Origin of the sequence: Thermus thermophilus, assembly GCF_019974155.1 — a bacterium.
GTDB lineage: Bacteria > Deinococcota > Deinococci > Deinococcales > Thermaceae > Thermus > Thermus thermophilus_C.
The window spans coordinates 1,139,088-1,192,227 of the sequence record NZ_AP025158.1 but is presented as its reverse complement, the minus strand read 5'-3'; the positions used below and the strand labels follow the sequence as shown (position 1 = coordinate 1,192,227).

The window sequence follows — 53,140 nt, the reverse complement described above, 5'->3', positions numbered from 1 at the left end:
ATAAGGGGGGTGTAGGGCAACACCTCGGTCTTCACGCTTTCGCCTCCTTTCCCCGCCCTAGGCGGGTCGTCAACCAAGCTATGGGTTTTCGGTTGACGTGTCAAGGCGGGGGCTAAGGGGTATACTGGCCCGGAGGAGGTGTAGGCATGAAGGTCGGTATCAACGGATTCGGCAGGATCGGGCGGCAGGTTTTCAGGATCCTCCACGAAAGGGGCGTGGAGGTGGCCTTGGTCAACGACCTCACGGACAACAAGACCCTGGCCCACCTGTTGAAGTACGACTCCACCTACGGCCGCTTCCCCGGGGAGGTGGGCTACGACGAGGAAAACCTCTACGTGGACGGGAAGGCCATCCGGGCCACGGCGATCAAGGACCCCAGGGAGATCCCCTGGAAGGAGGCGGGGGTGGGGGTGGTGGTGGAGTCCACGGGGGTCTTCACCGACGGGGAGAAGGCCCGGGCCCACCTCGAGGCCGGGGCCAAGAAGGTGATCATCACCGCCCCCGCCAAGGGGGAGGACATCACCGTGGTCCTCGGGGTGAACCACGAGCAGTACGACCCCGCCAGGCACCACATCCTCTCCAACGCCAGCTGCACCACGAACTCCTTGGCCCCGGTGATGAAGGTCCTGGAGGAGGCCTTCGGCGTGGAGAAGGCCCTCATGACCACGGTCCACTCCTACACCAACGACCAGCGCCTCCTGGACCTGCCCCACAAGGACCTGCGCCGGGCCCGGGCCGCCGCCATCAACATCATCCCCACCACCACGGGGGCGGCCAAGGCCACCGCCTTGGTCCTTCCCTCCCTCAAGGGGCGGTTTGACGGGATGGCCCTAAGGGTGCCCACGCCCACAGGGAGCATCTCCGACATCACCGCCCTCCTCAAGCGGGAGGTGACCGCCGAGGAGGTGAACGCCGCCCTCAAGGCCGCGGCCGAGGGCCCCTTGAAGGGCATCCTCGCCTACACCGAGGACGAGATCGTCCTCCAGGACATCGTCATGGACCCCCACTCCTCCATCGTGGACGGCAAGCTCACCAAGGCCATCGGCAACCTGGTCAAGGTCTTCGCCTGGTACGACAACGAGTGGGGCTACGCCAACCGGGTGGCCGACCTGGTGGAGCTCGTCCTGAAGAAGGGGGTCTAGATGCGCACCCTTTTGGACCTGGACCCCAAGGGCAAGCGGGTCCTGGTGCGGGTGGACTATAACGTCCCCATCCAAGGGGGGAAGGTCCAGGACGAGACCCGCATCCTGGAAAGCCTCCCCACCCTCCGCCACCTCCTGGAGGGCGGGGCTTCCCTCGTCCTCCTCTCCCACCTGGGCCGCCCCAAGGGCCCGGACCCCAAGCACTCCCTGGCCCCCGTGGGGGAGGCCCTGAAGGCCCACATTCCCGAAGCCCGCTTCGCCCCCTTCCCCCCGGGCTCGGAGGAGGCCCTTAGGGAGGCGGAGGCCCTGAGGCCCGGGGAGGTTCTCCTTCTGGAGAACGTGCGCTTTGAGCCGGGGGAGGAGAAGAACGACCCGGAGCTTGCCGCCCGCTACGCCCGGCTCGGGGAGGCCTTCGTCCTGGACGCCTTCGGGAGCGCCCACCGGGCCCACGCCAGCGTGGTGGGGGTGGCGAGGCTTCTCCCCGCCTACGCGGGCTTCCTCATGGAGAAGGAGGTGAAGGCCCTCTCCCGCCTCCTTCAGGACCCGGAAAGGCCCTACGCCGTGGTGCTCGGCGGGGCCAAGGTCTCGGACAAGATCGGGGTCATTGAGAGCCTCCTTCCCCGCATAGACCGCCTCCTCATCGGCGGGGCCATGGCCTTCACCTTCCTCAAGGCCCTAGGGGGAGAGGTGGGGAAGAGCTTGGTGGAGGAGGACCGGCTGGACCTGGCCAAGGACCTCTTGGGGCGGGCCGAGGCCTTGGGGGTTAGGGTCTACCTCCCCGAGGACGTGGTGGCGGCGGAGCGCATTGAGGCTGGGGTGGAGACCCGGGTCTTCCCGGCCCGGGCCATCCCCGTCCCCTACATGGGCCTGGACATCGGCCCCAAGACCCGGGAGGCCTTCGCCCGGGCCCTGGAGGGGGCGAGGACGGTCTTCTGGAACGGGCCCATGGGGGTCTTTGAGGTGCCTCCCTTTGACGAGGGGACCCTGGCCGTGGGGCGGGCCATCGCGAGCCTCGAGGGGGCCTTCACCGTGGTGGGCGGGGGCGACTCCGTGGCGGCGGTGAACCGCCTGGGCCTTAAAGAGCGCTTCGGCCACGTCTCCACCGGGGGCGGGGCGAGCCTGGAGTTCCTGGAAAAGGGCACCCTGCCCGGCCTCGAGGTCCTGGAAGGCTAAGCGCCCTTGCCCGGACCGGAAGGCGCCCGTGGAAACCCCACGCGGGGAGCCTTAGAATAGGCCTGGGGCGTGGAGGCCCCAGGCCATGGCTTACGGCAAGGCCCACCTCGAGGCCCGGTTGAAGCGCGCCCTCGCGGAGGAGATCCAGGCCCTCGAGGACCCTAGGCTCTTCCTCCTCACCGTGGAGGCGGTGCGCCTTTCGGAGGACGGGAGCATCCTTTCGGTCTACGTGGAGGCCTTCCGGGAGGAAGAGGGGGCCCTGCGGGCCCTTTCCCGGGCCGAGCGCCGGCTTGTGGCCGCCCTTGCCCGGAGGGTGCGCCTGCGCCGCCTCCCCCGCCTGGAGTTCCTGCCGTGGAGAGCCTCACCCGCATAAAAGTCCGCTACGCCGAGACGGACCAGATGGGCGTGGTCCACCACGCGGTCTACGCCGTCTACCTCGAGGCCGCCCGGGTGGACTTCCTGGAAAGGGCGGGGCTTCCCTACCACCTCGTGGAGGCGAGGGGGGTCTTCTTCCCCGTGGTGGAGCTCGGCCTCACCTTCCGCGCCCCGGCGCGCTTCGGGGAGGAGGTGGAGGTCCGGACCCGCCTCGCCGAGCTTTCCTCCCGGGCCCTCCTCTTCCGCTACCGGGTGGAGCGGGAGGGGGTCCTTTTGGCCGAGGGCTTCACCCGTCACCTCTGCCAGGTGGGGGGAAGGGCGGCCCGCATCCCGGAGGACCTCTACCGGGCCTTGAGCGTGCTACACTTAAGGTAGCATTGGGGCATGGACTTGGACGCCTTCACCCTCTTTGAGCGGCACATCAACCCAGGCCTCGCCGGGCTTCTCCGCTTCACCGGGCTAGACCGGGTGGAGTCCCACGCCGAAGGCCCTTACGTCTGGGACACCCAGGGCAAGCGCTACCTGGACTTCCTAGGCCTCTACGGCACCCTGAACCTGGGCCACCGCCACCCCAAGGTGGTGGAGGCGGTGAAGCGGCAGCTTGACCGCATGCCCATGTCCGTGCGGGTCCTGGTCTCGGAGCCCACGGCCAGGCTCGCCGCAAGGCTCGCCGAGATCACCCCCGAGGGCCTGGAGATGGTCTTCTTCGGCAACTCCGGGGCCGAGGCGGTGGAGGCCGCCATTAAGCTCGCCCGGGCCTACACCGGGAAGCCGGGGATCATCACCACCCAGGGGGGGTTCCACGGCAAGACCATGGGGGCGCTCTCCCTCACCCCCAAGCCCGAGTACCAGGACCCCGCAAGGCCCCTCCTCCCCGGGGTCAAGGCGGTGCCCTACGGGGACCTGAAGGCCCTGGAGGAGGCCATAGACGAGGACACCGCCGCCGTGATCGTGGAGCCCATCCAGGGCGAAGGGGGGATCCGGGTGCCCCCCGAGGGGTACCTGAGGGGCGTGCGGGAGCTTACCCGGGAGAAGGGCGTCCTCATGATCGCCGACGAGGTGCAGACCGGCCTCGGGCGCACGGGTAAGCTCTTCGGGGTGGACTGGGAGGGGGTTTCCCCGGACCTCATGACCCTGGCCAAGGCCCTGGGGGGCGGGGTGATGCCCATCGGGGCCTGCGTGGGGCGGCGGGAGGTCTTTGAGGTCTTCAAGACTAACCCCCTCTTCCACTCCTCCACCTTCGGGGGGAACCCTCTGGCCGCGGCCGCCGCCCTTGCGGCCATTGAGGTCACCCTGGAGGAGGACCTGCCGGGCCGGGCCCTGGAGCTCGGCCGCCACCTGATGGCGGGGCTAAAGGCCCTCAAGGAGGAGCACCCCCACCTCATTGAGGACGTGCGCGGCCGGGGGCTCATGCTGGGCGTGGAGTTCACGGACGCCGACATCGGCGCCCTGGTGGTGGCGGAGATGGCGGAGAGGGGGGTCCTCACCGCCTTCGGCCTGAATAACCCCAAGGTGGTGCGCCTCGAGCCCCCCCTCATCATCGGCAAGGAGCACGTGGACGAGGCCCTCGCCGTCTTTGCGGAGGCCCTTAAGGCCACGGAAAAGGCCCTCGAGGGCCTTCTAGGTTAGGATGCAGGAAGCGCTTTTGGAGTTTTTCAAGAGGACGGGAAGGCCGCACCGGCTGGAGGAGATCCTGCACCGGTTCGGCCTGGAGAAGCGGGAGGCCAAGGCCCACCTCAAGGCCTTGGTGGAGCGGGGGCTTCTGGAGAAGAAGGGAAGCCGGTACTTCCTGGCCAACCGGGTCCAGGGGCCCCTAAGCCTCCACCGGGACGGGTACGGCTTCGTCCGCCTCCCCGAGGGGGACCTCTTCATCCCCCCGGGGTACACCCAGGACGCCTGGCCGGGCGACCTGGTGGAGGCCCGCGTCATGCCCCCGGGGCGGGACGGGAGGCCTTGGGGGGTGGTGGAGCGGGTCCTCAAGCGGGCACGGGAGCGGCTCGTGGGGACCCTGGACTTCCGGAAAGGCTGCGCCCTTCTCCTCCCCGACGAGCCCAACCTCCCGGAGCTTCCCCTCGCCCCCGAGGGGCTTGAGGGCCTAAAGCGGGGAAGCCGCATCGTGGTCCAGGTCCACTACGGCAAGCGCCCCTACGGGACCTTCCTGGCGTACCTGGGGGAGGGGGAGGCCCCCGAGACGGAGACGGAGGCCGTCATCGCCAAGTACGGCCTCCGCGCCGAGTTCCCCGAGGAGGTGCTGAGGGAGGCGGAGGCCATCCCCCTGGAGATCCCCGAGGCGGAGCTTGCGAGGCGGGAGGACTTCAGGGGCCTTCGCGTCTTCACCATAGACGGGGTGGACGCCAAGGACTTTGACGACGCCATCCACGTGGAGCGCCTGCCCGGGGGCTACCGCATCGGGGTCCACATCGCCGACGTCTCCCACTACGTGAAGGAGGGAAGCCCCCTGGACCAGGAGGCCTTCTTGAGGGGCACCAGCGTCTACCTCCCGGGGCGGGTCCTCCCCATGCTTCCCGAAAGGCTTTCCAACGGGGTCTGCTCCTTGAGGCCGGGGGAGGACCGCCTGGTCCTCTCCGTCCTCGTGGACCTCACGGAGGACCTAAAGGTCAAGCGGGTCCGCTTCCGGGAAGGGGTCATCCGGAGCGTGGCCCGCCTCACCTACACCGAGGTGGAGGCCTTCGCCGAGGGGTTCGGCCTTCCCGAGGAGCACGCCTTCCTGGCGGAGGACCTGAGGCTCCTTCTGGACCTCACCCAGAGGATGCGGGAGAAGCGCCTAAAGGAGGGCGCCTTGGACTTCGGCTTCCCCGAGGTGAAGGTGGAGGTGGGGGAAGAGGGGGAGCTCCACCTCATCCCCCAGGCGGAGCCCAAGGCCCGAAGCCTCATTGAGGAGCTGATGCTCCTCGCCAACCGGCTGGTGGCGGAGTACCTGGTGCAAAAGGGCCTTCCCGGCCTCTTCCGCGTCCACGAGGAGCCGGTCCAGGACGCCTACGAGAAGCTCCGCCAGGCCCTGGCCCGCCTGGGCTATACCCTCCCCCCCAAGCTTTCCGGCCACGCCCTGCAAAAGGCCCTCCTCGCCTCGCGGGGCCGCCCGGAGGAGCCCGTGGTGGCCTACCTCGTCCTCCGCTCCTTGCGCCTCGCCCGCTACGCCGCGGAGAACCTGGGCCACTTCGGCCTCGCCATGGAGCACTACCTGCACTTCACGAGCCCCATCCGCCGCTACCCGGACCTGGTGGTCCACCGGGTGCTCAAGGCCGCCCTGCGCCGCACCCTCACCCCGGCGCGGAGGGCGCGGTGGCAAGAGGCCTTTCCCGCCATCGCCGAGCACGCCTCGGAGATGGAAAGGAAGGCGGAGGCCGCCGAGAGGGAGCTCACCAAGTACTACATGGCCAAGTGGGCCGAGCTCCACGTGGGGGAGCGCTTTTTGGGGAAGGTCACGGGGGTGGCGAACTTCGGGGCCTTCGTGACCCTGCCCAACGGGGTGGAGGGCCTGGTGCGCCTCGAGGCCCTGGGGCCTTACACCTACAGCGAGGAGGCCATGGCCCTCCTCGGCCCCAAGGGGAAGAGGATCCGCCTGGGGGACGAGATGGAGGTGGTCATCGCCGCCGCCAACCCCAGGCTTCGCCAGGTGGACCTGGTGCCCTACGTGGAAGCCCAAGGAGAGGTCAAGACCCCAGGCAAAAGGAAGAAGGAAAAGGAGGAGGATATGCGCAAAGTGGTAGGACCCCCCAAGGACAGGACCCGGGACACCCGTCCCGAACGGGCCACGGTGAACACCATCTACTTCGGCGAGTGGACCCCCAAGGAGCCCCAAGAGTCCCACCCGGCGAGGACCCGGGCCCGCAGGAAGCGGCGCCGCTAAGTGCCCACCCCCTGGGGTTCTGCAACCCCCTGGGGGAGTGCAGGCCCAGCGGCTGAAGGCGGCCCTTTTGGGACGGGGCCGCTACACCCCCTTTTGCCTCTGGCGATAGGGCGGGCCTTGGCTATACTTGTCAGCAAAATTACGATGCAACTGGCTTTCTTTGAACTTTGAAAAACAAAGCTCAGTGCAGGAGCCCTTTCTTCACCGAAATTTTGACCTGGCCCAACGTTGCGGTGTGTGCTATACTCCCCCTAACCCGGACCTCCGGGTGGGGACCTTGAAAGCCAGTTTTCTCCTTGCCGAAGGTGAATATGCGTTTTCCCCTTCTCATCGCCCCTTCCTCCCGTGGCTTTTCATCGGCACAAACCCCCGAAAACCCCCGTTATTCGCCGTGTGCATATTCCAAGCTTCATCTTTCTCACAAACCCCCCCTCTAGCGGTGCCGTCCAGGACGGGGTTCTGAGGGGGGTAGAGTTGCAAGAGCTTGAGCCCCGTAAGGGGATTGCGACTAGACCACCTCCGTCCTCCCGCTCCGGCGCGCCCGCCTCCGCAGTTGCAAGAGCTTGAGCCCCGTAAGGGGATTGCGACTAGCTCTCCAGGCGGTACCGGCCCCGGAGGACCACGAAGGAGCGTTGCAAGAGCTTGAGCCCCGTAAGGGGATTGCGACTAGAGGCCGCTTTTGGGCCTGAGGAGGGCCACGTGGTAGGCGTTGCAAGAGCTTGAGCCCCGTAAGGGGATTGCGACCCCCAGGGAAGGGCGACCGGGCGGATGGCTTCATCCGCCCGGTTGCAAGAGCTTGAGCCCCGTAAGGGGATTGCGACCAGTAATAGCCCACCCCGGGACCCTGCGGGCCCACGGGGTTGCAAGAGCTTGAGCCCCGTAAGGGGATTGATACTGTCTTGCCTGTCAAGCCACCCCTTGGGCTGGCTGACCGGCGTAGTACTCCCTGAGCCGCCCCATCATCCGCCTGAGGAGCTTGTGGGCCACGGCCAAGAGCGCCTGCTTTTTTGTCTTCCCTCGGGAAAGCAAGCGGTGGTAGAAGGCCCGCATCTCTGGATCGTGCCGCACCGCCACCAAAGCCCCCATGTAGAAAGGGGCGCGCCCTAGAGGGAAGGGCTCCCAGAAAAGGGGCCCGGGCGCGCTTCACGGGGGGCTGGACGGCCCGGCGCCCGCCCCTTCGCGTCGTTCCCGACTCTGGGGCTCTTTAGAGGACCAGGGTCCCCGCCCCCACGGCGCTTAGGGTGGGGGCCTCGAGGTCCAGGCGGTGGGCCAGGACCTCGCCCCTCCTTCCCCGGAGGAGGGGGAGGAGGCTTGCCACCACCTCCACCCCGTCTATGCGGGTGGGGTTTTCCCCGAGGAGGGCGAGGGCGGCCTCCGGCGCCCCTTCCGCGATCCGTTCCAGGAAGCCCAGGTCCCGCCGCCTCGCCTCCTCCGCCAGGGGGCGGGTGAGGGGAGGGTCCCCGAAGCGGGGCCCCACGTGGGAGAGGTCCACGGCGAGAACGAGAAGCCCCGGGAAGTCCCGCAGGACCACCTTGAGGGCCTCCCCGAGCTCCGGGCTTCGCCGCCCCACGAGGAGGGGAAGGACGCGGGCCTCGGGGAACCGCCCCTTCAGGAAGAAGAGGGGAAGCTCCAGGCTGTGCTCCTCCCGGAAGGCGAGGGGCGTGTTGAAGAGCTCAAAGGGAAGGAGGGCGTCCAGGGCCTGGAGGGCGGGAAGGTCCGGCAGGGCGGGGCCGAAGGGGGTCTGGAAGGGCACGGGAAGGGCGGCGGCCCTCTCCTTAAGCGGCCTGTGGGCGACCCCCACCAGGTAGACGCGCTCAGGGGGCGGGGTCTTCTCCAAGGCGGCGAGGGCCGCCCCGTAGACCTCGGGGACCCGGCTTGGCTCCAGGTGGGGCATGAGGAGGACCTTCGCTTCCCTTCCTTCCCCCGGGTAGCTCGCCCGGAAGGCCTCGAGGAAGGCCCGGGCCTCCCGTTCTCCCTTGGGGTAGGAAAGCCCGGCGAGGCGCATGGGCCGCTCCCGCCTGAGCCTCTCTTCCTCCTCCCTAAGCCTCGCCTCCACCCTTTCCGTGAGGAGGAGGCCCGCCTCCTCCAGGGCCTTCGCCAGCTCTTCCAGCTCCTTCCTCGGCACCAGGACCCCGTGGCGCTTGAACACCTCCTCCTGCACCTCCTCCAGGGTCCTCCCCTCCATGAGGGAGAGGAGGAAAAGCCCGCCCTCGGTGAGGGCCAGGGGCTTCTCGTAGACCCCGTAGGGGTCGGAGACCAGAAAGCCCCCCTCAACGGGGGTGATCTGGGGTTCCCGAAGCCTGAGCCTCCCTTCCACCCTTCCAATATAGGAGAAAGGCCCGGGCCTCCTCCTCGGTCCCCACCCGGCCCTCCGCCTGGGCCTCGAGGAGGGCCTTCAGGGCCCTTCCCACCTCGGGGCCTTCCCGCAGGCCCAGAAGGGCCATCACCTCCTCCCCGGAGAGGAGGGGCCTTTGCGGCAGGGGGTCTTTCAGGGCCTCCCCGTAGCGCCCGAGCACCTCCCAGGCCTCGGCCTCCACGCCCTTCGCCGCCAGGCGGTCCGCCGCCATGAGGTAGACGAGGTCGGGGAGGAGGTCCTGGCGCTTCAGGAGGAAGCGGCGGAGGGCCTTCCTCTCCTCGGGGGGGCGGTCCATGTGGCGGCGCACGAGGCCCGCCACCCGCTCCACCGCCTCCTTGGGGAAGCGGAGCCAAAGGAGGCTTGCCCGGGCGATCTCCGCCCCCACCTCGGCGTGGCCCAGGAAGCGGAAGCGGCCCACCTCGGGGTCAAAGCGGCGGGTGAGGGGCTTGCCCACGTCGTGGAAGAGGGCGGCGAGGCGGGCCTCGAGGGGGGCCTCGGGCCAGAGCCAGAGGAGGTGGAAGACCACGCTCAAGGTGTGCTCCCAAACGGGGAGGTGGTGCACCCCGCCTTGGTGGAGGCCCACGAGGAGGGCGAGCTCGGGGAGGTAGACCCCAAGGAGCCCCACCCTCTCCAGAAGGCGGAGGCCGTAGGCCGCCTTTGGGGAGAGGAGGAGCCGCGCAAGCTCCTCCCTCACCCGCTCCCGCGCGGGAATGGCCTCGGGGTGGGCCTGGAGGAACCGGGCGTGGCGGCCAAGGGCCTCCCGGGTCCTCCGGGGAAGCCCGAAGCCCAAGGTGGCGGAAAGGCGCACCCCCCGGAGGCTCCGGAGGTGGTCCTGGTAGAGGTTTTCCTCCCGCACGGGGACGAGGAGGCGCCGCCTCAGGTCCTCCTCCACCCCCTCTAGGCCGAAGACCGCGCCCCCCTTCCAGAGGAGGGCGTTTAGGCGGTAGTCCCGCCGGAGGAGGTCCCCTTCCGGGGTTCCCTCCAAGGGGGTGAAGTCCAGGGTCCTTTCCCCCACCACCAGGCGGAAGTGGCCCCGCTCGGGGTCCAGGGGAAAGAGGCTTCCCCCGAGGCGCCTTTGCGCCTCCTCGGCCGCCTTTTGCGGGTCCAAGGCGGCGTAGTCCAGGTCCTTGGGGCGCCTTCCCAGGAGGAGGTCCCGCACCGCCCCGCCCACGGGGAAGGCGTCCTTGGGGGTATAAAAGGGGAAGTCCATATGGCGGATCAGCCGGAGCACCCCATCATTATCGGCATCACCGGGAACATCGGCAGCGGCAAGAGCACCGTGGCCGCCCTCCTCAGGGCCTGGGGCTATCCCGTCTTGGACCTGGACGCCCTCGCCGCCCGGGCCCGGGAGAACAAGGAGGCGGAGCTTAGGCGCCTCTTCCCCGAGGCCTTCCCGGAAGGGCGCCTGGACCGGAGGGCCCTCGCCCGGCTCGTCTTTTCCGACCCGGAGAAGCTCAAGGCCCTCGAGGCCGTGGTCCACCCGGAGGTGGGCCGGCTTCTTGGGGAGGAGCTTTCCCGCCTCGAGGCCCCCCTCGTCTTCCTGGAGGTCCCCCTCCTCTTTGAGAAGGGGTGGGAGGGGAGGCTCCACGGAACCCTCTTGGTGACGGCCCCCTTGGAGGTGCGGGTGAGGCGGGTGATGGCCCGCTCGGGGCTTTCCCGGGAGGAGGTCCTGGCCCGGGAGCGGGCCCAGATGCCCGAGGAGGAGAAGCGCAGGCGGGCCACCTGGGTCTTGGAGAACACGGGGAGCCTCGAGGACCTGGAAAGGGCCTTGAAGGCGGTCCTGGCCCAGCTCACCGGGGGGGCCAAAGGAGGGCCAGGCTGAGGGCGAGGGCAAAGAGCAGGTGGGCTTGTCCTCCGCCGAGGAGGAGGGCGGCGAGGGGCAGGGCCAGGGCGAAGGCGAGGAGGGCGGGGTAGGCTTGGCGGCCGGCGAGGAGGAGGACGCCGGCGGGAAGGCCCGCCAGGAGGAGGAGCCTCGGGTCCACGGCGAAGAGGACGCCCAGGGGGGCGAGGAGGCTTCCCGCCCGCCGGAGGCCGAGCCAGGGGCTTAAGGCGTGGGCGAAGGCCGCGGCGGCCCCCGCCGCCAGGCCCCCGGTGTAGTCCCGGGCCAGAAACTCCCCCAGGGCCACGGCGAAGACCCCCTTGGCGAAGTCCAGGAGGAGGACGAGGCCCGCGGGGACGGGGCCGAGGCGCCAAAGCGGCTCCCTCCCCGACCACCCTTTGCCCTGGAGGGCGGCGAACCAGAAGGCGAAGGGAAGGCTTCCCATGAGGTAGCCCGCAAGGACCGCGGCGGCCATGCCCCCATGCTAGACAAAAGGCGCCCTTCTGCCTATACTGGAGGGCGCTGCGGGGAGTAGCGCAGCCCGGTAGCGCACCTCGTTCGGGACGAGGGGGTCGCTGGTTCAAATCCAGTCTCCCCGACCAAGGGCCGGCCTAAAGGCCGGCTTTCTGCTTTCGGGTGGGGTTTGCGAAGCCTCCTCGGGGCGGTAAGCTGAAGGGCGTGGTGCGGATCTTGGGCGGCAAGGCCCGGGGCGTGGCCCTGAAGGTGCCCGCCTCGGCCCGTCCTTCCCCGGTGCGGCTGAGGAAGGCCCTCTTTGACTACCTCCGCCTCCGCTACCCGCGGCGGGGGCGCTTCCTGGACCTCTTCGCGGGGAGCGGGGCCGTGGGCCTCGAGGCCGCCAGCGAGGGTTGGGAGGCGGTGTTGGTGGAAAAGGACCCCGAGGCGGTCCAGCTCCTCAAGGAGAACGTGCGCCGCACGGGCCTCGGGGCCCGGGTGGTGGCCCTTCCGGTGGAGGTCTTCCTCCCCGAGGCCAAGGCCCGGGGGGAGCGGTTCACCGTGGCCTTCATGGCCCCGCCGTACGCCATGGACCTCGCCGCCCTCTTCGGCGAGCTTCTCGCAAGCGGCCTGGTGGAGGCGGGGGGGCTTTACGTCCTCCAGCACCCCAAGGACCTCTACCTCCCCTTAGGGGAGCGGCGGGTCTACGGGGAGAACGCCCTCACCCTGGTGGAGGTCTAGATGCACGTGGTCTACCCTGGGAGCTTTGACCCCCTGACCAACGGCCACCTGGACGTGATCCAGCGGGCGAGCCGGCTCTTTGAGAAGGTGACCGTGGCCGTCCTGGAGAACCCGAGCAAACGGGGCCAGTACCTCTTCAGCGCCGAGGAGCGCCTGGCCATCATTCGGGAGGCCACGGCCCACCTGGCCAACGTGGAGGCGGCCACCTTCTCCGGCCTCCTCGTGGACTTCGTGCGCCGGGTGGGGGCCCAGGCCATCGTGAAGGGGCTTAGGGCGGTGTCCGACTACGAGTACGAGCTCCAGATGGCCCACCTGAACCGCCAGCTCTACCCGGGCCTCGAGACCCTCTTCATCCTCGCCGCCACCCGCTACTCCTTCGTCTCCAGCACCATGGTCAAGGAGATCGCCCGCTATGGGGGGGACGTCTCCAAGCTCGTACCCCCGGCGACCCTTAGGGCCCTCAAGGCCAAGTTCGGCCGGTAGAATGCGGTCCATGTGGGCCCTTCTTTCCGTCGCGGACAAGCGGGGGATCGTGGACTTTGCCCGGGGGCTTGCGGAGCTCGGCTTCCGCCTCCTCGCCACAGGGGGGACCTACCGCACCCTCCGCGAGGCGGGGCTTCCCGTGACCTATATCTCCGAGTTCACCGGCTTTCCCGAGATCCTGGAGGGGAGGGTCAAGACCCTCCACCCCAAGGTGCACGCCGCCCTCCTCGCCCGTCCGGACCAGGAGGAGGAGCTTAAGGCCTTGGGGTTGGAGCGCATCGGGGTCTTGGCGGTGAACCTCTACCCCTTCCGGGAGACGGTGGCCCGGGGGGCCTCTTTGGAGGAGGCCCTGGAGCAGATTGACATCGGGGGCCCCGCCATGCTCCGGGCGGCGGCCAAGAACCACCAGGCGGTGCTTCCCGTGTGCGATCCCGAGGACTACCCCCAGGTCCTGGAGGCGCTCAAGGCGGGGCCCTCCCCGGACTTCCGCCGAAAGCTCGCCCGCAAGGCCTTCGCCCACACCGCCCTCTACGACGCCGCCATCGCCGAGTGGCTTTCCGGGGAGAAGTTCCCCGAGGAGAAGCTTTTGGCCCTCAGGCGGGAGGCCGCCTTGCGCTACGGGGAGAACCCCCACCAGGAGGCGGCGCTTTACCGGGTGGTGGGGGAGAGGGGGCCTCTCCTCGAGGCCCAGGTGCTTCAGGGGAAGGCCATGAGCTTCAACAACTACCTGGACGCCGAGGCCGCCTGGAACCTGGTGTCCGAGTTCGCCGAGCCCGCCTGCGTGGCCGTGAAGCACCAGAACCCCTGCGGCGTGGCCCTGGGGGAGACCCCCCTGGAGGCCTACCGGAAGGCCTACGAGGCCGATCCCGTCTCCATCTTCGGCGGCATCGTGGCCTTCAACCGCCCCCTGGACGGCCCCACGGCGGAGGCCCTGGCGGAGGTCTTCCTGGAGGTGGTCCTCGCTCCCTCCTTTAGCCCCGAGGCCCGGGCGGTCCTCGCCAGGAAGAAGAACCTCCGCCTCCTCCAGGTGCCCTTCCTTGCCCAAGGGCCTTACCTGGACCTGAGGCGCCTCCGGGGCGGGGTCCTCCTCCAGGACGCGGACACCGAGGACCCCGTGGAGCCCAAGGTGGTCACACAAAGGGCTCCCACCCCGGAGGAGTGGCCCGACCTCCGCTTCGCCTGGAAGGTGGTGAAGCACGTGCGCTCCAACGCCATCGTGGTGGCCAAGGGGGGCCAGACCTTGGGGATCGGGGTGGGGCAGACGAACCGCCTGGCCGCCGCCCGGCACGCCCTAGAGGCCGCCGGGGAAAGGGCCAAGGGCGCCGTCTTGGCCTCCGACGCCTTCTTCCCCTTTGACGACGTGGTGCGCCTCGCCGCCTCCTACGGCGTCGCCGCCATCATCCAGCCCGGGGGGAGTGTGCGGGACGGGGACTCCATCCGGGCGGCGGAGGAGGCGGGGATCGCCATGGTCTTCACCGGCGTGCGCCACTTCCGCCACTAGGGACGCCCCTTTGGCTTTTGCCAAAGGGGCGTAAGCCGGTATGGGGTGGTATCACTTCCCCACGCAGAAGTTCTGGAAGACCCGGGCCACCACCTCCTCGGCCACCTCCTTGCCCGTGAGGAGGGCGAGGGCCCAGGCCGCCTCCTCCAGGGCGAGGCCCATGAGGTCCTCGGGGAGGGCAAGGGCCTCTTCCAGGCGCGCTTTGGCCCTGAGGAGGGCTTCCACCTGGCGCTCGGTGAGGAGCACCTCTCCCCCCTCCCTCCCCAAAAGGGCCTCCCTTAGGGCCTCCTTGAGCCGGTCCAGACCCTCTCCCGTGAGGCTGGAGACGGGGAGGAACTCCGGGTCCTCCCAGGCCGGGGGGAGGTCGCTCTTGGTGGCCACCTTCAGCGTCCTCGCCCAGGGCAGGGGGGGCGGGGCGGGCTTGGGCTGGGAGCGGTCCACCACGTAGAGGACGAGGTCGGCCTCCTCGGCGATCCTCAGGGCCCTCTCCACCCCCATCCGCTCCAAGGGGTCCTCCGTCTCCCGCACCCCGGCGGTGTCCACGGCCACCAGGGGGATGCCGAAGAGCTCCAGGGGGGCCTCGAGGTAGTCCCGGGTGGTGCCCGGGATGGGGGAAACGAGGGCCCGCTCGTAGCCCAGAAGGGCGTTCAGAAGGGAGCTTTTCCCGGCGTTGGGGGCCCCGATGAGGGCAAGCCTAGCCCCCTTTTGCGCCAGGCGGGAGGCCTTGGCCTGGGCGAGGAGGGCCTCCACCTCGGCGAGGACCTCCCGGATGGTCCTTTCCGCCTCCAAGGGCTCCACCCCCTCCTCGGGGTAGTCCAAAAGGGCCTGGATGTGGGCGAGGAGGTCCAGAAGCCGGTTCTCCAAGGCCTCAATCCGGCGGGAAAGGGCCCCCTCCAAGGCCCTCAGGGCCTGCCTCCGGGCAAGCTCCCCTTCCGCCTCCACGAGGGCCAAGACCGCCTCCGCCTGGGCCAGGTCCAGCTTGCCGTTCATGTAGGCGCGAAAGGTGAACTCCCCGCGCCCCGCGGGCCTTGCCCCTTCCGCCACCAGGACCTCCATCACCCGGCGGAGCACCGCCAAAGAGCCGTGGGTCTGGAACTCCACCAGGTCCTCCCCCGTGTAGGAACGGGGGGCGCGGAAGACGAGGAGGAGGGCTTGGTCAATGGCCTCCCCCGTCCTGGGGTCCACCACCTCCCCCAGGGTGAAGCGCCCTCCCTTGAGGCGCCTGGGGTCCTTGCCCCGCCAGACCCTGGCGGCAATCTCCAGGGCGCCTTCCCCGGAAAGCCGCACCACCCCGATGGCTCCTTTCCCCGGGGGGGTGGCGATGGCGCAGATGGGGTCCTTGAGGTTCACGCCACGTCCACCTGGACCTCTTCCCGGATCACCTTCAAGGGCCGGCCCAGGTGCTCCTCCAAAAAGGCGAGCGCGTCCTGAAGGGCTTCCTCCGGGGTGAAGCCGTACCCCTGAAGCTCCGGGTAGTCCAAAATCCGGGCCACGTAGGGCTCGTGCTCGCCTTCCAACTCGGGATGGTATTCCACCAAGACTTTAAGCCTCATCCTCAAGCCTCCGGATGGCCCTAAGAAGGGCTTTTACCGCCTCAGGGTGAACGGGTTTGCTCCGCGGGTGGGGCTCGTGGACGCTGACCACTACCCCTGTGGAATGCACGAGCCTCCTCCTGCTACCCTTGCCCACGTGCAGGGAGAAGCCGTAAGCCTCGGCCAGGCGCAGGAAATCTTCCCAGGAGCACCTGGCGACCCGGGCGCGGACCCTGGCGAGAAGCTCCTCTCTCCCGCCCATTATAGGGCATCCTCTAGGGCCTCCAGGGTCTTTTCCACATCCTCCTCCGTGTGGGCCACGGAGAGGAAGGCCGCCTCAAAGTTGGAGGGAGGCCAATAAATGCCCCGGTCCAAGAGGCCGTGGAAGAAGCGCTTGAAGAGCTCCGTGTCCGTGCGCTTGGCGTCCTGGAAGGTGACCACGGGGCCTTCCGTGAAGAAGACGGTGATCATGGAGCCCACCCGGTTCACCGCGTGGGGGATGCCCTTTTGCGCAAGGACCTCCTTCAAGCCCCTTTCCAGCCGGGCCCCCAGGTCCTCCAGGTAGCGGTAGTAGCCGGGGTTCTCCTCCAAGAGCTCCAGGGTGGCAAGCCCCGCCGCCATGGCCAAGGGGTTCCCGGAAAGCGTCCCTGCCTGGTAGACGGGGCCTAAGGGGGCCACCTTCTCCATGATCTCCCGCCTCCCCGCGTAGGCCGCGGCGGGAAGCCCCCCGCCCAGGATCTTCCCCAGGGTGACGAGGTCGGGCTTAAGGCCAAGAAGCTCCGTGGCCCCGCCGAAGGCCAGGCGGAAGCCCGTCATCACCTCGTCGGCGATGAGGAGGACGCCAAACTCCCGGGCCTCGTGGAGGGCCTTTAGGAACTCCTCCGTGGGGACCAGGACCCCGGCGTTCCCCACCACCGGCTCAAAGATGATGGCGGCGATCTCCTCGCCCCGCCTCCTTAAGACCTCCCGCAGGCCCTCGGGGTCGTTGTACTCCAGGACCAGGGTGAGCTTGGCGTATTCCTCCGGTACGCCGGCGGAGGAAGGCACCCCCAGGGTGAGGGCCCCCGAGCCCGCCTCCACCAAAAGGCCGTCCGCGTGGCCGTGGTAGTTCCCCCGGAACTTGACGATGTAGGGCCTATTCGTATACCCCCGGGCGAGGCGGAGGGCCGACATGGTGGCCTCCGTCCCCGAGTTCACGAAGCGCACCAGGTCCACAAAAGGGTAGGCCCGCTTGACCTTCTTGGCCAGGGCCACTTCCAGGGGGCTTGGCGCCCCGAAGGTGAGGCCCCTTTCCAAGGTCTCCCGCACCCGGGCGAGGACCTTGGGGTGGGCGTGGCCCAGGATTAAGGGGCCCCAGCTCATCACGTAGTCCAGGTAGCGGTTTCCGTCCGCGTCCCACACGTAGGCCCCTTCGCCCCGCACCAGGAAGGGCGGGGTGCCCCCCACGGCCTTGAAGGCCCTGACCGGGCTACTCACCCCGCCCGGGATGTGCCGCTTCGCCTCCTGGAAGTAGGCCTCGGAGATGGGCCGCTCCATCCCCTCCACTCTAGCGGTTTTCCCCCGGGAAAAGGTAGCCTCGGAGGGATGAGCGGGTGGACCTACCTCTTCCTCGCCATCCTCTCCGAGGTCCTGGCTTCCAGCGCCCTCAAGGCCTCCCAGGGCTTCAGCCGCCTCCTCCCGAGCCTCGTGGTGGTGGGAGGCTACGGCCTCGCCTTTTACTTCCTGAGCCTCGCCTTAAAGACCGTTCCCCTGAGCCTGGCCTACGCCGTCTGGGCCGGGGTGGGGACGGCGGCCATTGCCCTCATCGGGGCCTTTTTCTTCGGGGAGGCCATCTCCCCCAAGGGGTGGCTCGGCATCGCCCTGGTGGCGGTGGGGGTGGTCCTCATCCGCCTGGGCGACTAGGGGAAAAGGGCCTCCAGGGGCAACCGGAAGCCCGGTAAGGCCTCTCCCCCTTCCAGCGCCTCGTGGGACCTTAAAAGCCTCCCCGCCCCGCCCTGGCCGTAGACCTCCACCGCCTTGAGCTCGGGGTAGACGAGCCACACCGCCTTGGCCCCCGCCTCCAGGTAGTCCAGCACCTTGGCCAAAACCCCCTCCGCCTCCTCCCCGGGGGAGACCACTTCCACGGCGAGGTCCGGGGCCCCCTCGTAGAACCCCTCCCGGGCCACCTCCTTGAGCCTTTCGTGGGAGAGGAACCAGACGTCGGGGCTTCGCACCCGGTCGGGGTCCCGGCGGAGGACGAAGCCCCCCTCCACCCCGGCCACGCCGCGCCTCGTCTCCTCCAGCCAAAGGCGAATGCGGAAAAACACTTCACCGGCGATCCTTCCGTGCTCCGGCTTGGGCGGCATTTCCTCCCGGACCTCCCCGTCCACAAGCTCCCCCCGCTCTAGAGGCAGGGCGAAGAACTCTTCAGCCGTCAGGCGGGTCTTGACCATGGGGCCTCCTCCCTAGTAGGTTAGCGCCTTTCTCAGGGCCGCGAGGACCCTCCTCGCGTTGGGCCGGTAGAGGTGCTCAATGGCGCTGAAGGGGGGGTAGGGGGCGTCGTAGCCCGCCACCCGGAGGACGGGGGCCTGGAGGTAATCTATGGCCCCTTCGGCGATGCGGGCGGCGATCTCCGCCCCGAAGCCCCCGGTGCGCATGGCCTCGTAGACCACGATGGCCCGGCCCGTTTCCCGCACGGCCTCGAGGAGGGTCTCCTCGTCCAGGGGGACCAGGGTCTCCAGGTCCACCACCATCACCTCCACCCCCTCCTTCCGGGCCACCTCCGCCGCCTCCAGCATCACCTCCACCATGCCCCCGTAGCCGATGAGGGTGGCGGCCTTCCCCTCCTTCAGGACCCGGGCCTTCCCCAGGGGCAGGGTGTAGTACCCTTCCGGCACCTCCGCCCTCGCCCCCCGGTAGAGCTTGATGGCCTCGAGGAAGAAGACCGGGTCCTCGTCCTCAATGGCGGAAAGGAGAAGCCCCTTGGCCCGATCGGGGCTTGAGGGGATTACCACCTTGACCCCCGGGGTGTGGGCGAGGAGGGCCTCGGGGGAGTCGGCGTGCTGCTCCGGGGTGTGGACGCCCCCGCCGTAGGGGGCCCGCACCACCACGGGAAGCCCCACCCGTCCCCGGGAGCGGTGCCGCCAGCGGCCGAGGTGGGAGAGGATCTGGTCCAAGGCGGGGTAGAGGAACCCGGCGAACTGGATCTCGGCCACGGGCCGCATCCCCCCCATGGCGAGCCCGATGGCCAGGCCCAGGATGCCGCTTTCCGCCAGGGGCGTGTCAAAGACCCGCCCCTCCCCGTACTTCGCCTGCAGGCCCTCCGTGACCCGGAAGACCCCCCCGAGCCGCCCCACGTCCTCCCCGAAGACCAGGACCCGCTCGTCCCGGGCGAGGGCCAGGTCCAGGGCCTCGTTGATGGCTTGGACCATGTTGAGGACGCGCATCAGCCCACCTCCTCCACGTGGAGGCCTCGCCTGAGGGCTTCCCAGGCCCGCTTTTGGTCGGGGCCCATCTCCTTGTAGACGTGCTCCACGATCTCCTCGGGGCGGGGCTCGGGGGCCTCGTCGGCCAGGGCGAGCTCCCTTTGGAACTCCTCTTCAAGCTCAAGTAGGAGCGCCCTTTCCGCCTCTTCGTCCCAAAGGCCCCGCCCCTCCAGGGCCTTCCGCAGGCGGAGGATGGGGTCCTTGGCCCGCCAGGCCTCCTCTTCCTCCTTGGAGCGGTAGCGGGAGGGGTCGTCGGAGGTGGTGTGGGGGGCGAGGCGGTAGGTGAGGGCCTCGAGGAGGGTGGGGCCTTCCCCCTTGCGGGCCCGCTCCACCGCCTTTTTGGCCTCGAGGTAAACGGCGAAGGCGTCGTTCCCGTCCACCACCACTCCGGGCATCCCGTACCCCTCGGCGCGCCGGGCGATGTAGTCCACCCGCATCTGCTTGGACCGGGGAACGCTGATGGCGTAGCCGTTGTTCTGCACCAGGAAGACCACGGGGGCACCGAAGACCGCGGCGAAGTTCAGCCCCTCGTGGAAGTCCCCCTCGCTCGTCCCCCCGTCCCCGATGGAGGTGGCCACCACCCAGTTCTCCCCCCGGTACCGCCCGGCCAGGGCGAGGCCCACCGCCTGGGGGATCTGGGTGGCGATGGGGATGTAGGGGTTCACGGCCCGCACCCCCTCGGGGAAGCGCCAGCCCGCGGGGTGGGCCCGCCAGTAGAGGATCAGGGTGTGGATGGGAAGCCCCCGGGCGAGGAGCAGGGCGCTTTCCCGGTAGGAAGGGACGACCCAGTCTTTCGCCTCCAGGGCCAGGGCCACCCCCACCTGGGCCGCCTCCTGGCCCATGAAGGGGGCGTAGACCCCAAGCCTCCCCTGGCGCTGGAGGGTGAGGGCCTTCTCGTCAAAAAACCGGGCCCGCCGCATGGCCCGGTAGAGCCTTAGGGCTTCTTCCTCCGCTAGGGGGAACTCGCCTTCTTCCAGGTACTGGACCACTTTGGGCTTCACAGGGCGGAGTTTACCACACGCCCCAGGCGCTCCAAGGCGAGGTGAAGCTCCTCCTCGGCCTTGCAGAAGGCGAAGCGGAAGAGGTCCTTAGGGGGGTCTTCCCGGTAGAAGGCCGAGGCGGGGATTAAGGCCACCCGCGCCTCCTCCACGAGGCGGAAGGCGTCCCACCCGGGAAGCTCGGCCATGAGGAAGTAGGTGCCCTCGGGGACGTAGACCCTAAGCCCCATGGCCCTAAGCCCCCCGGCGAGGAGGTCCCGCCGCCTCCGGTAGCCCTCCCGCAGGGCCTCGTAAAAGCCCTCGCGCCTCGCCAGCCTTAGGGCCTCCGCCACCCCGGCCTGGAGGGGCGTGGGGGCGGAGAAGCTCGTCCACTGCCGCATTCCCGCGAGAAGGGGCATGAACTCCTTGGGCCCCACGATCCAGCCCACCCGGTAGCCTGTGGCCTCGAGGCGCTTCCCCGCGCTCCCCACGGTGAAGGTGCGCTCGGGGGCGAACTCCCGGAGGCGCCTTGGCCTTTCCCCGTAGTAGAGCTCGTCGTAGACCTCGTCGGAGATGAGGAAGAGGTTGTGCTCCCTCGCGAGGCGGGCGATGGCCTCAAGCTCCCTCTCCCCGAAGACAAGCCCCGTGGGGTTCATGGGGGTGTTGAGGAGGAGGGCCCGGGTCCTTGGGGTGAGGGCCCCTTGCAGGGCGGAAAGGTCCAGGCGGAAGCCCTCTGGGGTGAGGTCTAAGCGCACAAGCCTGGCCTCGGCCCCCGCCAGGAAGGCGTCCGGCAGGTAGACGTCAAAGAAAGGCTCCAGCACCACCACCTCGTCCCCCGGGCCCACGAGGCTTTGCAGGAGGACATAAAGGGCCTCCGTGGCCCCGGAGGTGACCACCACGCCCTCAGGCTCCACGGCGAACTCCTCGGCGAGGGCCTCCCGGAGGGCGGGAAGCCCCGCCGGGGGGGCGTACTGGTCGTAGCGGCCTAAAGCGCGCCGCACCGCCTCCAGGAGGAAGGGAGGCGGGGGATTGGAGGGAAACCCCTGGCCCAGGTTCACCGCGCCCAGGCGCTGGGCGAGCCGGCTCATCCTGGGGAAGATGCTCTCCTTGGCCGCCTCGGTGCGGGGGTGGAGGCGCATGGGGATAGGGTAGCGCAAAGTTATGCGCTGGGGAAAGGGTGGGCCTCCCCGAAGAGGTGGAGGAAGAGGGCCTCGAGGCTCGGCGTCCCCCGGGAGACCTCCAACACTTCCATTCCACGGGGAGGGTTCCCAAGGCCTCCCGCAGCGCCTCCCACGGCCCCAGGAAGAAGAGGACCTCGGGGCTTTCCGCACTCCAGCCGGGGCCCAAGGCCTTGAGGAGGGCCTCCGCCTTGGGCTCGGCGAGGCGCACCCGGTACCCCTCCCCGGCCCAGTCCCGGAGGAGGGCCCGGGTGGGGCCCTGCCGCCGCACCTCGCCCCGGTGGAGGAAGGCCACGCGGTCGCTCACCCGCTCCACCACCTCGAGGTCGTGGGAGGTGAGGAGGATGCCCCAGCCCTCCTTCTTGAGCTCCAGGAGGATCCCCTCAAACTCCCTCCGGCTCACGGGGTCCAGGCCCAGGGTGGGCTCGTCCAGGAGGAGGAAGCGGGGCTTGAGGGCGAGGGCGAGGGCCAAGGCCGCCTTCTGCTGCATGCCCCGGGAGAGGGAGGCGAGGGGGGCGTGGAGGCGGTCCCTTAGGCCAAAGCGCTCCAGCCAGGCCTCAAACCGGGGCCGGACCTCCTTAGGGGGAAGCCCCCGGATGCCCCCGAAGTAGAGGGCGTTCACCAGGAGGCTCAGGTTGACGTAGAGGTTGCGGCTTCCCTCCAGGAGGACACCGAACTCGTGGCCCTGGGGCCTGCGCCGCGCCCCGCCCTCCTCCAGGACCACCTCCCCCCCATCGGGGAGGAGGAGGCCGAGGACGACCTTGATGAGGGTGGTCTTGCCCGCCCCGTTGGGGCCCAAAAGGCCCAGGATCTCCCCGGCCCCAAGCTCCAGGCTCACCCCCTTGAGGGCCTCCAGCTTGCCGAAGCGCTTGTGGACGTTCTGCACCAAAAGCCGCATCAGTACCTCCCTAATAGGCCCCTCCGCCGCACCGCCGCGTAGACCCAGGCCATGGCGAAAAGCCCCGCCCCGAGGAAGAGGAGGGCTTGGACCAGGGCCAGGAGGAGAAGCCCCGGAGAAACCTCCTCCCCTGTGAAGGCGAGCCGGAGGAGGTAGGCCCCCGGGGCAAAGGGCAGGTGGGCCATCCAGGGCTCAAACCGGACCAGATAGAAGAAGTAGGGCAGGAAGAGGAACTGGACGATGGTGAAAAACTCGTCCACCTGCTTGAAGTACAAGGCAGTGGCCCCCATGAGGAGGCCGAAGCCCAAGGCGGCCAGGAAAAGGGGCAAGAACCCCAAAGGCCAGCGGGCCAGGGGGCCTAGGGCCACGCCGAAGGCCAAGGCCAAGGGTAGGAGGACCAAAAGGCTCCAGAGAACCCCGAATAGGCTTTGCACCAGGGCCCGAAGGAGGAGCTGGCGCAGGAGGCCTCCCCGGGCCAGGGCCATGTGTTCCAGGGTCCCCAGTTGCGCCTCGCCCTGGACGGTGTAGGCGATGGACTGGAAGGTGAACAAAGTGAGGTTGAAGGCCGTGAAGACCAGAAGCAGGGGGCCTGGGTCCAAGAAGCGGGCCTCCTCGGGGGTAAGCCGGCTAAAGCCCAAAAGGATCGCGTAGAAGTAGAGGAGGCTCCCCCCCAGGTTGGCCAGCGTGTTGAACCAGTAACGCCGGGTTCGGGCCCAAGAGAGCAGGAACTCGCTCCAAAGCGGCCAGAGCATGCAGACCTCGCTAAAGATGTGGATGGCAGCAGGAAGTTTCTTGGCACCTGGTAGCCTGCTGCCATCCAGGACTTGGCTACATTAGCCCTATTATCTTTGAGGGCAGGGCGCGGGCATCCTTCCACCGCAACCCGGGTCACCCAAGGGCTGCACCCGAGAAGGCTTCACCACCCACCGCATCCTCCTCACCTCCTTTCCCTAGCCCGTGCAGGGGCGAGGTGCCGGCTCCGACTCGCCTGCGCGTTCAAAAACACCTGGAGTTAGACGAAGAACGCCTGCTTGAGTAAATCCTAAGGTCTGTCCACTGGTAATAGTAACCTGCCCAGGCTGAGCTGTAGCACCCCATACTCCCGTAGGCCACGCTCATGCACTGGGAAGTGGGCCAACCCGAGTCGTAGCAAGGTGGGGGCCAGTTGCTCGCCGCCCTGGCGCTGGTCCGGGTTTCCACCTGGCCCCAGATGACGCTTTCGGTAGAGCAGCTGGCGGTAGCGTAGGCCTTAGCCCCAGGAGAGGCCGTAGTGGGCATGGCCGAGGCCGCCAGGCTACAAGAGGGGAAAAGAGACTGGGGGCCCAGGTACTGGACCAGGAGGGAAAAGGTGTCCGGGCCCACCACCATTCCCCCGTCAGGGGTCTTGAGCTCCGGGGGCAATCCCTGGAAGCCTCCACCCCCGGGGAGGTTCTCCGGACCATACCGTTTCATCTGCCTCACGATTTCCCTCAGCTTCGCCCTAAGCTCCTGGCGCTGCGGTTCCTTCAGGAGGAGAGGGATCCTCTCCAAGAAGGCCCTTTCCAGGAGGCTTACCACAAGCTCCTCATCTGAACCAAAGAGCGTGCTGCTCCTTTACAAAGCGGAGCTCTTCCTCCCAGAATGCCTTTTCCTCGGGGATGGCTTGGGCCATTTTCCCTTGGGCGTATGCAGCGAACTTCTGCACGCTCTCCTCGGTGAAGAGGGGTGGCGAAAAGTCCATTTCAACCCTCCCCTCCTCCTCCCGGTACCAGATTCCGGAGGCGAGTTCCGTCCAGGCACCGCCCGTAGAGGGCCAGAGCCAGCTCCTCCCCCTTCCACCCCTCCTTCCGGGCGAGGAGGAGGACGAGGAGCTCCGCCTGGCGCAGGGGGAGGGGCCCGCCGTTAAGCCTTGGCTCCCCCAGGGCCTGGAAGTGGGCCGAGGGGCTTGCGGCCCAGAGGAGCTCCTGCCCCCTCCGGGAGAGCTCTCCCAGGAGGGGGTGGGGCCTTCCCAGGAAGAGGAGGCCCCGCATGGCCTCCTCCGCCACCTCCTCCAGGAGGAGGGGCAGGGTCTTGGCCACCCCTTCCTCGTCCTCCCGGTAGAGCCCTTCGGCCAAGGCGAGGAGGGCCTGGGTGAGGGGCTCCTTGGCCCAGGGCCTCGCCGCCTGGAGGAAGGGGAGGACCTCCTTCCCCAGGAGGCGCACCCCGGCGGGGGCGAGGTAGGGAAGGGCGGGAAGAGGGGCCTCCTCCAGGGCCTTCCGCAGGTAGGCCCTCCCCGAGGCCTCCTCCCCCTGGAGGAAGCGCAGGTGGGCCATGAGGAAGCGGGCGTAGAGCCCCGTGCCTCTCTCCAGGGCCAGGAGTTCCACCTGCCGGAGGAGGTCGGGGAGGGGAGGGTCCTCCTCGGCGAGGAGGGCGAGCCAGGCCCACTCCAGGAGGGCGGAGGGGCCAAAGCCCCGGGCAAGGGCCAGGGCGGCGTAGCCCAGGGCCTCCCTGAGGCGGCCAAGCCCCCTTAGGGCGCGGGCCAGGGCGAAGGCGAGGCGGGCCTCGGCCTTGGGGTCTCCCTGGAAGCGGTGGAGGGCCTCTTCCAGGGCCAGGGCCCCCGCCTTTGGAGGGAGGGCCAGGCCCAGGTGGTAGAGGGTGAGGGGGGTCTGGGCCCTTCGGGCGGCCTCCAGGGCCAGGGCGCGGTAGGCCCGAAGGTTCCCCTTACGGGCCTCTACGAAGCCTAGAAGGGCCAGGCGCTCGGCCTCTGGGAGGCTTCCTTGGGAAGTTTGGAGGAGGGCTTCCGCCTCCCGGTCCCGCCCTTCCTCCAGGAGGCGGAGGGCGGGGGCCAGGGGGTTTCCCGGAAGCTCCAGGGCCACGGGGCCATTTTATGTATCCTGCTCTGGCTTGGGCCGGAGCGGGGGCCCCAAAAGAGGCTTTGCAAAGGCCTACTTCCGGTTCACATGGCGAAGTCAAGGTGCGGGCGCTTAGTCCCTACCCGGGGGCCTATGGGCATCCTCGCCGAGATCGCCTACCTCGCGGAAAGGCGCCTGGGCCTTGCGGCCCTCGAGGCCTTCCTCCAAGACCTCGAGGCCGGGGCCTTCTCCCTGGAGTGCGGGGAAGAGGACCTGCCCTAGGTGGTTGCACGTTGATTTCGCAACACGGGTTGCCCGAAATAAGGCTCGGGGAGGGTTCTTTTGGGGCCCCCACCGCGGCTTTCGCCGCGGTGGGGTGCTTAGGTCAGGGCGCTCGTGGCCCGGTACCGGGACCTGCCCTTGGGCTTTGCCGACGCCGCGGTCGTCGCCGTAGCCGAGCGGAACGGGGGCCTGGTCCTAAGCTTGGACCGGCACTTTCACGTGGTGGCGCAGGAGGGGACCATCCGGGTACTCCCCTAACCCGCGATCCGGAGGAGGGCGAGGAAGCTTTCCAGCTCTAGGCTCGCCCCGCCCACGAGCCCCCCGTCCACGTTGGGCATGGAGAGGAGGTCGGCGAAGTTCTTGGGGTTCACACTCCCCCCGTAGAGGACGCGCACCCGGCTCGCGAAGGCCTCCCCGTACCGCTCGGCGAGGGCCTTGCGGATCTCCTGGTGCATGGCCTCGGCGTCCTCGGGGGTGGCGTTCTTCCCGGTGCCGATGGCCCACACGGGCTCGTAGGCGATGACGAGGGCCTCGGGGCCGGGGGGCTCCACCCCCTCGAGGCTCCCTAGGAGTTGCCTCAAGGTGTAGGGCACAGCCTCACCCCTCTCCCGCACCTCCAAGGGCTCCCCCACGCAGAGGATGGGGGTGATCCCCTCCTCCAGAAGCCTCTTGGCCTTCTCCGCCACCAGGGCGTCCGTCTCCCCGTGGTAGCGCCTTCTCTCCGAGTGACCCACGATGGCGTAGCGGCAGCCGAGGTCGGCAAGCATCCGTGCGGAGACCTCCCCCGTGTAGGCCCCCTCCTTGTGGGCGGAGACGTCCTGGGCCCCGTAGCCCACCTGGGTTTCGGCCAACACCTCCTTGGCCGCGGGGAGGATGGGGAAGGCGGGGAGGACGGCGGCCTCCGACTGCAAGGGGGGAAGGAGCCTCCTGAGCTCGGCGAACCACACCCGGGCCTCGGAGGGGGTCTTGTGCATCTTCCAGTTGCCCGCCACAAGGACGCGCCGCATGCCCTCTTTTATACACCCTCGGGGGCGGCGCTTCCCTCCCGGAGAAGGCGGTGGGCCTCCTTGAAGCCCACGAGTTTGCGGCGCTTTTCGTCGTGGAGGTGCATGTCGGCGAAGGCGATGCGGAAGGCGTCCTTCAGGGTCACGGTGGGGGCCACCTTCACCAGGTCCACCTCCTCCTGCACCTTGGGCAGGAGGTAGTTGGGGATCTTGGGGGCCAGGTGGTGGATGTGGTGGAAGCCGATGTTCCCGGTGAGCCACTGCAGGACCTTGGGGAGCTTCAGGTAGGTGCTCCCCTCCATGGCCGCCTTCAGGTGCTCCCAGCGGGGGTCGTGCTCCCAGTAGGCGTCCTCAAACTGATGTTGCACGTAGAAGAGGAAGATGCCCACCATTCCGGCGAGGTACTGGATGGGGAGGTAGACGAGGAGGAGGGTCTTGAGGCCGAAACCGAGGTAGATGCCCGTCCAAAGCAAGACCAGGAAGAGGTTGGTGAGGGCCACGGAGTTGCGCACGGAGGGCCTCTCTGAGCCGTAGCCCAAGGGCAGGCGGTAGGAGAGCATGAAGACGTAGATGGGCCCCAGGAGGAACATGACGAAGGGGTTGCGGTAGAGGCGGTACCTAAGCCTTTCCCCGGGGGTGGCCTTGAGGTACTCCTCCAGGGTCATGGTGTAGATGTCCCCCACGCCCCGCTTGTCCAGGTTGCCGCTCGTGGCGTGGTGGCGGGCGTGGGAGAGCTGCCAGTGGTGGTAGGGGACCAGGGTCAGCACCCCGGCGAAGAAGCCCAGGGCGTCGTTCATCCACTTCTTGGGGAAGAAGGAGCCGTGCCCGGCGTCGTGCTGGAGGATGAAAAGCCGCACCAGGAAGAGGGCGGCCAGGAGGTCCAGGGCTAGGGTGAGGAGCAAGGAGACCTCGAGGGCCTTGTGGGCCAGGTAGAAGAGGAGGAGGAGGAGGGGCAGGAGGGTATCCGCCACCTGGCGGAGGCTTCGGGAGAGGTGGGGCTTGGTGTAGGGCTTGATGAGGGGGATCCAGTCTTTGGGTTCTACTTTTTTCATGCCTATCCCGCGCTTTTTAGGGCGCGCTTTAGCCTATGCCCTTTCCCCATGAGGCGGATGAGAGCCCTCCCGGGGCCCAGGGGGTCACCGGGGTCTAAGCCGCTCCTCCGAGTCCAAGAGGAGGGTCACGGGGCCGTCGTTCACCAGGTGCACCCGCATGTGGGCCCCGTAGACCCCGGTTTCCACGTGCACCCCTTGCTGCAGGAAGGCCTCTATGGCCGCCTCGTAGAGCCTTTTTCCCTGGTCGGGGGGAGCGGCCTTGACGAAGGAGGGGCGGTTGCCCTTGCGGGTGTCGGCGTAGAGGGTGAACTGGCTGACCAGAAGCACCTCCCCTCCCACGTCCTTGAGGGAGAGGTTCATCTTGTCCTGGGCGTCGGGGAAGATCCGGAGGTTGACGATCTTGCGGGCAAGGTAGAGGGCGTCCTCGAGGCTGTCCTTCTGCCCCACCCCGAGGAGGACCAGAAGGCCCAGCCCGATCCGCCCCACCACCTCCCCCTCCACCTCCACGAAAGCCTCGGAGACCCGCTGCACCACCGCCCGCACGCCTACCTCCTGGGCCCGGCGAAGAGGGCCACGGTCCCGGGCCCCGCGTGCACGCTCACCGCCGCCCCCGCCTGGAGGGCGGCCAGGACCTCCACCCCCTCGGCCTGCACCAGGGCCTTCAGGGCCTCCACCCCTTCGGGGTTTCCCGCGTGGGCCAGGTGGACCAGGCCCCTTTCTGGGAACTCTTGTCGGAAAAGCTCGGCCACCTTGCGCAGGCCCTCCCCGAAGCCCCGCACCTTGCGCCCGGCCTCCACCCGGCCTTCCCGAAAGGTGAGGATGGGCAGGACCCGGAGAAGCCCCCCCACGAAGTGGGCCAGGCCCCCGATGCGCCCCGAGCGGTGGAGGTAGGTGAGGGTCTGGGGGAGGACGTACCCCCTCACCCTCTGGCGGTAGGGAGCGAGGGCCTCCTCCAACCGCTCCCAGACCACCCCAAAGCGCAAAAGCCGCCGGGCCTCCTCTAGGACCAGCCAGAGCCCCCCGTTCAAGGACCAGGAGTCCAGCACCTTCACCCGGGAACCGAAGGCCCGGGCCACCCCTTGGGCCGTGGCCACGGTCCCGGAAAGCTTCCCGGAGACGTGCACGGAGACCACCCGGTCGTGGGTGGCGAGGAGCCTTTCGTAGGTTTCCCGTAGGTCCTCCGGGGCCACCTGGCTGGTGGTGAGCCTTTCCCCCTTCGCCAGGAGGGCCAGCACCTCCTCCGGGGAGATGTCCAGGAGGTCGCGGAAGCTCCTTCCCCCGTGGACCACCTGCTGGGGCACCAGGTGGATGCCGTGGGCCAGGGCCTCCTCCGGGGAAAGCCCCAGGGTGGTGTCGGCCACGAAGGCCACGCTAGAGGCTGTAGGCGTAAAAGCCATAGGTTCCCGGTCCCGTGTGGCTCGCGATCACCGCCCCGAGCTCGCTCACCAGGGCCTCTTCCACGGGCAGGCCGGAGGCCAGGACCTCTTGGCGGAGCGCCGCCACCGCGTCCTCGTCCCCGCTGTAGAGGAAGTAGGCCCGGATCCGCTTCCGGCCCTCCGCCCAGGCCCGGAAGGCCTTGAGGATCTCCTCCCGGGCCTTTTTTTCCCCCCGGGCGCGGCCTGCGGCCTCCACCCGGCCCTCCTTCAGGGTGAGGACGGGCTTCAGGTTGAGGAGGGTTCCAAGGAAGGCCTGGGCCCCGCCGATGCGTCCACCCCGCTTCAGAAACTCCAGGGTGGCCACGCTGAAGCGGACGAAGTGGTCCCGGCGGAGGCGCTCAAGCTCGGCGAGGACCGCCTCCAGGCTTTGGTCTTCCTCCAGGAGCTCCTTGGCCCTGAGGACCATCATGCCCACGCCCAGGGAAGCGGCCTGGGTGTCCACCACCGTGACCCGCCCCGGGAACTCTTGGGCGGCCAGCTCCGCCGACTGCACCGTTCCCGAAAGCTTCCCGGAGATGTGGAGGGAGAGGACGTGGTCTGCTTCCCCCAGGGCCTCCTCGTAGACCCGGGCGAAGTCCTCGGGGGAGGGCTGGCTCGTGGTGGGGAAGGCCGCGCCCTCCCGGACCTTCTGAAAGATCTCGCTGGGGCTGATCTCCTCCCAGTCCCGGTAAATGGCCCCGCCCAGGTTCACGTAGAGGGGCACCACCCGGACGCCGAGGCGCCCCCTCAGGTCCTGGGGCAGGTCGGAGGTGGAGTCGGTTACCAGGGCAATCCGCATCGCCGCACCTTCGCGAGAGAGGATACCACGGGTGTAGTGTAAGGGGGAAGTTGCCCTAGGCCCCGCTTGGTGCTACTTTTGGCCCTATGTGGAGGGTCCTGGTCTCGGACGACATGCGTCTGGGGGAGGCGCGGTACCCGGGGGTGATCCTGGACTACCGCCCGGGGATCGGGCGGGAGGAGCTTTTGGAGATCATCCCCGCTTACGATGCCCTCATCACCCGAAGCCGCACCCGGGTGGACGCGGAGCTTCTCCAGAGGGGGAAGCGCCTTAAGGTGGTGGGCCGGGGCGGGGTGGGGGTGGACAACGTGGACCTCGAGGCGGCAAGCCGCCTCGGGATCCTGGTGGTGAACGTCCCCGAGGCCAATACCCGTTCCGCCGCCGAGCTTGCCTTCGGCCTCCTCCTCGCCGCCGCCCGGGGCATCGCCCTTTCCGACCGGAAGCTGCGCCAGGGGGAGTGGGACCGGAAGTTTTTGGGCCTGGAGCTCAAGGGAAAGACCCTGGGCATCGTGGGCTTAGGCCGCATCGGAAGCCAAGTGGCCCGCTTCGCCAAGGCCTTTGAGATGCGGGTTCTGGCCTACGACCCCTACATCCCCAAGGCCCGGGCGGAAAGCCTCGGGGTGGAGCTTCTGGAGCACTTGGAGGACCTCCTCCGGCAGAGCCACTTCCTCACCGTCCACACCCCCCTCACGGAGGAGACCCGGGGGATGATCGGCCGGAGGGAGCTTTACCTCCTGCCCCGGGGGGCGGTGGTGGTGAACGCGGCCCGGGGCGGGATCATAGACGAGAAGGCCCTCCTCGAGGTCCTGGAGGAGGGCCACCTCTTCGCCGCGGGCCTGGACGTCTTCGCCGAGGAGCCGCCTCCCAAGGACCACCCCCTCATCCACCACCCCAGGGTGGTCCACACCGCCCACCTGGGGGCGAACACCCTCGAGGCCCAGGAGCGGGTGGGGGAGGCCATCTTGGAGAGGGTGGTGCGCACCCTGGAGGGGGACCTCTCCTACGCCCTGAACACCGGGTTTGACCCCGAGGCCCTGGAGGCCCTCCGGGGCTTCCTGCCCCTGGGGGAGGCCTTGGGCAAGCTCCTTGCCCAGATCACCCGGGGCCGCCCCCAGGCCCTGGAGGTGCGCTTCCTGGGCCAGTTTGAGAAGGACCCCGAGCCCGTGGCCAGCGCCGTGGCCAAGGGGCTTCTCGCCCGGGTCCTGGGGGAGGGGGCGGTGAACCTGGTCTCGGCGAGGCCCCTCCTCAAGGACCGGGGCATCCACCTCACCACCCTGCGTTCCGAGGAGGCGGGGGAGTACACCCGGCTCGTGGAGGCCAGGCTCTCCACCGACCAGGAGGAGCGCCGGGCCCGGGGAGTGGTGATCGGGGGAAGGCCCCGCCTCGTGGGCATTGACGGCTACGCCCTGGAGGTGGTGCCCGAGGGGTACATGCTGGTCTGCGTCAACTACGACCGCCCCGGGGTGGTGGGCCAGGTGGGGACCCTCCTGGGGGAGGCCGGGGTGAACATCGCCGGGATGCAGCTCGGGCGGGACGTGCCCGGCGGCCGGGCCCTCTTCGTGCTCACCGTGGACCAGAAGCCCTCTCCTGAGGTCCTGGAGGCCCTGAGGGCCCTTCCCGTGCTGGAGCGGGTGGACCTGGTGGAGCTGTAGCCGTAAGGGGAGAGAAAAGGCACAAACGAGAGTAATCGTGAGGTTTATCACACAACGCCCATTCTGGATTCCGAGTGTTCGCACTTGACCAAACTTTCTTTCTGAACCTCCTGCCCTGTAGGCGTCAACCCCCACCTCGCCCACTGGGCGGAAGAGGCGGCCCGCCTCTTTGAGGCCGGGGGCGTGCCTCGGATGGCGGGCCGGGTTCTGGCCTTCCTCTTGGTGGCCGACCCCCCGAGCCCACGGCCAAGGAGGTGGCCCAGGCCCTAGGAGCGAGCAAGGGGGCCCTGGGCCCGGCCCTGGGCTACCTGGTACGCCTTCACCTCGTGGAGCGGTTTCGCCGCCCGGGGAGCGGGCTAACCGCTATACCGTGCGCCCCGGGGTCTGGCGGCGGATCCTGTGGGAACAGGCCAAGGTGCTGGGGTAGCTGGGAGAGAAGTCACAAGCTGACGAAATCGTGAATAAAATCACAAAATGTACACTAGGGGCATGCGTCTGGAGATCCCCAACCACACCGAGCGCTTCGGCGTCGTCCGGCTCCACGAGGTGCAACGCATTTTGGAGCTGGACTCCGGGCGCGTGCGGGACGAGTCCCCGGCCGTGGGGCTGCGCCGCCTGGACGACGCCGACCTCAGGGACGTTTTAGAGCAGACGGCCATCGTGGTGCCCACGCGAAACGAGCGCCTGAAGCTCCTGGAAGGCGTCCTCTCCGGGATCCCCCACGAGGCCCTCATCCTCGTGGCCTCCAACAGCAGCCCCGACCGCCTCCAGATGGAGCGGGACCTCCTGGAGGAGTTCGCCTACCTCACCGAACGGCCGGCCCTCATCTTCCACCAGAAGGACCCCGCCCTCGCCGAGGCCCTGCGGGCAGGGGGCTACCCTTACCCCATCGGGGAGGACGGCCTTGTGCGGAGCGGGAAGGCGGAGGGGATGATCCTGGCCTTGGTCTTCGCCGCCCTTTCCGGCAGGCGCTACGTGGGCTTCATTGACGCCGACAACTACTTTCCCGGGGCCGTCTGGGAGTACGTCCGGGCCTACGCCGCGGGCTTCCTCATGGCCAAGACGCCTTTCGCCATGGTGCGCATCCTCTGGCGCTACAAGCCGAAGCTCACCGAGGACGAAGGGGTGGTCTTTCGCCGCTACGGCCGGGTCTCCGAGCGGAACAACCGGGCCCTCAACCAGCTCATCGGTAGCGTGAGCGGCTTTGAGACGGACGTGGTCAAGACGGCGAACGCCGGGGAGCACGCCATGAGCCTCGGCTTGGCCCTCCGCCTCCCTTGGGCCTCCGGCTACGCCGTGGAGCCCCAGGAGCTGGTCTCCCTCCTGGAGCTCTACGGCGGGATCTTCCCCTTGGAGGACGAGGAGGTGTTGCGGCATGGGGTGGAGGTCTTCCAGATTGAGACCCGGAACCCCCACCTCCACGAGAACAAGGGGGACGAGCACATCCGCGACATGCTCCTCGCCTGCCTCGCCACCGTGTACCACTCCAAGCTGGCCACGGAGGAGGTGCGGCAGAGCGTGCTGGAGGAACTCCAGGCCGCAGGCGCCCTAGCTCCCGGGGAGGAGCCCCCGCCTCCCACCCTCTACCCGCCCCTTGCCAGCCTGGACCTCCAGGCGGTGCGCAAGGCGCTCCGGGGCCACCTCTCCCGCTTCCGGGTGCCATGATCGTCTTTACCGACCTGGACGGAACCCTCTTGGACGAGCGGGGGGAGCTCGGCCCCGCCCGGGAGGCCTTGGAGCGCCTCCGGGCCTTGGGGGTGCCCGTGGTCCCGGTCACGGCCAAGACCCGGAAGGAGGTGGAGGCCTTGGGCCTCGAGCCCCCCTTCATCGTGGAGAACGGGGGAGGCCTCTACCTCCCCCGCCACTGGCCCGTGCGGGCGGGGCGGCCCAAGGGGGGCTACCGGGTGGTCTCCCTGGCCTGGCCCTACCGGAAGGTGCGGGCCGGGCTAAGGGAGGCAGAGGCCCTGGCGGGGCGGCCCATCCTGGGCTACGGCGACCTCACCGTGGAGGCCGTGGCCCGCCTCACGGGGCTTTCCCCGGAGGCGGCGCGGCGGGCCAAGGCGCGGGAGTACGACGAGACCCTGATCCTCTGCCCCGAGGGGGTGGAGGCGGTCCTTAAGGCCTTGGAGGACGTGGGGCTGGAGTGGACCCACGGGGGGCGCTTCTACCACGCCGCCAAAGGGGCGGACAAGGGCCGGGCGGTGGCCCGGCTCAGGGCCCTGTGGCCCGACCCCGAGGAGGCCCGCTTCGCCGTGGGGCTTGGGGACAGCCTGAACGACCTTCCCCTATTACAAGCCGTGGACCTGGCGGTCTACGTGGGCCGGGGGGACCCCCCGGAGGGGGTCCTGGCCACGCCGGCGCCGGGCCCGGAGGGCTTCCGCTACGCGGTGGAGCGTTACCTCCTCCCCCGGCTCAGCCGGCGAGGAGGGAGCGGGCCCTGAGGGCCAGGTGGACCCGGGCCAGGGTCTCGGGGGCGCTCAAGGGGCCGATCCGCTCCTCCACCCGCTTCAGGCGGTAGCGGAGGGTGTTGGGGTGAATGTGGAGGGCCTGCGCCGCCTCTTCTAGGGTGGCGCTTTCCATGTAGACCTCCAGGGTGCGGAGAAGCTTGGGGGGGAGGGGGAGGAAGCGCTCCACCAGGGCCTTGAGGTCCTCGGGGGACTGCTGCAGGAGGACGAAGGCCACGGGGTCAAGGCCCGCGAAAGAGAGGGCCTCGCCGGGACGGGCGGCCTTGAGGGCGATGAGGGCCTCGCGGTAGGCCTCCTGGACCTCGCCGCCGGCGTGCACCGCCGAGTAGCCCAGGCGGCTTCCCGGGGGTAGGGCCTCGAGGAGGGCCTCCGCTTCCCGCCTCGGGTTGTGCACCTGCCACATGGCGGCCACCCGGTTCCCCCGGGCCGTGAGGAGGTAGGGGACGCCGAGCCGGTCCAGGTAGGCCCCAATCCGGCGGCGGAGCTCCAGGGTGGCCTCCCGCCTCCGCTCTTCCGCCAAGCGGTGCCGCCCCAAGACGGCGGGCGGCTCCACCAGGGCGAGGACCCACTCCACCCCCTCCACGAAGCCGAAGGCGAAAAGCCTTTCCGGATCGGCCTCGCCCAGGATGAGCCCTTCCAGCAGAGCGCCCCCGAGGGTCTCCTCCTGCATGCGTTCCACGCTCCGCTCCCGGGCGCGGAGCCTTAAGAGCCTTGCCGCCACCTCCAAAAGCCCCCAGGCCCGGAGGAGGTCTTCCTCCTCCCCGTAGGCCACGAGGAGGGCCTCCCCCGCCTCGAGGGCCGCCCAACCCCTCCCCGTGCCCGGCTCCTTGGGGTGCCGGGCGGGGACGGGCCCGGCGAAGCCCAGGACCTCCCCCCAAGGGGCCACGTGGGCCAGGGCAAGCCCCGTGGCCTGGTGCAGGACCTCCAAAAGGGCGCGCTCGGGAAGCCTCAGGAAGAGGTCCAGTAGCCCCGCCAGGGCCATCCCTGGGGCCAGGGCGAAGAGGCGGAGGGCGAGGGCCTGCTCCAGGCTTTCCCGCTTGAGCCAGGGGGGGTAGAGGGCAAAGCCCAGGCCCTCCCGCTCGGCGAAGGCCAGGACCTCGGGGTCCGGTTCCGGGAGGAGGAAGCCCGCGGCGCTGCGGTAGCGGTAAAGCCCCTCCTGGGGCCGGAAGAGGAGGAGGGCCCCCTCGGGGGAGAGGAGGGGCCTAGGCGCCGGGAGGAGGTAGAGGACGGGCCGGGAGGAAGGGCGGAGGACCTCGAGGCCCAGCCCCCCCACCAGGGCGTCAAAAGAGGTGTCTTTGGGAACAAAATTTTCGCTTTTCATTGTCATCTTACACGATATCACGGCCCCTAAGGGGCGTGAGGGCAGAGAATTTTGTATGAAAAAACAAATTTTTCTGCATCTTTGTCTAATTCACCGGTTGCCCCCGGCGGCCCGCCCCCGCATCCTGGGAAGCGAAAGGAGCCCAGCATGTTCCGCGGTTCCATACCGCCCCTACCCACACCCTTTCGGCGAGGCCGGTTGGACGAGGAGGCCCTAAGGCGCCTGGTGGAGCGGGTCGTCCAGGGGGGCTCCCACGGCGTGAGCGTGGGGGGCACCACGGGCGAGCCCGGCGCCCAGACCCTGGAGGAGAGGAAGCGGGCCATAGAGGTCGTTCTGGACCAGGTGGCGGGCCGCGTCCCCGTGATCCCGGGGACCGGGGCGCTTCGCCTGGAGGAGACCCTGGAGCTCACCCGCTTCGCCAAGGAGGCCGGGGCCCAGGGGGCCATGGTCATCGTCCCCTACTACGTCAAGCCCAACCAGGAGGGGCTTTACCGCTACTTCGCCGAGGTGGCGAGGGCCGTCCCCGACTTTCCCCTCCTCATCTACAACATCCCGGGGCGGGCCGGGGTGGAGATCGCCCCCAAGACCGTGGGGCGCTTGAGGCGGGACTTCCCCAACATCGTGGGCCTCAAGCACTCCTCCAAGGACCTGGAGTACCTCTCCCACCTCTTTTTAGAGGCGGGGCGGGACTTCCTCGTCTTCTGCGGCCTGGAAAGCCTCACCCTCCCCATGATGAGCCTGGGGGCGGTGGGGACCATCGCCGCCACCGCCAACTGGCTCCCCAAGGAGGTGGCCCTCCTCTGCGAAAGGGCGTTGGCGGGGGACTACCAGGGGGCGCGGGAAATGCACTTCTACCTCCTCGAGGCCAACGAGGCCATCTTCTGGGACACGAACCCCATCCCCTTAAAGACCGTCCTCTCCTGGATGGGGCTATTGGAAAAGGAGTGGCGGCCCCCCTTAGGCCCCACCACCCCGGAGGTGGAGGAGAGGCTTCGGCGCATGGCCGAGCGCTACGGCCTCATCCCCCAGAAGGAGGTGGCGTGAAGCTCGCCCGGTTTCTCGCCAAGGGAAGGGTCCACCAGGGGGTCTACCGGGAAGGCCTCCTCCTGGACGAGGCGGGGGAGGCCCACAGGCCGGAGGACGTCACCTGGCTCCTCCCCTTCACCCCGGGGAAGGTCCTGGGCGTGGCCTTGAACTACGCCGATCACGCGGAGGAGCTAGGCCTAGCGCGCCCTGAGGAGCCCGCCCTCTTCTGGAAGCCCAACTCCAGCCTCCTCCCCCACAAGGGGGTGGTCCTCTACCCCAAGGGGGCGAGGTTCGTCCACTACGAGGTGGAGCTCGCCGTGGTGGTGGGCCGCCCCATGAAGCGGGTGAGGGCCAAGGACGCCCTGGACTACGTCCTCGGCTACACCATCGCCAACGACCTCGTGGCCCGGGACTACGTGACCAACACCTTCCGCCCCCCCATCCGGGCCAAGGGGCGGGACACCTTCCTCCCCCTGGGGCCCTTCCTCGTGGTGGAGGAGGTGGAAGACCCCCAGAACCTTTGGCTTCGGGCCTACGTGAACGGGGAACTTAGGCAGGAGGGGCACACCTCGAGGATGCTCTACTCCGTGGCGGAGCTATTGGAGTTCATCTCCGAGTTCATGACCCTGGAGCCCTACGACGTCCTCCTCACCGGCACCCCCAAGGGGATCAGCCAGGTGCGGCCCGGGGACGTGATGCGCTTGGAGATTGAGGGCCTTGGGGCCCTGGAAAACCCCATAGAGGAGGAGCCATGAGGTACGCGGACCGGGTGGCCGGGATTCCCTGGGAGACGATTGAGGAGGTGCGCCGGCGCCTCAAGGAAAGGCCCGCCCTTCACTTCATCGCCGGGGAGTTCGTCCCCTCGGAAAGCGGGGAGACCTTTCCCTCCTTAGACCCCGCCACGAACGAGGTCCTGGGCGTGGCGGCAAGGGGCGGGGAGAGGGAGGTGGACCGGGCGGCCAAGGCGGCCCACGAGGCCTTCCCAAGGTGGAGCCGCACCCAGGCCAAGGAGAGGAAGCGCTACCTCTTGAGGATCGCCGAGCTCATAGAGAAGCACGCCGACGAGCTCGCCGTGATGGAGTGCCTGGACGCGGGGCAGGTCTTGAGGATCGTCCGGGCCCAGGTGGCCCGGGCGGCGGAGAACTTCGCCTTCTACGCCGAGTACGCCGAGCACGCCATGGAGGACCGGACCTTCCCCGTGGACCGGGACTGGCTCTACTACACCGTGCGGGTTCCCGCAGGCCCCGTGGGAATCATCACCCCCTGGAACGCCCCCCTGATGCTCTCCACCTGGCGCATCGCCCCCGCCCTCGCCTTCGGGAACACCGTGGTCCTGAAGCCCGCGGAGTGGAGCCCCTTCACCGCCACGAAGCTCGCGGAGATCTTAAGGGAGGCAGACCTTCCCCCGGGGGTCTTCAACCTGGTCCAGGGGTTTGGCGAGGAGGCGGGGGCGGCCCTGGTGGCCCACCCCCTCGTCCCCCTCCTCACCCTCACCGGGGAGACGGAGACGGGGAAGATCGTCATGCGCAACGCCGCAGACCACCTCAAGCGCCTCTCCCCGGAGCTCGGCGGCAAAAGCCCCGCCCTGGTCTTCGCCGACGCCGACTTGGAGAGGGCCCTGGACGCCGTGGTCTTCCAGATCTTCTCCTTCAACGGGGAAAGGTGCACCGCAAGCTCCAGGCTCCTCGTGGAGGAGAAGATCTTTGAGGACTTCGTGGGGAAGGTGGCGGAAAGGGCCAGGGCCATCCGGGTGGGCCACCCCCTGGACCCGGAGACGGAGGTGGGGCCCCTGATCCACCCCGAGCACCTTCAAAGGGTCCTGGGCTACGTGGAAACGGGGAAGCGGGAGGGGGCGAGGCTCCTCGTGGGCGGGGAGCGGGCCAAGACCTCCTTCCGGGGGGAGGACCTCTCCCGGGGGAACTACCTCCTCCCCACGGTCTTCGTGGGGGAGAACCACATGAAAATCGCCCAGGAGGAGATCTTCGGGCCTGTCCTCGTGGCCATCCCCTTCAAGGACGAGGAGGAGGCCTTGAGGAAGGCGAACGACACCAAGTACGGCCTCGCCGCCTACGTCTTCACCCGGGACTTGGAAAGGGCCCACCGGCTCGCCCTGGAGCTCGAGGCGGGGATGGTCTACCTGAACAGCCACAACGTCCGCCACCTGCCCACGCCCTTCGGCGGGGTGAAGGGAAGCGGGGACCGGAGGGAGGGGGGCACCTACGCCCTGGACTTCTACACCGACCTCAAGACCGTCGCCCTTCCCCTCCGCCCCCCGCACGTGCCGAGGTTCGGAAAGTAGGAGGTGCCGTATGGCCAGGACCGGAGCGGAGTACATGGAGGCCCTTAAGGAGCGTCCCCCCAACCTCTGGTACAAGGGGGAGAGGGTGCAAGACCCCACCACCCACCCCGTCTTCCGGGGGATCGTGCGCACCATGGCCGCCCTCTACGACCTGCAGCACGACCCCCGCTACCGGGAGGTCCTCACCTACGAGGAGGAGGGGAAGCGGCACGGGATGAGCTTCCTCATCCCCAAGACCAAGGAGGACCTGAAGCGGAGGGGGCGGGCCTACAAGCTCTGGGCCGACCAGAACCTGGGGATGATGGGGCGGAGCCCCGACTACCTCAACGCCGTGGTCATGGCCTACGCGGCGAGCGCCGACTACTTCGGGGAGTTCGCCGAGAACGTCCGGAACTACTACCGCTACCTCCGGGACCAGGACCTCGCCACCACCCACGCCCTCACCAACCCCCAGGTGAACCGGGCCAAGCCCCCTTCCGCCCAACCCGACCCCTACATCCCCGTGGGGGTGGTGAAGCAGACGGAGAAGGGGATCGTGGTCCGGGGAGCCCGGATGACGGCCACCTTCCCCCTGGCGGACGAGGTCCTCATCTTCCCCTCCACCCTCCTCAAGGAGGGCCCCGGGGCGGAGAAGTACGCCCTCGCCTTCGCCCTGCCCACCTCCACCCCGGGCCTCCACTTCGTCTGCCGGGAGGGCCTGGTGGGGGGGGATAGCCCCTTTGACCACCCCCTCTCCAGCCGCCTCGAGGAGATGGACTGCCTGGTGGTCTTTGACGACGTCCTCGTCCCCTGGGAGAGGGTCTTCATCCTGGGGAACGTGGAGCTCTGCAACAACGCCTACGCGGCCACGGGGGCCCTGAACCACATGGCCCACCAGGTGGTGGCCCTGAAGACGGCGAAGACCGAGGCCTTCCTTGGGGTGGCCGCCCTCATGGCCGAGGGCATCGGGGCGGACGTCTACGGCCACGTCCAGGAGAAGATCGCCGAGATCATCGTCTACCTCGAGGCCATGCGGGCCTTCTGGACCCGGGCCGAGGAGGAGGCCAAGGAGAACGCCTATGGGCTTCTCTGCCCGGACCGGGGGGCCCTGGACGGGGCCAGGAACCTCTACCCGAGGCTTTACCCCAGGATCCGGGAGATCCTGGAGCAGATCGGGGCCTCCGGCCTCATCACCCTCCCCTCGGAGAAGGACTTCAAGGGGCCCCTCGGCCCCCTCTTGGAGAAGTTCCTCCAGGGGGCGGCCCTCGAGGCCAAGGAGCGGGTGGCCCTCTTCCGCCTGGCCTGGGACATGACCCTCTCCGGCTTCGGGGCGAGGCAGGAGCTCTACGAGCGCTTCTTCTTCGGGGACCCCGTGCGCATGTACCAGACCCTCTACAACGTCTACGACAAGGAGCCCTACAAGGAGAGGATCCGCGCTTTCCTCAGGGAAAGCCTCAAGGTCTTTGAGGAGGTCCGGGCGTGACCTCAGGGGAGCCCCAGAAGGCCTTCAAGGAGGCCCTCGCCCGCTTCGCCAGCGGGGTCACGGTGGTGGCGGCCAGGCTTGGGGAGGAGGAACGGGGGATGACGGCCACCGCCTTCATGTCCTTGAGCCTCGAGCCCCCCCTCGTGGCCCTGGCGGTGAGCGAGCGGGCCAAGCTCCTCCCCGTCCTCGAGGGGGCGGGGGCCTTCACCGTGAGCCTTCTCCGCGAGGGGCAGGAGGCGGTCTCGGAGCACTTCGCGGGAAGGCCCAGGGAGGGGATCGCCCTGGAGGGGGGGAGGGTGAAGGGGGCCCTCGCCGTCCTCCGCTGCCGCCTCCACGCCCTCTACCCCGGGGGGGACCACCGGATCGTGGTGGGCCTGGTGGAGGGGGTGGAGCTCGGGGAGGAGGGGCCTCCTTTGGTCTACTTCCAAAGGGGCTACAGGAGGTTGGTATGGCCATCGTGAGGGTGGGGTTCATAGAGCTTTGGGTGCGGGACCTGGAGAAAAGCCTGGAGTTCTACCAGGGGCTTCTGGGCTTCCGCCTGGAGCACCGGGAGGAAGGGGCGGCCTACCTCCGGGGCTATGAAGAGCTGGAGTGGAGCCTCAAGCTCACCCAGGCCCCCTTCCCCGCGGTGCGCGCCCTGGGCTTCAAGGTGGACGAGAAGGGCCTGGAGCAGGGCCTGGCCTGGGCCAGGCAGGAAGGCGTTCCCTATCGCCTCGAGTCCGACTGGGGCAGGCCTGAAATCCTCCGCCTCCAGGACCCCTTCGGCTACCCCCTGGCCTTCTACTTCAAGGCGGAAAAGCTCCCCCGGGTCCTCCAGAACTACCACGAGCACCGGGGGCCCGGGATCCTGCGCATAGACCACTTCAACGTCTTCTCCCCCGTGGTGGGGGAGGCCACGCGGTTCTACCAGGAGGTCTTCGGCTTCCGCCTCACGGAGTACACGGAGGACGACCAAGGAAGGCTTTGGGCGAGCTGGCTCCACCGCAAGGGCAACGTGCACGACATCGCCTTCACCAACGGGGAAGGCCCCAGGCTCCACCACTTCGCCTACTGGCTTCCCGACCCCCTCGCCGTGCTGAAGGCGGCGGACATCCTGGCGGGGGCCATGCGCACGGACCAGATTGAGCGGGGCCCCGGGCGGCACGGGATCTCCAACGCCATGTTCCTCTACCTCAAGGACCCCGACGGGCACCGCATAGAGCTTTACACCTCCGACTACCTCACCGTGGACCCCGACCTGCCCCCGGTGCGCTGGAGCCTGAACGACCCCCGCCGCCAGACCCTCTGGGGGCACCGCACGCCCAAGAGCTGGTTCCTGGAGGGGAGCGTACTGCTGGACCTCGAGGACAACCCCGTGCCCACGCGCCCCTCGGTCCTGCAAGGCCTCCCCGAGCACGTCACTTGACGGGACAAAGGTCCCTTCCTAGACTGGGAGGCGAACCGAACGGCCGTTAGTTTGGTCCAAACCGGGCAAGCCCGGTGTGGAGAAAAGGAGGGTCAAGATGAAGCGCGCGTTGGCGTTGGTGACGTTCTTGGCGTTGGCGGCCCTGGCCCAAGGCGCCCTGAAGGTGGGGGTCGTGGTTTCGGCCACGGGGCCCGCGGCCTCCTTGGGCATCCCCGAGCGGAACACCTTCCTCATGCTCCAGGAGCTTTTGGACCGCCAGGGGGGCGTGGCCGGGCGGAAGGTGGAGTTCGTCATCCTGGACGACGCCTCCGACACCACCCAGGCGGTGCGGAACACCCGGAGGCTCGTGGAGGAGGGCGTGGTGGCGATCATCGGCACCACCACCACCCCGGCCTCCTTGGGCATGATCCCCGTGGTGGCCGAGGCCAAGGTGCCCATGATCTCCCTGGCGGCCAGCAAGGACATCATCCACCCCGTGGACGCCCAGCGCTTCTGGGTCTTCAAGACCCCCCAGACGGAGGAGCTCATGGCCCGGGCCATCGTGGCGGACATGGTGGCCCGCGGGGTGAAGACCGTGGGCTACATCGGCTTCAACGACGCCTACGGGGAGGGCTGGGCCCGCTTCTTTGAGGCCGAGGCCAAGGCCAAGGGGCTCCAGGTGGTGGCGAGCGAGCGCTACAACCGCACGGACACCAGCGTCACCGGCCAGGCCCTGAGGATCCTCGCCCGCAGGCCCGACGCCGTCCTCATCGGCGCGAGCGGCACCCCGGCGGTCCTTCCCCAGCGCACCCTGAAGGAGAGGGGCTACCGGGGCCTCATCTACCAGACCCACGGGGTGGCCAACCCCGACTTCCTGCGGGTGGGCGGCAAGGACGTGGAGGGGACGTTGCTTCCTGCCGGGCCCATCCTGGTGGCGGAGCAGCTTCCCGGCGCCTTCCCCTCCAAGCGGGTCGCCCTGGACTACATCCAGCGTTACGAGGCCAGGTACGGCATCGGCAGCTACTCCACCTTCGGCGCCCACGCCTGGGACGCCTGGCTCATCCTTAGGCCCGCCCTGGAGCGCGCCCTCAAGAAGGCCGACCCCGACAAGGACCTCGCCGCCTTCCGCGCCGCCCTGCGCGACGAGATCGAGGCCACCAAGGGCCTCGTGGCCACCCACGGCGTCTTCACCTTCACCAAGGAGGACCACCTGGGCCTCCGCTTTGAGGACGCCGCGGTGATGGTGCGGGTGGAGAACGGCCGCTGGAAGCTGGAGCGGGTCTTCCGTTAGGCCATGGACGCCACCATCCTCGGCCTCCTCCTCCTGGACGGCGTGCAGAACGGGGTCATCTACGGGCTTCTCGCCCTGGCCATGGTCCTCGTCTTCGCCGTGACCCGGGTGATCCTGGTGCCCATCGGGGAGCTCATGATGTTCGCCCCCCTCTCCCTGGTCTGGCTCCAAGAGGGAAGGCTCCCCGGCACCCTCGGGCTCGCCCTCGCCCTGGGGGCCCTTTGGGCCCTTTTGGAGCGGGGAAGGGGCCGGGCCCTTCCCCTCCTCGGGGGGGTGGGGCTTCTTCTCCTCTTCCTCCTCGCCCGGGGAAGCCCGGCCCTCGCCTATTTGGCGGCCCTCCTCCTCGTGGTCTACCTGGGGGTGGCCACCTACCGGGTCTTCTTCCAGCCCATGCGGGCTGCTTCCCCGGAAGGGGAACACCGAGGGGCCACGGTCCTCGCCCTCCTCATCATGGCCGTGGGGCTCCACGTGGCCTACCAGGGCCTGGGCCTCGTCTTCTTTGGCCCGGAGCAGTTCCGCCCTGACCCCCTTCTCCAGGGGGAGGTGGCGGTGGGCCTCACCTGGCAGGGCGTCTTGGTCCTGGCCTTCGCCCTGGTCAGCGCGGCGGCCCTCTACCTCTTCTTCCGCCGTTCCCTCTTCGGGAAGGCCCTTCTGGCGGCGGCGGAGAACCGGGTCGGGGCGAGGCTTTGCGGCATCCGCCCGGAGGAGGCGGGGATGGTGGCCTTCGCCATTGCGAGCCTCATGGCGGCCCTTTCGGGGCTTCTTTTGGCGCCCCTCATCAACGCCGCCTACTTCATGGGCTTTATGCTGGGGCTCAAAGCCTTCGTGGCGGCCATCCTGGGTGGGCTCGTGAGCTACCCGGTGGCCTTTTTGGGGGCGGTCCTGGTGGGGCTTTTTGAAAGCTTCACCAGCTTCTACGCGAGCGCCTACAAGGAGGCCCTGGTGTTCCTCCTCTTGGTGCCGGCCCTCTTCTACCAGAGCCTCCGGGCGAAGGGGGTGGAGGAGTGAGGCGGTACCTCTGGTTTGTCCTGCTCCTCCTTCCCTTCCTCCTCGCGCCCTTCCCCTTTTACCTCACCCTCCTGAACTTCTTCGCCATCGCCGCTTTGGTGGCCCTCTCCCTCTACGTCCTCACGGGGCTTGGCGGGATGACGAGCTTCGCCCAGGCGGCCTTCATGGGGGTGGCGGCCTACGCCACCGCCCTCCTCACCACGCGGGCGGGGGTTTCCCCCTGGGCGGGGCTCGCCCTGGGCCTCGGCCTCACCCTGGCCTTCGCCTTGGTGCTGGGCCTCCTCACCGTCCGGCTCAAGGGGCACTTCCTCCCCCTTTCCACCATCGCCTGGCAGGTGGCCCTTTACATCCTCGCCGGAAACCTGGTGGGGCTTACCGGAGGGCACACGGGGCTCACCGACCTCCCGGCCCTCGCCCTCTTCGGCCTCCCCCTGGACAGCCCCTTCCGCTACGCCTTCCTAAGCCTCTTCCTCCTCGCCCTCCTCGTCCTCGCCCTCCATAACCTCCGGGAAAGCCGCCTGGGCCGGGCCCTTCTCGCCCTTAGGGGGGACGCCCTCACCGCGGCGAGCTTCGGGGTGGACCCGGCGGCCCTCCGGCTTAAGGCCTTCCTCCTCGCGGGAGGGATCGCGGGGCTTGCGGGGTTCCTCTACGCCCACTTCCTGCGCTTCGTGAACCCCACCCCCTTCTCCCTCGAGGCCTCCATCAAGTACCTGGTGATGGCGGTGGCGGGCGGGGTGGGGACGATCCCCGGGGTGGTCCTGGGGGCCGCCTTCTTCACGGGCCTCGAGGACTGGCTCAAGGACCTCCTTCCCCTCCTCCTCGGGCGCCAGGGGAACTACGAGACCATCGCCTACGGCCTGGTGCTGGCGGGGATCCTCCTCTTCGCCCCCCAGGGGCTCTGGCCCCTCCTTGCGGGGAGGCGCGCCTTCGGGCGGCAGGCCCTCCCCGAGGCGAAGCCTCTTCCCCAAAGGCCCCCTTCGGGCCCGCGGGGGGAGGTGGTCTTGGAGGCGAGGGGCCTAAGGAAGGCCTTCGGGGGGCTTCTCGCCGTGAACGGCGTGTCCTTCGCCTTGAGGCGCGGGGAGATCCTCGCCCTCATCGGCCCCAACGGGGCGGGAAAGAGCACCACCTTCAACCTCGTCACCGGGGCCCTCCCTCCGGACGGGGGGCAGGTCTTCCTCTTCGGCCAGGAGGTCACCGGGCTTCCTCCCTACCGCGTCCACCCCTTGGGCCTGGGCCGCACCTTCCAGCACCCCCACATCTTCCCGGAGATGACGGTCCTGGAGAACGCGGCCCTGGCCACCTACGCCCGCACCCGGGCGGGGTTTTTGCAGGTCCTTTTCGGCCTCCACCGCAAGGAGGAGGCACAGGCCCTGGCCACCGCCCTCGAGGCCCTCAGGCGGGTAGGCCTGGGGGAGCTTGCTTTGGAGCGGGCGGACCGGCTCACGGCGGGGCAGCAGCGCCTTTTGGAGCTTGCCCGGCTCCTCGCCTCGGGGGCGGAGGTCCTCCTTTTGGACGAGCCGGGAGCGGGGCTTAGGGCCGGGGAGAAGCGGGAGCTCGCGAAGCTCCTTCTGGCCCTCGCCCGCGAGGGGTACAGCGTCCTCCTCGTGGACCACGACATGGACCTCGTCATGGGGCTTGCCGACCGGGTGGTGGTGATGAACTACGGGGAGAAGATCGCCGAGGGGACGCCCGAGGAGGTGCAGAAGAACCCCCTGGTGCGGGCGGCCTACCTGGGGGAGGTGGAGGCGGCATGAGCCCCCTGGCCGTGCGGGACCTCACGGTGCGCTACGGGGCCCTGGAGGCCGCGCGCGGGGTCTCCTTCGCCCTGGAGGAGGGGGAGGCCTTGGCCCTCATCGGCCCCAACGGGGCGGGGAAGACGAGCGTCCTCAAGGGGATCCTCGGCCTCGCCCGGGCCGAGGGGGAGGTGCGCCTTGGGGGAAAGCCCCTCCCCCACAGGACCCCCGAGGCCCTCCTCCAGCGGGGCGTGGTCCTCGTCCCCGAAGGGCGGGCCCTCTTCCCTGGGCTATCCGTGGAGGACAACCTCCTCCTCGGGGGCTTCGCCCGCTTTAGGAGGGGAGAGGACCTCAGGGCGGACCTCAAGCGGGTCTACGCCCTTTTCCCCCGCCTGGAGGAAAGGCGGCGCCAGCCCGCGGGAACCCTCTCCGGCGGAGAGCAGCAGATGCTCGCCATCGGCCGGGCCCTCATGGCCAGGCCCCGCCTCCTCCTCCTGGACGAGCCCTCCTTGGGCCTCGCCCCCCTCGTCGTCCAGGAGATCTTCCGCACCCTGGCCGCCCTCAAGGGGGAGGGGGTGACCCTTCTCCTCGTGGAGCAGAACGCCAAGATGGCCCTCTCCCTGGCGGACCGGGGGGTGGTCCTGGAGGCGGGGGAGGTGGCCCTTTCGGGGCGGGCCGAGGAGCTTAAGGCCAACCCCCGGGTGGTGGAGGCCTACCTGGGGGCGGCGCGGGAGGTGGAAGGGGGATGAGGGACCCCTTCATGGAGGCCTTGGGCCTAAAGGTCCTCCGCCTCGGCCCGGGGGAGGCGGTGGTGGCGGGGGAGGTGGGGGAAGCCCACCTGAACCTCCACGGCACCGCCCACGGGGGCTTCCTCTACGCCCTGGCGGACAGCGCCTTCGCCCTGGCCAGCAACTCCCGGGGACCCGCCGTGGCCCTCTCCTGCCGCATGGACTACTTCCGGCCCCTTGGGACAGGGGCGAGGGTGGAGGCGAGGGCGGTGGAGGTGAACCTCTCCCGGCGCACGGCCACCTACCGGGTGGAGGTGGTCTCCGAAGGGAAACTCGTGGCCCTCTTCACGGGAACGGTCTTTCGCTTGGGAGGTGATGGGGATGATGTACCAGCCGGAACTGGAAACCCTGCCCAGGGAGAAGCTTAGGGCGCTTCAGGAAGAAAGGCTTCGCCGCGTGGTGGCCTACGTCTACGAGCGGGTTCCCTTCTACCGGAGGCTACTTGACGAGGCCGGGGTGGACCCCAAGCGGTTTAGGGGCCTTCAGGACCTCCCCAAACTCCCCTTCACCAAGAAGACGGACCTCCGCGACCACTACCCCTTCGGCCTCTTCGCCGTGCCCCGGGAGGAGGTGGCGAGGATCCACGCCTCTAGCGGCACCACCGGCAAGCCCACCGTGGTGGGCTACACCAGGGCCGACCTCAAGGTCTTCGCCGAGGTGGTGGCCCGCTCCTTGGCCGCGGCCGGGGCGAGGCCCGGGATGATGCTCCACAACGCCTACGGCTACGGCCTCTTCACCGGGGGCCTCGGCCTCCACGGAGGGGCGGAGGCCTTGGGGATGACGGTGGTGCCGGTCTCCGGGGGGATGACGGAAAGGCAGGTGATGCTCATCCAGGACTTCCGCCCCGAGGTGATCTCCTGCACCCCCTCCTACGCCCAGACCCTGGCGGAGGAGTTCCGAAAGCGGGGGATCTCCCCGGAGGAGCTCTCCCTGGAGTACGCCGTCCTGGGCGCCGAGCCCTGGACCGAGGCCATCAGGAAGCAGGTGGACGAGGGCCTTGGGGTGAGGAGCACCAACATCTACGGCCTCTCCGAGATCATCGGCCCCGGGGTTTCCAACGAGTGCGTGGAGGAGCGCCAGGGAAGCCACATCTGGGAGGACCACTTCCTGCCCGAGGTGGTGGACCCGGAAACCGGGGAGCCCCTCCCCGAGGGGAAGGTGGGGGTTCTGGTCTTCACCACCCTCACCAAAGAGGCCATGCCCCTCCTCCGCTACTGGACCGGGGACCTCACCTTCCTCACCTACGAGGCCTGCACCTGCGGCCGCACCCACGTGCGCATGGGGCCCATCCTCGGCCGCACCGACGACATGCTCATCATCCGGGGGGTGAACGTCTACCCCACCCAGGTGGAGGCGGTCCTTCTGGACATCCCCGAGGTGGAGCCCTACTACCAGATCGTGGTGCGGCGGGAGGGCACCCTGGACGAGGCCGAGCTCAAGGTGGAGGTCTCCGAGGCCTTCTTCCGGGAGATCGGCCAGAAGGCCCTCTCCGACGAGGTGGTGGAGGCGGACCACCGGCTCCACGCCCTAAGGGAGCGGATCGCCCGCAAGATCAAGGACAACATCGGCGTCACCATGAAGGTCACCCTCCTCCCCCCGGGCCAGGCCCCAAGGAGCGAGGGGGGGAAGCTCAGGCGGGTCCTGGACTTGAGGAAGTGATGCGTCCCATCCCCGAAGGCTACGAGGCGGTCTTTGAGACCGTGGTCACCCCCGAGATGACGGTGCACTTTGAGGAGCTGGGCCCCGTCCACCCCGTCTACGCCACCTACTGGATGGTCAAGCACATGGAGCTCGCCGGGCGCAAGATCATCCTCCCCTTTCTGGAGGAGGGGGAGGAGGGGATCGGGAGCTACGTGGAGGCCCGGCACCTGGCCTCGGCCCTTCCCGGGATGCGGGTGAGGATCGTGGCCCGCCACGAGAGAACCGAGGGGAACCGGGTCCACGCGCGGGTGGAGGCCTACAACGAGCTTGGGGACCTCATCGGGGTGGGGCGCACGGAGCAGGTGATCCTCCCCAAGGCCAAGGTGGAGGCCCTCTTCCGGAGGCTCAAGGAGCGCTGGGAGGCGGAGCGGTCGCCCTCGTAGCCCCTCCCTTCCGGCTCAGGAACCCTTCGCCAAGGCCCCCTTTCGGGCCACCAGGGTGAGGACGGTGTAGGTGGCGACCGTCTTCCCTTCCTGGTTCACCACCTCCGCGGCCCACTCCACCACGCCCGTCCTCTCGTCCCGGGGGCGCTTGCGCTTCACCGTGAGGCGGACCTGGAGGGTGTCCCCGGCCCCCACGGGCTCCAGGAAGCGCAGGCCCTCGAGGCCGTAGTTGGCGAGCACCGGGCCCGGGGCCGGGTCCACGAAGAGGCCGGCCGCGGCGGAGAGGACGAAGTAGCCGTGGGCCACCCGCTTTCCGAAGAGGCCCTCCTTGGCGGCGAGCTCGTCCGTGTGGGCGTAGAAGTGGTCCCAGGAAAGGGCGGAGAAGAGGGCGATGTCCGCCTCGGTGACGGTGCGGCGGTGGGTGGTGAGGGTCTCGCCCACCTCGAGGTCCTCGTAGGCCTTGCGGAAGGGGTGGATGGCGGCGGGCTTCTCCGCCCCCTTGGCGTACTCCCCGGTGAGGGCGGAGAGGAGCCCGGGGTCGGCCTGGAGGGCGACCCGCCCGAGGTGGCGCCTCACGGAGAGGAGCCCCCCTAGCTCCTCGCCCCCTCCCGCCCGCCCCGGCCCGCCGTGGAGCAGGCGGGGGAGGGGGGAGCCGTGGCCCGTGGAGGAGGCCGCGGTGCGGGCGTTCAGGAAGTGAAGCCGCCCCACGTGGGGGGCGAGGGCCAAGAGGTAAAAGCGGGCCTCCCCGGGGTCGGAGGTGGCGAGGGTGGCCACGAGGCTTCCCCCGCCCATGGCGGCAAGCCTCGCCGCCTCCTCCCGGCTTCCGTAGGGGAAGAAGGTGGCCACGGGGCCGAAGGCCTCCACCCCGTGAAGGGCCTCGGGCCAGGGGTCCTCGGCGAGGAGGAGGGTGGGGGGGAAGAAGGCCCCGTCCGCCCTCCCCGGGTGCCTCCAGTAGACCCGGGCCCCCGCCTCCAGGAGGGCCGCCACCGCCCTTTCCACCTCCGCCTTCTGCTCCAAGGAGGCCAAAGGCCCGAGGTCCACGCCTTCCTCCCGGGGGTCGCCGAGCCTTAGGGCCTCGAGGCGCTTTCGGGTGGCCTCGAGGAGGGCCTTAAGGCGCTCCCTTGGCGCAAAGACCCGGCGGATGGCGGTGCAGCGCTGCCCCGTCTTGATGGCAAGCTCCTGGGCGATCTCCTGGGCGAGGCGCAAAAGCTCCTCCTCCGTGGCCTCCTCCCCCAGGATGGCGGGGTTTAGGGAGTCGGCCTCGGCGTTGAAGAGGGCCCCCCGCTCCAGGAAGGCCGGGTGGCGGCGGAGGCGGTCGGCGGTGGCCTTGGACCCGGTGAAGAAGACGCTGTCCCGGTGGTCCAGGGCGTCCAAGAGGTCCCCCACGCCCCCCACGAGGAGCTGGAGGCTCCCTTCCGGGAGGAGGCCCGATTCCAGCATGGCCCGCACCAGGGCCTCGGCCACGTGGGCCGTGGGGGTGGCGGGCTTCGCCAGGGTGGGGACCCCCGCGAGGAAGGCGGGGGCGAACTTCTCCAAAAGCCCCCAGACGGGGAAGTTGAAGGCGTTGATCTGGACGGTGATCCCCCCTTTGGGGGCGAGGACGTGCCTCCCCTGGAAGGAGAGGTCCTTGGAGAGGGGAAGGAAGTCGTCCTCGGGGAGGAGGTTGCCCTCGGGGAGGTTGCGGGCGAGGGAGCTATAGGCGAAGAGCACCCCGATCCCCCCGTCCACGTCGTACCAGGCGTCCCGCCTCGTCCCCCCCGTGGTGGCGTAGAGGCGGTAGAGCTCCTCCTTCCGCTCGGAGAGGTACTGGGCTAAGGCCCTAAGCCGCCTTCCCCGTTCCTGGAAGCCCAGGGCCAAGAGGGCCTTTCCGCCCACCTCCCGGCCCCAGGCCACGGCCTCTTTCACGGGGAGGCCCTCCGCCGTGACCCGGGCGAGGACCTCCCCCGTGCTCGCGTCCCGCACGGGCACGCCCTCGCCCTGGCCTTCCCGCCACTTGCCCATGAGGTAACTTTGGAGCTTCATCGCGCGTCCTTTCCCTAGACGGTCTTAAAGGCCTCAAAGACCTCGCCGCAAGCGGCGCACTGGTAGAGCATCTTGCACAGGGTGGCCCCGAAGGGGTTCTTGAGGACCACCTCCCGGCTCCCGCACCGGGGGCAGGGGGGGTCCTCCCCGGCCATGGGGAGGGGAAGGGGCGGGGCGACGCCGTAGCCGAGAAGCTTCGCCCGGGCCTCCTCGGCCATGGCCTCGGTGCTCCAGGGGGTGCGGGCCTCCTCCACCTCCACCTCCTCGGCCCCCGCCTCCTTGAGGGCCTTGACGATCTCCTCCTGGATGAGCTTGATGGCCGGGCAGCCGGAGAAGGTGGGGCGGAAGCGCACCTTGACCCTTTTCCCCTCGGCCTCCACCCCCAGGACCATCCCCATCTCCACGATGTTGAGGACGGGGATCTCCGGGTCCTTCACCCCCTTTAGGGCCTCCCAGTACCGCTCTACCACGCCTTCGCCTCCCGGTCCCACCGGGCCACGGACTGCATCTCCGCGAGGAGGGACCATAGGTACTCCGTGTGCTCCTTCCGGCTCTTGGGCACGTACCCCCCTTCCGGCGCCTTAAGCCCCGAGCGCTCCAGGTGGCGCGTGGCCTCCTCCAGGTAGCGGTCCCGAAGGGCGTTTAGGTCCGGCACGTACCCCGCCGCCCAAAGCTCCTCCTCCCCCGGCAAGGGCACGAAGAGCTGCTTGGCGTAGGGGAAGAGGGTCTCCAGGGCCTTCTGGGCCCGGGCGTGGCTTTCCTTCGTGCCCAGGCCCAGGCGCTCCACCCAGAGGGCGGAGTGCTTCAGGTGGAAGCGCTCCTCCTTGAAGATCCTCTCGGCCGCCTCCGCGAGGGGAGGGTAGGCGCTCTTCCTTGCCTCCTCCAGCCAGAGGTTCTCGTAGAGGTCAAAGAGGTACTGGCGGACCATCGTGAAGGCCCAGTCCCCCTTGGGAAGCTCCACCAAGACGGCGTTTTGGTACTCCAGAGGGTCGCGGAAGAAGACGAGCTCGTCGGGGTCGGACCCGTCCAGCTCCCTTCTAAGCTCCAGGTAGAGCTTGGCGTGGCCCAGCTCGTCCTGGGCCAGGTTGGCGATGGCGATGTCCTCCTCGAGGATGGGCGCGTGGGCCACCCACTCCGAGAGGCGCTGGGCGAGGACCACCTCGTCGTCGGCCAGGGCCGTGAGCTTCTCCACCAGGAGCCTCTCAAGCATGGCGCTCCTCCTTGGCGGTGACGAGCCCGTAATAGCTCTGCAGGCGGTAGGTCTTCTCCCGGGCGGGGGCGAACCAGCTCTCCACCACCTCGGGCGTGGGCTCGGTGCCCGCCACGAGCCTCTCCGGCACCGCCCAGAAGGCCACCCCCTGGGCCTCGAGGAGGGCCTCTTTCACCGCCTCCCCTGGGCTTCTTGCCAGGAAGCGGCCCACCAGGTCCCCGTAGACCATGCTCCGGCGGTGGCTCTTCTTGGCGAAGACCCAGTAGGCCTCTTCTTCCCCCAGGGGTCCTTCCAGGGCCTTAGGGTCCTTCAGGGCCTCCTGGGTCACGTGGAAGAAGGCCTCCGCCGGGGCCACGAAGAGGGCGTAGGCCGAAGGCCTCCGCACGAAGACGTGCCGGGCCACGAGGAGGGCGTGCTCGGGGTCCGTGGCGTGCACCGAGCCCACCATCTGGGGCAGGCTCCTTTCCGTGTCCTGCTTGATCACCTCAAACCGGGGCCACTCCGTCCCCCACATGGCTCCTCCCTAGTCCGCCGCCTGGGCGAGCCGCCTCTTGGCGTAGGCCTCCATGGCCTCCCGCACCCAGCGCCCCTCCTCGTGGGCCTTACGCCTGGCCTCGAGGCGGTGCCGGTTCATGGGGCCTTCCCCCCCGATCACCTTCCAGAACTCGTCCCAAGGGATGGGGCCGTGGATCCAGTTCCCGGTCTTCTCGTCGTAGCGGAGGTCGGGGTCGGGGATGCTAAGCCCCGCCTCCAGGAGCTCGGGGACGTGCTCGTTCAGGAACTCCTGGCGGATCTGGTCGTTGGTCTTGGTCTTGATGCCCCAGCGGAGGAGGAGGGGGGTGTGGGGGGAGTCGGTGTCGTGGGGGCCGGCCATCATCAGGGTGGGCCACCACCAGCGGTTCAGGGCGTCCTGGACCATCTGCCTTTGCTTCCGGGAGCCTTTGGCATAGAGGAGGACCGCCTCCTTCCCCTGCTTGTGGTGGAAGGTCTCCTCGGCGCAGATGCGCACCATGGCCCGGGAGTAGGGGCCGTAGGAGCACTGGGCCAGCATGGTCTGGTTCTTGATGGCCATGCCGTCCACCAGCCAGCCGATGATGGCCACGTCCGCCCAGGTGAGGGTGGGGTAGTTGAAGATGTTGGAGTACTTGGCCTTCCCCGAAAGGAGGGCCTCCACCATCTCCTCCCGGGTGATCCCTAAGGTCTCGGCGGCGTGGTAGAGGTACTGGCCGTGCCCCGCCTCGTCCTGGACCTTGGCCAGGAGGATGAGCTTTCGCCTCAAGGAGGGGGCCCGGGGGATCCAGGCGCCCTCGGGGAGCATGCCCACCCATTCGCTGTGGGCGTGCTGGGAGATCATGCGGATGAGCTGACGCCGGTACTCCGCGGGCATCCAGTCCCCGGGCTCAATCTTCTCCCCCCGGGCGATCCGGGCCTCAAACTCCTCCAACCTCTCCTGGTAGTCGGGGTCCTCGGGGTAGCCGATCCTAAGCTTCACCATCCTCGCCTCCTTCCTCGCGGCGTTCCCCTTCCGGGGAAGGGGCCACGCCAAGGGCCTTGAGGACCAGCTCGGCGTAGGCCTCCGCGAGCGCCTCTAGGGAAAGGGGACCGTCGGGCCGGTACCACTGGTAGGTCCAGTTGAGGGCGGAGAGGACGAAGAGGGTCGCGAGGCGCACGTTCCCCACCCGGAAGACCCCCGCCCTTACCCCCTCCTCCACCACGGCCTGCACCCCCTCCTCGTAGCGGCGCCTCAGGGCCTTGGCCTCCTCGAGGAGGGGAGGGGAGAGGTGCTTCCACTCGTGGAAGAAGACCGTGGCCCGGGGAAGCTCCTCGGCGATCACCCGGAGGTGGCCCTGGACGAGGGCCTTCATCCGGGTCACGGGGTCTCCCGAAGGAAGCTCCTCCAAGACCTTCTGGAACCTCTCCGCCGCCTGGCGCACCACCTCCAGGAGGAGCTCCTCCTTGGACTGGATGTGGGCGTAGAGGCTCCCGCCCTGGAGGTTCAGGTGGCGGGCGAGCTCCCGCATGCTGGTGGCGTGGTAGCCCCTCTGGCTGAAGAGGTGCCCGGCGATGGTG

At 69.0% G+C, this 53,140-nt stretch carries 55 protein-coding genes, 1 tRNA gene, 3 pseudogenes and 1 CRISPR repeat array (2 of these 60 only partly in view); of the genes and pseudogenes, 30 read left to right on the top strand and 29 right to left on the bottom strand.

Annotation, left to right across the window (positions count from 1 at the left end; genetic code table 11):
- Window positions 1-35: the 5' portion of a biotin transporter BioY gene (locus TthTMY_RS06420; RefSeq protein WP_172844622.1), read on the bottom strand. 571 nt of this gene lie to the left of the window's left edge; the window shows 35 of its 606 coding nt (coding positions 1-35); its start codon is at window positions 33-35; its stop codon lies beyond the left edge, outside the window.
- 111 nt (window positions 36-146) lie between these two features.
- Here TthTMY_RS06420 and gap point away from each other — a divergent pair, with 111 nt between their 5' ends.
- The 6 genes from gap to rnr all read left to right on the top strand — a co-directional run bounded on the left by gap (window position 147) and on the right by rnr (window position 6,561).
- Window positions 147-1,142, top strand: a complete 996-nt coding sequence (gap, locus tag TthTMY_RS06415) for a type I glyceraldehyde-3-phosphate dehydrogenase (RefSeq protein WP_096410681.1) — start codon at window positions 147-149, stop codon at window positions 1,140-1,142.
- Complete coding sequence (locus TthTMY_RS06410) at window positions 1,143-2,315, top strand: phosphoglycerate kinase (RefSeq protein WP_223903098.1); 1,173 nt, start codon at window positions 1,143-1,145, stop codon at window positions 2,313-2,315.
- 85 nt (window positions 2,316-2,400) lie between these two features.
- The gene (locus TthTMY_RS06405; protein WP_096410680.1) at window positions 2,401-2,688 is read left to right on the top strand and encodes a ribosome-binding factor A; all 288 of its coding nucleotides are present in this window, start codon (window positions 2,401-2,403) and stop codon (window positions 2,686-2,688) included.
- On the top strand, window positions 2,667-3,065 hold the full coding sequence (locus TthTMY_RS06400) for an acyl-CoA thioesterase (protein WP_096410679.1): 399 nt from the start codon (window positions 2,667-2,669) through the stop codon (window positions 3,063-3,065). The genes TthTMY_RS06405 and TthTMY_RS06400 overlap by 22 nt, the downstream gene beginning before the upstream one ends.
- Window positions 3,066-3,074: 9 nt before the next feature.
- Window positions 3,075-4,319 carry an aspartate aminotransferase family protein gene (locus TthTMY_RS06395; protein WP_096410678.1) on the top strand — a complete coding sequence of 415 codons (1,245 nt, stop codon included), beginning with the start codon at window positions 3,075-3,077 and terminating at the stop codon, window positions 4,317-4,319.
- A gap of 1 nt (window position 4,320) precedes the next feature.
- On the top strand, window positions 4,321-6,561 hold the full coding sequence (gene rnr / locus TthTMY_RS06390) for a ribonuclease R (protein ID WP_223903097.1): 2,241 nt from the start codon (window positions 4,321-4,323) through the stop codon (window positions 6,559-6,561).
- 473 nt (window positions 6,562-7,034) lie between these two features.
- Window positions 7,035-7,457: a CRISPR direct-repeat array (repeat unit 37 nt; unit sequence GTTGCAAGAGCTTGAGCCCCGTAAGGGGATTGCGACC).
- A 10-nt stretch (window positions 7,458-7,467) separates the two neighbouring features.
- On the opposite strand, the pseudogene TthTMY_RS06385 reads toward rnr, so the two are convergent.
- The 3 genes and pseudogenes from TthTMY_RS06385 to TthTMY_RS06375 all read right to left on the bottom strand — a co-directional run.
- Window positions 7,468-7,671: pseudogene (locus tag TthTMY_RS06385) on the bottom strand (IS110 family transposase); the annotation flags it as partial.
- Window positions 7,672-7,765: 94 nt separating this feature from the next.
- Entirely contained in the window at window positions 7,766-8,878 is a 1,113-nt protein-coding gene (amrB, locus tag TthTMY_RS06380; RefSeq protein WP_172844621.1) for an AmmeMemoRadiSam system protein B, read from the bottom strand.
- Window positions 8,832-10,127: an HD domain-containing protein gene (locus TthTMY_RS06375; protein WP_096410677.1), complete on the bottom strand. Its 1,296-nt coding sequence runs from the start codon at window positions 10,125-10,127 to the stop codon at window positions 8,832-8,834. Before TthTMY_RS06375 ends, amrB begins: the two co-directional genes overlap by 47 nt.
- Between TthTMY_RS06375 and coaE the strand changes: the two genes are divergently transcribed.
- On the top strand, window positions 10,128-10,739 hold the full coding sequence (coaE, locus tag TthTMY_RS06370; RefSeq protein WP_096410676.1) for a dephospho-CoA kinase: 612 nt from the start codon (window positions 10,128-10,130) through the stop codon (window positions 10,737-10,739).
- On the opposite strand, the gene TthTMY_RS06365 is transcribed toward coaE, so the two are convergent.
- On the bottom strand, window positions 10,708-11,211 hold the full coding sequence (locus TthTMY_RS06365; protein ID WP_096410675.1) for a glycerol-3-phosphate acyltransferase: 504 nt from the start codon (window positions 11,209-11,211) through the stop codon (window positions 10,708-10,710). The genes coaE and TthTMY_RS06365 overlap by 32 nt on opposite strands.
- 50 nt (window positions 11,212-11,261) lie before the next feature.
- Between TthTMY_RS06365 and TthTMY_RS06360 the strand changes: the two genes are divergently transcribed.
- The 4 genes from TthTMY_RS06360 to purH all read left to right on the top strand — a co-directional run bounded on the left by TthTMY_RS06360 (window position 11,262) and on the right by purH (window position 13,914).
- Window positions 11,262-11,338: transfer RNA gene (locus tag TthTMY_RS06360), tRNA-Pro, on the top strand.
- 76 nt (window positions 11,339-11,414) lie between these two features.
- Window positions 11,415-11,930: an RsmD family RNA methyltransferase gene (locus TthTMY_RS06355; RefSeq protein ID WP_172844620.1), complete on the top strand. Its 516-nt coding sequence runs from the start codon at window positions 11,415-11,417 to the stop codon at window positions 11,928-11,930.
- Complete coding sequence (gene coaD, locus TthTMY_RS06350; RefSeq protein ID WP_096410673.1) at window positions 11,931-12,413, top strand: pantetheine-phosphate adenylyltransferase; 483 nt, start codon at window positions 11,931-11,933, stop codon at window positions 12,411-12,413.
- A gap of 10 nt (window positions 12,414-12,423) precedes the next feature.
- On the top strand, window positions 12,424-13,914 hold the full coding sequence (gene purH, locus TthTMY_RS06345) for a bifunctional phosphoribosylaminoimidazolecarboxamide formyltransferase/IMP cyclohydrolase (protein WP_223903096.1): 1,491 nt from the start codon (window positions 12,424-12,426) through the stop codon (window positions 13,912-13,914).
- 51 nt (window positions 13,915-13,965) lie between these two features.
- On the opposite strand, the gene mnmE is transcribed toward purH, so the two are convergent.
- Genes mnmE through hemL form a run of 4 tightly spaced genes read right to left on the bottom strand, consistent with a single transcriptional unit; the run spans window position 13,966 to window position 16,982 of the window.
- Window positions 13,966-15,264 (bottom strand): tRNA uridine-5-carboxymethylaminomethyl(34) synthesis GTPase MnmE, encoded by a 1,299-nt coding sequence (gene mnmE, locus TthTMY_RS06340; protein ID WP_096410672.1) that lies wholly within the window; start codon window positions 15,262-15,264, stop codon window positions 13,966-13,968.
- Window positions 15,261-15,467 carry a hypothetical protein gene (locus TthTMY_RS06335; RefSeq protein ID WP_096410671.1) on the bottom strand — a complete coding sequence of 69 codons (207 nt, stop codon included), beginning with the start codon at window positions 15,465-15,467 and terminating at the stop codon, window positions 15,261-15,263. The genes mnmE and TthTMY_RS06335 overlap by 4 nt, the downstream gene beginning before the upstream one ends.
- Window positions 15,457-15,708: a type II toxin-antitoxin system HicA family toxin gene (locus TthTMY_RS06330; protein WP_096410670.1), complete on the bottom strand. Its 252-nt coding sequence runs from the start codon at window positions 15,706-15,708 to the stop codon at window positions 15,457-15,459. Before TthTMY_RS06330 ends, TthTMY_RS06335 begins: the two co-directional genes overlap by 11 nt.
- Window positions 15,708-16,982 (bottom strand): glutamate-1-semialdehyde 2,1-aminomutase, encoded by a 1,275-nt coding sequence (gene hemL / locus TthTMY_RS06325; RefSeq protein WP_096410669.1) that lies wholly within the window; start codon window positions 16,980-16,982, stop codon window positions 15,708-15,710. Before hemL ends, TthTMY_RS06330 begins: the two co-directional genes overlap by 1 nt.
- 48 nt (window positions 16,983-17,030) lie before the next feature.
- On the opposite strand from hemL, the gene TthTMY_RS06320 reads away from it, so the two are divergent.
- On the top strand, window positions 17,031-17,348 hold the full coding sequence (locus TthTMY_RS06320; RefSeq protein ID WP_096410668.1) for a DMT family transporter: 318 nt from the start codon (window positions 17,031-17,033) through the stop codon (window positions 17,346-17,348).
- Here the strand turns inward: TthTMY_RS06320 and TthTMY_RS06315 are convergent.
- The 8 genes and pseudogenes from TthTMY_RS06315 to TthTMY_RS06280 form a co-directional block, all read right to left on the bottom strand.
- A complete protein-coding gene (locus TthTMY_RS06315; protein ID WP_096410667.1) occupies window positions 17,345-17,878 on the bottom strand; it encodes a Uma2 family endonuclease in 534 nt (177 codons plus the stop codon). The genes TthTMY_RS06320 and TthTMY_RS06315 overlap by 4 nt on opposite strands.
- A gap of 12 nt (window positions 17,879-17,890) precedes the next feature.
- Complete coding sequence (locus TthTMY_RS06310) at window positions 17,891-18,871, bottom strand: alpha-ketoacid dehydrogenase subunit beta (protein WP_223903095.1); 981 nt, start codon at window positions 18,869-18,871, stop codon at window positions 17,891-17,893.
- Complete coding sequence (gene pdhA, locus TthTMY_RS06305; RefSeq protein WP_096410666.1) at window positions 18,871-19,911, bottom strand: pyruvate dehydrogenase (acetyl-transferring) E1 component subunit alpha; 1,041 nt, start codon at window positions 19,909-19,911, stop codon at window positions 18,871-18,873. The genes TthTMY_RS06310 and pdhA overlap by 1 nt, the downstream gene beginning before the upstream one ends.
- Window positions 19,908-20,888 carry a pyridoxal phosphate-dependent aminotransferase gene (locus TthTMY_RS06300; RefSeq protein ID WP_223903094.1) on the bottom strand — a complete coding sequence of 327 codons (981 nt, stop codon included), beginning with the start codon at window positions 20,886-20,888 and terminating at the stop codon, window positions 19,908-19,910. The genes pdhA and TthTMY_RS06300 overlap by 4 nt, the downstream gene beginning before the upstream one ends.
- Window positions 20,791-21,963 (bottom strand): ABC transporter ATP-binding protein, encoded by a 1,173-nt coding sequence (locus TthTMY_RS06295; RefSeq protein WP_223903093.1) that lies wholly within the window; start codon window positions 21,961-21,963, stop codon window positions 20,791-20,793. The genes TthTMY_RS06300 and TthTMY_RS06295 overlap by 98 nt, the downstream gene beginning before the upstream one ends.
- Window positions 21,963-22,715, bottom strand: a complete 753-nt coding sequence (locus TthTMY_RS06290) for an ABC transporter (RefSeq protein WP_223903092.1) — start codon at window positions 22,713-22,715, stop codon at window positions 21,963-21,965. The genes TthTMY_RS06295 and TthTMY_RS06290 overlap by 1 nt, the downstream gene beginning before the upstream one ends.
- Before the next feature lie 812 nt (window positions 22,716-23,527).
- Window positions 23,528-23,683 carry a hypothetical protein gene (locus TthTMY_RS06285; protein ID WP_223903091.1) on the bottom strand — a complete coding sequence of 52 codons (156 nt, stop codon included), beginning with the start codon at window positions 23,681-23,683 and terminating at the stop codon, window positions 23,528-23,530.
- Window positions 23,684-23,717: 34 nt separating this feature from the next.
- Window positions 23,718-24,797: pseudogene (locus TthTMY_RS06280) on the bottom strand (hypothetical protein); the annotation flags it as partial.
- Window positions 24,798-24,926: 129 nt separating this feature from the next.
- Between TthTMY_RS06280 and TthTMY_RS11870 the strand changes: the two are divergent.
- Window positions 24,927-25,055, top strand: coding sequence for a hypothetical protein (locus TthTMY_RS11870; protein ID WP_267873953.1), 129 nt, complete (start codon window positions 24,927-24,929; stop codon window positions 25,053-25,055).
- Window positions 25,056-25,309: 254 nt separating this feature from the next.
- Here the strand turns inward: TthTMY_RS11870 and tpiA are convergent, their stop codons facing one another.
- The 5 genes from tpiA to TthTMY_RS06255 all read right to left on the bottom strand — a co-directional run bounded on the left by tpiA (window position 25,310) and on the right by TthTMY_RS06255 (window position 29,325).
- The gene (tpiA, locus tag TthTMY_RS06275; RefSeq protein WP_096410665.1) at window positions 25,310-26,062 is read right to left on the bottom strand and encodes a triose-phosphate isomerase; all 753 of its coding nucleotides are present in this window, start codon (window positions 26,060-26,062) and stop codon (window positions 25,310-25,312) included.
- A gap of 8 nt (window positions 26,063-26,070) precedes the next feature.
- Window positions 26,071-27,111, bottom strand: a complete 1,041-nt coding sequence (locus TthTMY_RS06270; protein ID WP_096410664.1) for a fatty acid desaturase — start codon at window positions 27,109-27,111, stop codon at window positions 26,071-26,073.
- Window positions 27,112-27,195: 84 nt separating this feature from the next.
- Entirely contained in the window at window positions 27,196-27,654 is a 459-nt protein-coding gene (dtd, locus tag TthTMY_RS06265) for a D-aminoacyl-tRNA deacylase (protein ID WP_096410663.1), read from the bottom strand.
- Window positions 27,655-27,656: 2 nt separating this feature from the next.
- Entirely contained in the window at window positions 27,657-28,508 is an 852-nt protein-coding gene (locus TthTMY_RS06260) for a DegV family protein (protein WP_172844619.1), read from the bottom strand.
- On the bottom strand, window positions 28,483-29,325 hold the full coding sequence (locus tag TthTMY_RS06255) for a DegV family protein (protein ID WP_096410661.1): 843 nt from the start codon (window positions 29,323-29,325) through the stop codon (window positions 28,483-28,485). The genes TthTMY_RS06260 and TthTMY_RS06255 overlap by 26 nt, the downstream gene beginning before the upstream one ends.
- Before the next feature lie 86 nt (window positions 29,326-29,411).
- Here TthTMY_RS06255 and serA point away from each other — a divergent pair, with 86 nt between their 5' ends.
- The 4 genes and pseudogenes from serA (at window position 29,412) to mpgP (ending at window position 33,418) form a co-directional block, all read left to right on the top strand.
- A complete protein-coding gene (serA, locus tag TthTMY_RS06250; protein ID WP_096410660.1) occupies window positions 29,412-30,977 on the top strand; it encodes a phosphoglycerate dehydrogenase in 1,566 nt (521 codons plus the stop codon).
- 183 nt (window positions 30,978-31,160) lie between these two features.
- Window positions 31,161-31,401, top strand: a pseudogene (locus TthTMY_RS11960) (GbsR/MarR family transcriptional regulator); the annotation flags it as partial.
- 65 nt (window positions 31,402-31,466) lie between these two features.
- Window positions 31,467-32,642, top strand: a complete 1,176-nt coding sequence (gene mpgS, locus TthTMY_RS06245; RefSeq protein ID WP_096410659.1) for a mannosyl-3-phosphoglycerate synthase — start codon at window positions 31,467-31,469, stop codon at window positions 32,640-32,642.
- Window positions 32,639-33,418, top strand: coding sequence for a mannosyl-3-phosphoglycerate phosphatase (gene mpgP / locus TthTMY_RS06240; RefSeq protein ID WP_096410658.1), 780 nt, complete (start codon window positions 32,639-32,641; stop codon window positions 33,416-33,418). Before mpgS ends, mpgP begins: the two co-directional genes overlap by 4 nt.
- Here the strand turns inward: mpgP and TthTMY_RS06235 are convergent.
- Window positions 33,390-34,763 (bottom strand): PucR family transcriptional regulator, encoded by a 1,374-nt coding sequence (locus TthTMY_RS06235; protein WP_096410657.1) that lies wholly within the window; start codon window positions 34,761-34,763, stop codon window positions 33,390-33,392. The genes mpgP and TthTMY_RS06235 overlap by 29 nt on opposite strands.
- Before the next feature lie 147 nt (window positions 34,764-34,910).
- Between TthTMY_RS06235 and hpaI the strand changes: the two genes are divergently transcribed.
- From hpaI to TthTMY_RS06170, 13 genes are all read left to right on the top strand, one after another.
- Entirely contained in the window at window positions 34,911-35,807 is an 897-nt protein-coding gene (gene hpaI, locus TthTMY_RS06230) for a 2,4-dihydroxyhept-2-ene-1,7-dioic acid aldolase (RefSeq protein WP_096410656.1), read from the top strand.
- Window positions 35,804-36,544: a fumarylacetoacetate hydrolase family protein gene (locus tag TthTMY_RS06225; RefSeq protein ID WP_096410655.1), complete on the top strand. Its 741-nt coding sequence runs from the start codon at window positions 35,804-35,806 to the stop codon at window positions 36,542-36,544. Before hpaI ends, TthTMY_RS06225 begins: the two co-directional genes overlap by 4 nt.
- Window positions 36,541-38,088 (top strand): 5-carboxymethyl-2-hydroxymuconate semialdehyde dehydrogenase, encoded by a 1,548-nt coding sequence (hpaE, locus tag TthTMY_RS06220; protein ID WP_223903089.1) that lies wholly within the window; start codon window positions 36,541-36,543, stop codon window positions 38,086-38,088. The genes TthTMY_RS06225 and hpaE overlap by 4 nt, the downstream gene beginning before the upstream one ends.
- Window positions 38,089-38,098: 10 nt before the next feature.
- The gene (gene hpaB, locus TthTMY_RS06215) at window positions 38,099-39,550 is read left to right on the top strand and encodes a 4-hydroxyphenylacetate 3-monooxygenase, oxygenase component (RefSeq protein WP_223903088.1); all 1,452 of its coding nucleotides are present in this window, start codon (window positions 38,099-38,101) and stop codon (window positions 39,548-39,550) included.
- Complete coding sequence (hpaC, locus tag TthTMY_RS06210) at window positions 39,547-40,011, top strand: 4-hydroxyphenylacetate 3-monooxygenase reductase subunit (RefSeq protein ID WP_096410654.1); 465 nt, start codon at window positions 39,547-39,549, stop codon at window positions 40,009-40,011. Before hpaB ends, hpaC begins: the two co-directional genes overlap by 4 nt.
- Window positions 39,999-40,955 carry a 3,4-dihydroxyphenylacetate 2,3-dioxygenase gene (gene hpaD, locus TthTMY_RS06205; RefSeq protein WP_096410653.1) on the top strand — a complete coding sequence of 319 codons (957 nt, stop codon included), beginning with the start codon at window positions 39,999-40,001 and terminating at the stop codon, window positions 40,953-40,955. The genes hpaC and hpaD overlap by 13 nt, the downstream gene beginning before the upstream one ends.
- A 97-nt stretch (window positions 40,956-41,052) precedes the next feature.
- The gene (locus TthTMY_RS06200; protein ID WP_096410652.1) at window positions 41,053-42,225 is read left to right on the top strand and encodes an ABC transporter substrate-binding protein; all 1,173 of its coding nucleotides are present in this window, start codon (window positions 41,053-41,055) and stop codon (window positions 42,223-42,225) included.
- A gap of 3 nt (window positions 42,226-42,228) precedes the next feature.
- Window positions 42,229-43,233 carry a branched-chain amino acid ABC transporter permease gene (locus TthTMY_RS06195; RefSeq protein ID WP_096410651.1) on the top strand — a complete coding sequence of 335 codons (1,005 nt, stop codon included), beginning with the start codon at window positions 42,229-42,231 and terminating at the stop codon, window positions 43,231-43,233.
- Window positions 43,230-44,987, top strand: coding sequence for an ABC transporter permease subunit (locus TthTMY_RS06190; protein WP_096410650.1), 1,758 nt, complete (start codon window positions 43,230-43,232; stop codon window positions 44,985-44,987). The genes TthTMY_RS06195 and TthTMY_RS06190 overlap by 4 nt, the downstream gene beginning before the upstream one ends.
- A complete protein-coding gene (locus tag TthTMY_RS06185) occupies window positions 44,984-45,715 on the top strand; it encodes an ABC transporter ATP-binding protein (RefSeq protein WP_096410649.1) in 732 nt (243 codons plus the stop codon). Before TthTMY_RS06190 ends, TthTMY_RS06185 begins: the two co-directional genes overlap by 4 nt.
- Window positions 45,712-46,122: a hydroxyphenylacetyl-CoA thioesterase PaaI gene (paaI, locus tag TthTMY_RS06180; protein WP_096410648.1), complete on the top strand. Its 411-nt coding sequence runs from the start codon at window positions 45,712-45,714 to the stop codon at window positions 46,120-46,122. The genes TthTMY_RS06185 and paaI overlap by 4 nt, the downstream gene beginning before the upstream one ends.
- On the top strand, window positions 46,079-47,413 hold the full coding sequence (locus TthTMY_RS06175) for a phenylacetate--CoA ligase (protein WP_223903087.1): 1,335 nt from the start codon (window positions 46,079-46,081) through the stop codon (window positions 47,411-47,413). Before paaI ends, TthTMY_RS06175 begins: the two co-directional genes overlap by 44 nt.
- Window positions 47,413-47,838, top strand: coding sequence for a thioesterase family protein (locus TthTMY_RS06170; protein WP_096410647.1), 426 nt, complete (start codon window positions 47,413-47,415; stop codon window positions 47,836-47,838). The genes TthTMY_RS06175 and TthTMY_RS06170 overlap by 1 nt, the downstream gene beginning before the upstream one ends.
- A gap of 15 nt (window positions 47,839-47,853) precedes the next feature.
- Here TthTMY_RS06170 and paaZ read toward each other — a convergent pair whose 3' ends face one another.
- The 6 genes in view from paaZ to TthTMY_RS06140 are tightly spaced (at most 14 nt apart) and all read right to left on the bottom strand, a layout consistent with a single transcriptional unit that may run on beyond the window.
- Window positions 47,854-49,860 (bottom strand): phenylacetic acid degradation bifunctional protein PaaZ, encoded by a 2,007-nt coding sequence (gene paaZ, locus TthTMY_RS06165; protein WP_223903086.1) that lies wholly within the window; start codon window positions 49,858-49,860, stop codon window positions 47,854-47,856.
- Between the two features lie 14 nt (window positions 49,861-49,874).
- Window positions 49,875-50,330 (bottom strand): 1,2-phenylacetyl-CoA epoxidase subunit PaaD, encoded by a 456-nt coding sequence (gene paaD, locus TthTMY_RS06160; RefSeq protein WP_172844618.1) that lies wholly within the window; start codon window positions 50,328-50,330, stop codon window positions 49,875-49,877.
- Window positions 50,324-51,070 carry a 1,2-phenylacetyl-CoA epoxidase subunit PaaC gene (gene paaC, locus TthTMY_RS06155; RefSeq protein ID WP_096410645.1) on the bottom strand — a complete coding sequence of 249 codons (747 nt, stop codon included), beginning with the start codon at window positions 51,068-51,070 and terminating at the stop codon, window positions 50,324-50,326. The genes paaD and paaC overlap by 7 nt, the downstream gene beginning before the upstream one ends.
- On the bottom strand, window positions 51,063-51,584 hold the full coding sequence (locus TthTMY_RS06150; protein WP_096410644.1) for a phenylacetic acid degradation protein: 522 nt from the start codon (window positions 51,582-51,584) through the stop codon (window positions 51,063-51,065). Before TthTMY_RS06150 ends, paaC begins: the two co-directional genes overlap by 8 nt.
- A 9-nt stretch (window positions 51,585-51,593) precedes the next feature.
- On the bottom strand, window positions 51,594-52,565 hold the full coding sequence (paaA, locus tag TthTMY_RS06145; protein ID WP_223903085.1) for a 1,2-phenylacetyl-CoA epoxidase subunit PaaA: 972 nt from the start codon (window positions 52,563-52,565) through the stop codon (window positions 51,594-51,596).
- Window positions 52,552-53,140: the 3' portion of a TetR/AcrR family transcriptional regulator gene (locus tag TthTMY_RS06140; RefSeq protein ID WP_096412929.1), read on the bottom strand. Its footprint extends 23 nt past the window's final position; the window shows 589 of its 612 coding nt (coding positions 24-612); the start codon falls outside the window, past its right edge — the gene reads right to left on this strand; its stop codon occupies window positions 52,552-52,554. The genes paaA and TthTMY_RS06140 overlap by 14 nt, the downstream gene beginning before the upstream one ends.

What these genes read in the sequence shown, in the direction of transcription:
- gap (WP_096410681.1), top strand. Translation starts at nt 147, where the DNA reads ATGAAGGTCGGTATCAACGGATTCGGCAGGATCGGGCGGCAGGTTTTC.
- TthTMY_RS06410 (WP_223903098.1), top strand. Translation starts at nt 1,143, where the DNA reads ATGCGCACCCTTTTGGACCTGGACCCCAAGGGCAAGCGGGTCCTGGTG.
- TthTMY_RS06405 (WP_096410680.1), top strand. Translation starts at nt 2,401, where the DNA reads ATGGCTTACGGCAAGGCCCACCTCGAGGCCCGGTTGAAGCGCGCCCTC.
- TthTMY_RS06395 (WP_096410678.1), top strand. Translation starts at nt 3,075, where the DNA reads ATGGACTTGGACGCCTTCACCCTCTTTGAGCGGCACATCAACCCAGGC.
- rnr (WP_223903097.1), top strand. Translation starts at nt 4,321, where the DNA reads ATGCAGGAAGCGCTTTTGGAGTTTTTCAAGAGGACGGGAAGGCCGCAC.
- TthTMY_RS06375 (WP_096410677.1), bottom strand. Translation starts at nt 10,127, where the DNA reads ATGGACTTCCCCTTTTATACCCCCAAGGACGCCTTCCCCGTGGGCGGG.
- coaE (WP_096410676.1), top strand. Translation starts at nt 10,128, where the DNA reads ATGGCGGATCAGCCGGAGCACCCCATCATTATCGGCATCACCGGGAAC.
- TthTMY_RS06365 (WP_096410675.1), bottom strand. Translation starts at nt 11,211, where the DNA reads ATGGCCGCCGCGGTCCTTGCGGGCTACCTCATGGGAAGCCTTCCCTTC.
- coaD (WP_096410673.1), top strand. Translation starts at nt 11,931, where the DNA reads ATGCACGTGGTCTACCCTGGGAGCTTTGACCCCCTGACCAACGGCCAC.
- purH (WP_223903096.1), top strand. Translation starts at nt 12,424, where the DNA reads ATGTGGGCCCTTCTTTCCGTCGCGGACAAGCGGGGGATCGTGGACTTT.
- TthTMY_RS06335 (WP_096410671.1), bottom strand. Translation starts at nt 15,467, where the DNA reads ATGAGGCTTAAAGTCTTGGTGGAATACCATCCCGAGTTGGAAGGCGAG.
- TthTMY_RS06330 (WP_096410670.1), bottom strand. Translation starts at nt 15,708, where the DNA reads ATGGGCGGGAGAGAGGAGCTTCTCGCCAGGGTCCGCGCCCGGGTCGCC.
- hemL (WP_096410669.1), bottom strand. Translation starts at nt 16,982, where the DNA reads ATGGAGCGGCCCATCTCCGAGGCCTACTTCCAGGAGGCGAAGCGGCAC.
- TthTMY_RS06320 (WP_096410668.1), top strand. Translation starts at nt 17,031, where the DNA reads ATGAGCGGGTGGACCTACCTCTTCCTCGCCATCCTCTCCGAGGTCCTG.
- TthTMY_RS06315 (WP_096410667.1), bottom strand. Translation starts at nt 17,878, where the DNA reads ATGGTCAAGACCCGCCTGACGGCTGAAGAGTTCTTCGCCCTGCCTCTA.
- TthTMY_RS06310 (WP_223903095.1), bottom strand. Translation starts at nt 18,871, where the DNA reads ATGCGCGTCCTCAACATGGTCCAAGCCATCAACGAGGCCCTGGACCTG.
- TthTMY_RS06295 (WP_223903093.1), bottom strand. Translation starts at nt 21,963, where the DNA reads ATGCGGCTTTTGGTGCAGAACGTCCACAAGCGCTTCGGCAAGCTGGAG.
- TthTMY_RS06290 (WP_223903092.1), bottom strand. Translation starts at nt 22,715, where the DNA reads ATGCTCTGGCCGCTTTGGAGCGAGTTCCTGCTCTCTTGGGCCCGAACC.
- TthTMY_RS06285 (WP_223903091.1), bottom strand. Translation starts at nt 23,683, where the DNA reads ATGGACTTTTCGCCACCCCTCTTCACCGAGGAGAGCGTGCAGAAGTTC.
- TthTMY_RS11870 (WP_267873953.1), top strand. Translation starts at nt 24,927, where the DNA reads ATGGGCATCCTCGCCGAGATCGCCTACCTCGCGGAAAGGCGCCTGGGC.
- tpiA (WP_096410665.1), bottom strand. Translation starts at nt 26,062, where the DNA reads ATGCGGCGCGTCCTTGTGGCGGGCAACTGGAAGATGCACAAGACCCCC.
- TthTMY_RS06270 (WP_096410664.1), bottom strand. Translation starts at nt 27,111, where the DNA reads ATGAAAAAAGTAGAACCCAAAGACTGGATCCCCCTCATCAAGCCCTAC.
- TthTMY_RS06260 (WP_172844619.1), bottom strand. Translation starts at nt 28,508, where the DNA reads ATGGCTTTTACGCCTACAGCCTCTAGCGTGGCCTTCGTGGCCGACACC.
- TthTMY_RS06255 (WP_096410661.1), bottom strand. Translation starts at nt 29,325, where the DNA reads ATGCGGATTGCCCTGGTAACCGACTCCACCTCCGACCTGCCCCAGGAC.
- serA (WP_096410660.1), top strand. Translation starts at nt 29,412, where the DNA reads ATGTGGAGGGTCCTGGTCTCGGACGACATGCGTCTGGGGGAGGCGCGG.
- mpgS (WP_096410659.1), top strand. Translation starts at nt 31,467, where the DNA reads ATGCGTCTGGAGATCCCCAACCACACCGAGCGCTTCGGCGTCGTCCGG.
- mpgP (WP_096410658.1), top strand. Translation starts at nt 32,639, where the DNA reads ATGATCGTCTTTACCGACCTGGACGGAACCCTCTTGGACGAGCGGGGG.
- TthTMY_RS06235 (WP_096410657.1), bottom strand. Translation starts at nt 34,763, where the DNA reads ATGAAAAGCGAAAATTTTGTTCCCAAAGACACCTCTTTTGACGCCCTG.
- hpaI (WP_096410656.1), top strand. Translation starts at nt 34,911, where the DNA reads ATGTTCCGCGGTTCCATACCGCCCCTACCCACACCCTTTCGGCGAGGC.
- hpaE (WP_223903089.1), top strand. Translation starts at nt 36,541, where the DNA reads ATGAGGTACGCGGACCGGGTGGCCGGGATTCCCTGGGAGACGATTGAG.
- hpaB (WP_223903088.1), top strand. Translation starts at nt 38,099, where the DNA reads ATGGCCAGGACCGGAGCGGAGTACATGGAGGCCCTTAAGGAGCGTCCC.
- hpaD (WP_096410653.1), top strand. Translation starts at nt 39,999, where the DNA reads ATGGCCATCGTGAGGGTGGGGTTCATAGAGCTTTGGGTGCGGGACCTG.
- TthTMY_RS06200 (WP_096410652.1), top strand. Translation starts at nt 41,053, where the DNA reads ATGAAGCGCGCGTTGGCGTTGGTGACGTTCTTGGCGTTGGCGGCCCTG.
- TthTMY_RS06195 (WP_096410651.1), top strand. Translation starts at nt 42,229, where the DNA reads ATGGACGCCACCATCCTCGGCCTCCTCCTCCTGGACGGCGTGCAGAAC.
- TthTMY_RS06185 (WP_096410649.1), top strand. Translation starts at nt 44,984, where the DNA reads ATGAGCCCCCTGGCCGTGCGGGACCTCACGGTGCGCTACGGGGCCCTG.
- paaI (WP_096410648.1), top strand. Translation starts at nt 45,712, where the DNA reads ATGAGGGACCCCTTCATGGAGGCCTTGGGCCTAAAGGTCCTCCGCCTC.
- TthTMY_RS06175 (WP_223903087.1), top strand. Translation starts at nt 46,079, where the DNA reads ATGTACCAGCCGGAACTGGAAACCCTGCCCAGGGAGAAGCTTAGGGCG.
- TthTMY_RS06170 (WP_096410647.1), top strand. Translation starts at nt 47,413, where the DNA reads ATGCGTCCCATCCCCGAAGGCTACGAGGCGGTCTTTGAGACCGTGGTC.
- paaZ (WP_223903086.1), bottom strand. Translation starts at nt 49,860, where the DNA reads ATGAAGCTCCAAAGTTACCTCATGGGCAAGTGGCGGGAAGGCCAGGGC.
- paaC (WP_096410645.1), bottom strand. Translation starts at nt 51,070, where the DNA reads ATGCTTGAGAGGCTCCTGGTGGAGAAGCTCACGGCCCTGGCCGACGAC.
- TthTMY_RS06150 (WP_096410644.1), bottom strand. Translation starts at nt 51,584, where the DNA reads ATGTGGGGGACGGAGTGGCCCCGGTTTGAGGTGATCAAGCAGGACACG.
- paaA (WP_223903085.1), bottom strand. Translation starts at nt 52,565, where the DNA reads ATGGTGAAGCTTAGGATCGGCTACCCCGAGGACCCCGACTACCAGGAG.